Raw genomic sequence first — 44269 nt, 5'->3', positions numbered from 1 at the left:
TTCACCAGATTCACGAGCGGTTCCAAAGCGGGCATTCCGGAGGCGATCTCCTTTCGCTCAATCCGCTTCATGACTCGCCGAACCGCCTCGTTGACTGGCGTCGGGACCCCTTTCTTCCTTCCCTTTCGGACCACGAACCCGTTGAAGTGATCCACCTCCGTGATCCGCCCCTTCCAATGGTCCTGGAGCAGGGAAGTGGCGGCTGCGGGACTGATCCGTTCCGACATCCGGGCCAGCCGCCGGTCCATGGTCCCATCCCGGCCGCGGGCGGCGGCCAGAACCTGATCCGGCGTACATGGGCCCAGTACGCGATGAATCCCGTGTCCATGGGCACGGGCCACCAGGACCACCTCTTCCGCCAGACGGATCATGATCTTCCGGACCTCCGGCTCACCCAGGAGTGGCGCCGACCGCAACCCGGTGATTCCCGACAGTGCGTTGACCATGGCGCTGGTGGCCAGCTTGGTCCAGCGCATGGCCATGAGATCGCGGGTCGTCTTCGCCGGCCACACTGCATTCAGGTAACCGGCCACTTCCCGGGCCTTGCGATCGAAGGACCCCGCGTACTCTCCCACGTAGGCTCCCGGAGCGTTGAGATTGGAAGACCGGGAAACGGACTGGGTGGAGACCTGGATCCGGCCGGGAGCCTCTAGCACGGCGTTGATGAGGATGACGACACCTAGAATCCGGCCGCCGTCGACTCGCTGGGCAATGATCTCTTCGTTGATGCCGTTCTGCGTGCTCACCACCCAGGCCTGTGGTGACAGGTGCGGGAGCATCGTCTTCACGGCGGCGTCGGAGTCGTAGGATTTCACCGCCAGGAAGAGGATGTCGACGAGGCCGAGGCGGTCGAGCCGGCCCGGGTGGACGACGGCGGGACGATGGAGAACCGGTCCCTTCTCGTCTTCGATCCGCAAGCCCGAGTCCCGAATGGCTCGGAACTGCTCGGGCCACGGCTCGATCAGCGTAACGTCGTGTCCCGCGGCGAACATCCGGGCGCCGACCTGCCCCCCGATGGCGCCGGCGCCGAAGACCGCCAGACGTTTTCCCATTCGGTCAGAGGCGGATCCGCCGCCGGATCTGCTGGTTGGCTTCCCAGTAGGTTTTCTTCAACCGGATGACATCGTCTTCGGGCGCCGGCTGGACCCGTCCACGGGCGTCGACGGCCCGGGAGACCAGGGAGTGCTCGCCCGGCGCGGGATCGTTCCAGACATACGTCCAGAAGGTCCAGCAGTGGGGATGGTCCTTCCCCTCGCCCAACTCGGTCTCCACCCAAGCGCCGTCGTCCAGCTTGAGCTCCACCGCCTTCAAGGGGGTCCCGTCGTTCCAGACTGCGCCCATGACCCGGACGGACCCGCCATCCATGCGGGTCACCCGGGCCACGATGGACTTGAGATTCATGCGGCCCACCGAGGTTTCGCGCCAGATGGTCTCGCCGTCCCGCTCCTCACCGCGGATCGTGACGTAATCGCGCCCCATGAAGCGGCTCAGGAATTGGCGGTCATGGACCTCGACCCGCCAGAGCCACTTGACCCAGGCCACTCCATACCAACCGGGTACCACCAGCCGGAGCGGAGCGCCGTGGGTCTGGCTCAGCGGTTTGCCGTTCATCTCGTAGGCCAGCAGGACCCGGTCCCGAAGGGCCTCCTTGACCGAAAGACTGCGCCCGAAATTCTGCTCGTACTCGTTGCCCCGGATCTCCTCCTTCCCGCGGTCCACTCCGAAGAAGACCACCTCGGTGGCCTCCGGGCTCAGACCGCATTCCTCAAGGACCGGGCCCAACCGGGTTCCGCTCCAGCGGGCATTCCCGACGGCCCCCATGAATCGCTCCGAGGCGCCGTTTCCGGAGCACTCGAGGGTGGCGGTGTAGTGACTCTTGGGACGGGCCTTCAGGTCCTCCAGGGTCAACGAAAGGGGCTGGTTCACGAATCCGCCGACACTGAGCCTCCACTTCGCCATGTCCACTTCGGGGATCCCGTAGTGCTTGACGCTGAAGAAGTCCGACGCGGGCGTGATCCAGGACTCGAGCTGTTCCCACTGGACCATGGGCCGGTCGGGATTCACCGGCTGGGGATCCAGGAAGGGCACCGCGGTCTCTCCCGCCTCCATGGGAGGCAGCACGAATCCGAGTACGGAAGGGTGAAGGAGGGAAGCGCCGGTCGCCGCCAAACCGCCGCGCAACCACTCGCGTCGTGAAAGGGATCGTCTGTCTCTCATAGCATTTCTCCGTCAGTTCCGGATTTCGGTGGGTACAAACTCATGCTAGCAGCACCTCTCGCAACCCGCCACGCCAGGAGGGGGGACTGTGCGCCAGGCTAACTGGTGCAAGATAGGCGGTGAAAGTCCGCTGAAACGAAGGACTAACCATCCGCGTTTCTCCGCGAGCCGTGCGTGGGCGCTCGTGAGGGCGTCGGCGAAGCGTCGGTAGCGGTGCGTGTGGGCGGGGCCAATGAGCACCGAAAACTCCAAGCACGGAAGCGCCGAGACTGTAGTCCCGGTCGAAGGCAACACCGGCTGGGCCGACAAGGTGAGGGCCAGCCGGGCTCCGCGGTGTCCAAGAACTCAGGCACGCACGCACATCTTGTATCGGGACCTGGGAGGGCTTCATTTCGCCCTGGTGGTCGAACCGGGGCCGCATGAGAAAGGAGCAACCCGAACCTCATGATGGACGAAACGAAGCAATCGGATTCATCCATAGTAGCGATGAAGCGGGCGAACAAAGGGGGGAGACCTTCGGCGGAGTCCGTGGAGCGAAGGGGTGGAACCAAGGGGAATTCGGTTCGCCACAGCACGCGCCGGACGCAGAGACGGGGGAGCGTGTCCCAGGCGGCGGACCGGATACGGCGAGCGATCGCGAGAAACCCCAAGGAGCGACTGACCGCGCTCTTGCACCATCTCACCGTCGGGGCACTGCGCCGCGCCTATCTCGGACTGAGAAAGGACGCCGCGCCGGGGATCGACGGGGAGCGGTGGGAGGAGTACGGGGCGAAGCGGGAAGAGCGTCTGCTGGACCTGCATGGCCGCGTACACCGGGGCGCGTACCGAGCGCCGCCCGTCCGGCGGGTGCACATTCCCAAGCCGGACGGACGGACCCGACCGCTCGGAGTCGCCGCCCTGGAGGACAAGATCCTTCAGAAGGCGGTGGTGGACGAGCTCCTGACGCCGATTTACGAGGCGGAGTTTCTCGGGCTCAGCTACGGGTTCCGGCCCGGACGGAAGGCGCATGACGCGCTGGATGCCTTGGCCTACGGGATCGAACGGCGAAAGGCCAACTGGATCGTGGACGCGGACATCCGCACGTTTTTCGATGCCATCGACCGGGAACAGCTCATGCGGTTCGTGGAGAGAAGGATCGGAGATCGGCGGGTGCTGCGACTGGTTCGCAAATGGCTGAACGCCGGGGTGATGGAAGACGGGACCTGGTCGGACTCGGGGAGAGGGACGCCTCAGGGCGCGATTGTCTCCCCGGTGCTGGCGAACGTGTTCCTGCACTATGTGCTGGACGAGTGGTTCCATCGGACGTGGCGCCCGCGAGTTCCCGAAGGGGAGGCGATTCTGGTGCGATATGCGGACGACTTCGTGGCCGGATTCCAGAGACGGGCGGACGCCAAGCGGTTTCTCCGAGACCTGGGGGAACGGTGCGCCGAGTTCGGGCTGGAACTGCACCCGGAAAAGACGCGACTGGTGGAGTTCGGGAGATTCGCGGCAGCGAATCGACGGCGACGCGGGGAGCGGAAACCGGAAACGTTCGACTTCCTGGGATTCACGCACTATTGCGCGAAGACCCGGAAGGGGCGATTCCGGCTGGGGCGCAAGCCAAGCGCGAAACGGATGAACCGGACCCTGCGGCGAGTGGGGAAGCGGCTGTGGAGACAACGGCACGCGGATCACTGGGAGGTAGGAAAATGGCTGGGACGAGTCCTGAACGGCTGGCTCAACTATTTTGCGGTCCCGGGGAGCATGCGCTGGCTGCAAAGCTTCTGCTATCGGCTGCAACGGCGATGGCTGCGAGTGCTGCGCCGCCGATCCCAGCGCGACCGCTTCAGCTGGGGACGGCTGCGACGGATGGCCAAGCTGCTTTGGCCGTCCGTGAAGATCCGTCACCCGTGGCCGGCGCAACGGTTTGGCTGGCGGTCATTACCCAAGGTAGGAGCCGTGTGCTCTAACGGGCACGCACGGATCTGTGCGGGGGGTGGCAGGAAACTGCCGTCCCTACCGTGACGTTAGTCCCCCCGTGACGCGGGGGTTAACAACCCCCGCTCCTAACTCTTATCTCCTCATTTTTCCCGTCAATTCCCGCGCCTTGGCGCCATGGAAGCGGGCTTTGTCGAAGGCTCCGCTGGACTGGTAGATCTGTTCCAACAGCTTGTGATGCTTGGGATCCTGATCGTTCAGTTCCAGCGCCCTGCGCGCCATGGGCTCGGCGTCGCGCACCCGTTTTCGGTAGAGCAATGAGAGGGCCTTGATGAAGGGCCCCGAGGGGTCCGTCGGGTCGGCCCGCATGATCCGATCGGCCAGGGCGCCGGTCTGTTCCAGGTTGCCCCGTTCCATCTCCAGCCGGGCTGCCGTGGAGAGCAGGCCCGGGTCCTGGGGACAGGCGTTCAAACCCCTTGCGGCGGCGTCCCAGGCCTCCGGGTGGCGCTGGTTCCGGCGTTCGACCAAGGCCATCAGGAGAAACGCCTCGCAGTTCCGGCCGCCCCGGTCCAGATAACGGCGGAGGTGCGTGCCGGCATCAAAGAGATTCCCCCGCCTGAAGCTGAGCTTGCCCCGGCCGAAACCGGTCAGATGGGTGTTCGGCTCCAGTCTCTCCGCGCGGGCGTAGGCATCCAGAGCCGCCCGCTCATCGCCGATTTCCAGGTTCGCGTCGCCCAGGTCGGCGAATACCTCCGCGCTGGCCCGCGGCGAGGCGGACATCCAGCGAAGGGTCTTGAGGCGTCCGCGCAGATGGGCTCTCCGGCGGTGGTTCCTCAGCACCGCCTGGCCTTCTGCCTCCTTGCCCTGGCGCAGGAGGCTGGTTCCCAGATTGAAGAGGATGTTCTCGTGGCCCGGATTCAGCCGCAGGACCTTTCGGAAGTTCCGTTCCGCGGCGGGGTGCCGGCCCTCCTTCAGGTCCAGTTCCCCCAGGTGGAAGAGAGCCGTCGGCTCCTCGGGCCTCAGTTGAAGCACCAGCTCCAACTCCCGGCGGGCGTCCGGGTCACGGCCCATGCGGAGGTACGCGACCCCGAGACTCAGTCTCAGCTCCCACCTGTCGAGACCCTTGTCCAGAGCCTTCCGGAAATTCCCGACAGCTTCCGGGTAGTTGCGAAGGGAGGTCTGACAGATGCCGGCCAGATAGTGGATGACCGGCGACGGGTTGGGAGCCTTCAGCAGTTGCTCGAGGTCGGCCAGCGCCCCCAGGTAGTCCTGGTGCAGCTTCATCTTCTCCATGGCGCTGTCGGGCGACGGTTCCGGCTGGCTCCGGATTCCTCCCGCGAGGCAGAAGACGACTGCCATACAGGGGAGGAGCCTGGAGATAGCAACAGGAGGAGATGCGATCACGTCTTCTGTCTCCGGTCCAAGGAGCACCGGCACGACGCAGGATACCATGACCGCCGGGTTCTTCCGTTTTTCTTGGGGCTCCGGATCCGGCCCCGGACGGGCGATTCTCCAGGTCTCGTAGTAGACTGACCGGGAATTACGGGAGGGAATTGAGATGACATTGCAGTCTGCGACCGATCGTCGGCGGTTCTTTGCTCAGATGGGAGCCCTGTCGTTGCTCTCCCAGGGCCCGCGCGGGAGTACTCAGGCGATGGCGGCGGCCAAGGAGTATGCCGATCTGGCCACGCGCAGATTCAGAAAACATATCGAAGGCGCCAGAAATGCCATTCTGGACGAGATCAAGCCGACCCCCGCCCAGTTGGAGCATGGCCTCGAACTCCACCGGGAATCCATCGTCTGCGATCTCTATGGAGGGTCCAATCCGGTTCATGTGACCGGGTTCTACTCCGAGTCGATGAAGGCTTGGGCGCTCGGCGTCCTGGACCGGGAGCCGGACCCGGAGCGGAAACGGAAGCTGTTCATATCCACCGTCCGGCCGCAGATTCAGAAATGGCGCGCGCTGGAGGTGGTTCACGATCCCGGTTTCCAGGCCAACCACCGGTTGGCGTGGGAGACTTCCCAAGTCGACCTGGGTCTCGCCGATGTGGCCTGGGCTCCCGAGGGTGAAGGCGAGCGGTTCTCCCTGGAGTACCTGGCCAGCGAAGCCTACGCCTTCGACCATCTCGACTATATGGAGAAATTCCTTCGAGTCGAGGACCTGGAGGGATTCAAGAAGGAGGGAAAGCATGCCGTCATCTGGCACGTTGGCCGGCCCGACGCCTGTTTTGCCGGTCCTCACATCAAGGACCCCATCAAGAATCTCGATTTCTACTACGCATTCGGCGTTCGGCACTGCCAGTTGACGAACAGCACCCGGAACCAGGTGGGAACCTCCCATTATCAGGAGGTGGACACGGGTCTCACCGAAATGGGGGAAGCCGTGATCCGGCGCATGAACGAGCTGGGCATGATGGTGGATCTCTCCCACTGCGGTACGCAGACGACGTTGGACGCCATCCGCGCGTCGCAGGAGCCGGTGCTCATCAGCCACACGGCTTGCCGCGCGCTGTCCCGCGGCGGCAAGAGCCCGAACCGAAACGCCACCGACGAGGCGATTCGAAATACGGCCGGCAAAGGGGGCATGATCGGGATCATCACGGTGCCCAATCTGTTGGGCGGATTCGGGGCGGAGAGCGTCTATTGGCACCTGGACCACGCCATCAAGCTGGTGGGGGTGGACCATGTTGGGCTGGCCTCGGATCAGGGTCCCATGGGCCGGGCCGTGCAGGCTCCGGAAATCGTCGAGATCCTGAAACCCCGAGAGTTTCTAGCCACCGGTTTCAAGGGCACGAAGACCTACTGGGAGTGGGAGACCGGGCCCCGTCCTCTGTCCTTGGTCAATGCTCCCTATCTGACTGTGGGGCTGGTGGTGCGAGGCTACTCGGACGACGATATTCGAAAGATCATAGGCGGCAATTTCCTCAGGGTGGCCGGGACCATCATGGACAAGCAGCCCCGGGGACGATTGACCTGATTCGAAATTGAGCCGCGGCCGTCCGGACGGGCTCGGCGGCATTGGGAGAAATGACGATGGAGTTGAATCTGTGTCTCCGAACGGCTGGACGTTTCGTGGCGGGAGCAATCCTCATCCCGCTCCTGGGATGCGGGGGTGAAGAGGATACGCGGGATCCGCTCCGGAAGATCCTGGACATCTCCCGTGACGAAGCGGCCCTGGCCGAGTATCTCCAGCCGATCCCGCCTAAGGAGCCGCAGGAAGCCCTGGAATCGTTCGAGGCCGTCGATGGATTCCGCATGGAGATGGTGGCCCATGAGCCTCTCGTGAACGACCCGGTGGCGGCCGCATTCGACGAGAACGGCCGCCTCTACGTGGCCGAGATGCGGGACTACCCGTACCAGCCGGGACCGGGCGAGAAGCCCATCGGAGTGGTCCGCCTGCTGGAGGACACCGACGGCGACGGCACGCTGGACCGGAGCCACATCTTTGCCGACGAGTTGTTGTGGCCCACCGGAGTGACGGTCTGGAACGGAGGGGTCTACGTCACCGCTCCTCCCGACATCTGGTACCTCAAGGACACCGACGGCGACAACAAGGCCGACATCCGGAAGAAGGTCTACTCGGGCTTCGGACACCAGAACGAGCAGCAGATGATGAACAACATCATCATGGGAGTGGACCATTGGATCTATGGGATCGCCTCCGGAAACGCCGGCGAGATCCGGTCTCTGGAGAATCCGGACGCTCCTCCGGTCTCCCTGGGCGCCCGGGATTACCGTTTCGATCCCGTGAGCGGCCGGTTCGAGACCACCACCCAGACCTTCCAGTTCGGGCACGCCTTCGACGAATGGTTCAACCGCTTCGTCTGCAACCAGGGGATGCCGGGACGCCACGTGGTGTTGCCGGCCCGCTACCTGGAACGGAACCCCCACCTTTTCTACGATTTGCACCGGTGGCTGGGACCGGGCGCCAACCAGGTGAAGCCCCTGGTCCAGGGGCAGACCCGCCTCTACAAGATCAGCCCCGTGGAGCGCTGGCGCACCATTCGGCAGGCTCGGCGCATCTTCGCCGGGTCGTACTCCCGAAGCGCCGGCGTCGGCCACGACTACCTGACGGCCGGCTCGGGGGTGACCATGTACACGGGCCACGCCTACCCGGAGAAGTATCGCGGCAGCTACTTCATGGGCGCCAACACGGGCAACCTGATCCACCGCCGGGTTCTCATCGACGACGGAGTCAGCTTCCGCTCCGAGCGGGGGGAGGGGGAGAACTCGGAGTTCGTCCGTTCCACCGACACCTGGTTCCGGCCGGTCAATGCGGTCAACGCGCCGGACGGAACCGTCTACTTTCTGGACATGTCCCGGGAGCTCATCGAGGCGACCCATGTCCCCGAACGCGTGATGAAGCACCTGGATTTCACCAGCGGAAGAGACCGGGGACGCATCTATCGCCTGGCGCCCCCGGGCTTCGTGTCGCCGCCTCCGCCCCGGTTGGGCGAGGCGACGATCCAGGAGTTGGTCTCCCATCTCGAGCACGACGGGGGCTGGTGGCGGGCGACGGCCCACCGGTTGATCCGCGAGCGGGAGGACCGGTCGGCGGCGCCCCTCCTGCGGCGGCTTCTCAGAGAAAGTTCTCGTCCCCTGGCCCGGATGCATGCTCTCTGGTCCTTGCAGGGGCTCGGCTCACTCCGGGACCGGGATCTGCTGCGGGGTCTCGGGGATGCCGAAGCCGGGGTCCGGGTCCATGCCGTCCGACTGGCCGAATCCCGTTTGAATCGTTCCCGCGCCCTGTTCCGGAAGGTGTCGGATCTGGCCCAGGACCCAGAAATCCGGGTCCGGTTCCAGGTTGCCCTGAGTCTGGGCGAGGTGAGGGGGCAGCGGTCCCTTCCCGCACTGGTCCGGATCTCGCGGATGGATACCGGCGACTTCTGGGTCCGGAATGCCGTCCTGAGTTCCTGTGCCGATTTTCCCCACCAACTGTTCGCCCGGTTGGCGAACGAGGAAACGTTTCTCGCCCAACCCGAATCGGTCCAGTGGTTGTCCCGGCTCGCGCGGGCCGTGGGTGCCCGGAACCGCGCACGGGAGTTGAGGAGGGTCCTGGGCGCCTTGGCCGCCAATCCGGTGCTGGCCGCCAGACCGTCCGCACGGCAGGAGATCATCATCGGCATGGCCGAGGGACTGGCCCATTCAGGCGGCTCGCTTTTGGGTCTGCGAAGACTCCCCGCCTCTGCCCTTTCCATGATCACGGCCCACATGGAGCGCGCGGGCAAGATCGCCGCTGACGAGGCCGCTTCTTTGGAGGACCGGCTCCAATCCATCCGGCTGCTTCGCCATGATCGGCTGAATCGGGTGAAGCCCGCACTGGCCTCCCTGGTGGATCCCCTACAGCCCCAGGATCTCCAAATCGCGGCCATCGACGCCTTGGCGGGCTTCGACAGCCCGGAAATACCCGGCATCCTCCTCAAGGACTGGATGACGCATTCTCCCCGAACCCGGAGCAAGATCCTGGAGACCCTCTTCGCTCGACAGGAATGGACCGAGGGCCTGCTTCAGGCCGTCTCGGAGGAGTCGGTGGCAGCCAACCAGATCGACGCCAAGCGCCGGGAGCTCCTCCTGAACCATGACGACGAGTCCATCCGGGAGCAGGCGGTCCGGCTCCTGGGGTCCGAGCAACTGGAGTCTCGTCAGGAAGCGCTTGCCGATTTTCAGGCCAGCTTGTCCCTGACCGGCGACCACAAACGGGGCGAGGCCGTCTACCGCCGGGAATGCATCAAGTGCCACCGGCTCTCATCCCGCGAACATCCCATCGGACCGAACCTGATCCGCGGCACGGAGAAGGACCCCGAGTCGCTCCTGGTGAACATCCTGGATCCCAACCGTTTCGTGGAACCCCAATACCTGCAGTACGTTGCGACGGACCTGAAAGGCGGGCTCTACACCGGCCTGCTCCGGGATGAGACGGCGACGAGCGTGACGCTGGTGGAGGGGGACGACCTGAGCAACACCCTGTTGCGGAAGAACATCAAGGAGATCCGGGCCACGACCAACTCCCTTATGCCCGAGGGTCTGGAAGAGAACGTCAACCACCAGGAGATGGCCGACCTGATCACCTTCATCCTCAAGTATCAGTACGAGGTCGGCACGGAGAGCGCCGGCATCGGTTACGGGGAGGAGGTCTACGAGGAGATGATGCTCCACCCGTCACTGAGGCCGAGGGTCGACAAACTTAGTTCTGACGAATGACCGAGGGCTTTGATTTGGGGATTATACAGTTGACTAGGCACTCCTAAACCGTGACCCTCACGGTCCAGTGGGCTTGCCTTTCCTCCGTTGCTCCTCTTCCCAGTTCAAAGCAGACTCTCGCGTCACCTTTGGCCCAACCGGTCTTAGGTTGGCATTTTCTCCAAACTCCCTACGGTGTTCCTGTTGCCTTCGTTCGGGGTCATCCGTGATGCCCGTGTGAACAATATTTCTGTTCCGCCAGACATTGTAACGAGTAGTGTTGCGTGGCTTTCTGGGCATTTCGTCCCTCCTCTCCATTGGGAAAAAAACAAGAGTGCCAGCGACCCCTGACAAGGTGTTAGAGTGACGGCGGAAGACCGAGGGGCCTTGGTTTTAGTCCGGCGAAGACTCCCGACCCTGGATCGGGAAACGTGGGCTCGAGACCCACAGGCTCTAACAACCCTCCGCCATCACGGTGTAGGATGGAGGGGGTGGGGAAAGGTTCGCTCACTGAGAGCCAGCGACGAGTCCTCCGCTACCAAGCTCAAGCGGTCGTTATCGAGCGTTGCTCGGTCCTCGACGAACAGTACATGTCCCCTCCATCACACACATTTTATTTCAGGTCCATCGCAGTATTTTCAGGAATTTGAGGAATTTGGTGTATGACAGTATCTTACTTGCTTGAAGGGGGAGTGCCATGAGTCTACACAGTCCGATCAAAGTCGATCCAGGTGCAGGTCAGCCCGAAGAAAAGCATCGAGTATTCTGGATCAATCCGCCAAACGAGAACGGGAAATGCGTCCTCTCAATCGGAGAACCAGCACGAGAAGGAAGTGCCTCCTACGGTTGGGCTTACCTGGACGCGAGAACAGCTGAAGAGCTTGGACGGGCCCTGCTCTACCTGTCCGCTACTCTCAAGAGAGACGAGTGAACGGCAGAGCCCCTTAACACTCCAATATCAAATGCCTGATCGATGACGGGGCCACCCCCGGCAGGACTTGAAGCTGCAAACTTCCCGTTCGACCCGGCTGCCCTGTCCACGGGGACCTCGGGGACTGTTCTTCACCTGTTTATCGGCGCAGTCTTGGTCGTCTCGAATGTGGGCAGGTACGGGTTCGATTCGCTCGCTTCCGGAGATTGCTTCCAGTTACTACTCGCTATCAATTCTGTAAGATGTTTGGGCTGGAACGGTTTTCGACTCGGGCCCGGCAACCCATTCGACTTGATTGGGTGGAAAACGGGGAAAAAGGGGAGGTTTGCCTAGTCAACTGTACAATCCCCTTTGATTTCTTCAGTATTCGGTGATATGATGAATTTTATCCGATCAAGGGATTAACATCTCGGTCGTCTGCCAGCGGGCGGGTTGGCTCGTATCCTACGGAATCGGAGAGTAGTTAGTATCTCAATACTCCGATCAACAATCCGAAGCCCACGGCCTCTATCTCACACCGTTCCACGTCGCCGATTCCATGGTAGCGAGGATCTTCGAGCGTCATTGCAATGCCGAGGATTCAACAAGCGGGCCGAAGCAACGGGTCGGCGATACCTACTGAAGTCCCAATCCGAATTTCTGCCCCAAATAGGCGAACGAAATATATACTGACCCTGTGACCAGCAAGAGGGTGGCGCACTGCAATGGGGGCCATCCTCGTTCCTCGCTGCGTGGGCGGGGCGTAAAGTTGGATCGCTAGGGAGGAGAGTAACACGGTGATCTGGCTCCCAAACGGCCCACAACCACAAATAACTGACCCACAAAGGCTTATCGTGGCCATATTATCACTGCCATCTCAGAAAACACCCGACCTCTTTCTTCGATCATTTCTTCATCCCACTTGCGCAATGATATCAGAGACGAGTTTAACGAAAAATTAGAAGCAATAAGAATTTCCCTTTTTTCAGCGAACATCATGTTGCTTAATTCAGCATTATACGCCGACAAAGTCAAATTACCGATTGTGTGAAGCCATCGGTCATGTATGTCGATAAATTTCGGCCCAAGTGCTTCTATCCACTCTGCAGTAAGAGTTTGCGGCATGATATGTTCTATTTCGATTTTATCTGTACGCGCCGGGGTTTCTTTGTGCTCGAATGCTCGTTCCAATGACCAAAGAATCAAATTGGCGCGTGACAATCTAGTTCTGTTGTAAACTTGGAACTGCAAGAATCCTTCACGGAATCTGTCGTCCGATGGCCATATCCAACCTTTTTTGGAAAGATATTCTTTCGAAGATGCAATAAAGTTCTTAAAGTCCACGCCTGCTGCCATCTGAGAAAAGTACCGTCGCAAACTGTTTGTCGGAATACTACATGCCGCGCGACGGACTACGAACGACTCAATCATTCGCATAACTTCAAGAACATCATGTTCCTTGATAGATGAACCAATGTGGTCTAGTGACTTCATGAGAAACGGATATGCTACGTCAACTTGCCACTGATTCAGTCGGTGTATCCGTTCTACCGTCGCAGTCGTTAAGCCCGACGTATCCACTTCGGCAAGTTGAGCGTAGTAGCGCGAGAATACGTTGAATTGTCGTAACGCATTTACGGTTTGATCCTCTGTGGGTTGTTGTCCTATTAAGTCACGAACGCCGTCGAAAATATCCTTGCTATTATTGCGAGGTAGGCTGCCATCCATCATCAAATACCGCCAGAAAAAATCATCCAGATACCGGCCAAGCCTTTCCTGCATCGGATACCAATACTTGTCGTAGGCGCTATCCTGTCTATTCACATCTCGAATATTCATGAACAAGTAGTTGCGGATAAGGTCAGATGCCGTCAGTGGCATACCTGTATAATTTAGGCTTTCAAAGATTCTGTTTGGATTATCGCTTGAGTCAAGTGCAATGCTGACTATATCGAGGCGATCAGTAACGCAAATCTTCAATTTCTTCAGATCAATTGAATTCCCATTGTTGTCACCACGGCGCAACTTTCGATCGAAGTATTGCCAAGCCTTCGCAACCTGTTTTGTGCCATCGAGGATGCGACTGTTACTTATAAGATCATCAAACGGTTCTCGATCTCTCCGACTGGGCATTAGCTTGATCCGCTCCTCTGGATCTTCAGCAAACTCGTTTATCAGGCACGTGCTCCGAATCTCATCCGGTAATCCAGGCCATTTTTCAGGCGCTTGGTGTGCATGGTCACGAATGACGCCAAGAAGTATCAAAAGAGTTGTAATTCTCTGCTGGCCATCTATCATTACGTGTTGATTTACATCTCCAGGCAATCCATGGATTGGATAGGTTACTATGGAGCCCACGAAGTGCTTTCGACGTGTATCCATTGAGTATATTCTCATTAGATCCTGCCAGAGTTGTTTCCACTGCTCCTCACGCCAATTGTATGTGCGCTGAAACAATGGGATCCGATACTGGATCTTCCCATCTAACAACTTCTGGAATATGACTTCACCGGCGTTCATTTCTACCTCCAATCCCGAAACTTGTAATGCAGGTACCAACAGGAGTGTGCTCTTTTTTAAAAATGCGATCCATGCCGCTGCTCAGATCTTTTCACTGACCTGTTAACAATGCGGTGGAGGATGCTCCCTCTGTTATTGGGTAACTCATGAAGTTTATTATGATCAAGAGTGCCTATCGTGTCGAGTCGGATCGTCGGCCAGAAACGTTTCCAAAAACCGATCCCATCCGAACCAGTGCGAAATAAATCCAAAGGCGAAAGTGACAGTAACTTCCTCTCGACAAGATCGGCACAGAGAGCGTAGGAATAGACTAGGGGAGGGAGATGGATAAGGGTTCATCACTTAGTCTCGCCGCGCGAGTCCAGAAAGCCACCGCGTCCACCGGGAACGGCTAACTGACGGGTCCGAAATCGGGAATCTTCAACCAGTCTCCACCCTTCAGTGCCGAGTGGAATCCTACGATTCCGGGCGCAGTGTAGGACAGGGCCTGGTGGACATCGACCACTGGAGGCCGCTGCTCCAGGCAGGCCGAGACGAACTCATGAATGATGAAGGGATGGGAGCCTCCATGCCCCTCAACGTTCCGCAGTGACGGCGGCAGCTCTGCGGAGTGGTCCGCCCGCAACAGTTCGGGTTCCGAATCAGGACGGGTCACGTAAGCGGAAGGGCGCAGCCCTTTCCACCTCTCGAACAACGACATCTCGGTCCCAAAGAAATCCGCTCCTTCCCGGCCGGGAGCGGAAGTCCACCAGTGGATGTTGATTCGCGAGGAGTTTCCACCCGAGGTTTTGAAGAAGAAGGTGGTGTTCAAGAACGGGTTGCCGTACCGGTTCTCCTTGTAGAACGGATGGTCCAATGGCGTTCCGACCGCCGCGACCTCGACCAGGCTCTCGCCGGTCACATAAATGACCGGACCGCTGGCATGGGTGATATAGAGGCCTTGAGCATTGCCATAGCGCCAAGTCCGCCGACCTTCGTGAAAGAACATTCGCTCCAGATACTCCGGCATCTCCCCCTTCGCCAGGTAGGTGCCGTGGTTATGGATGTAGTCTCCCTGGGTGTAATAGATCCTCCCGAACCTGCCTTCCTTTCTCAGTCTGCGGGCCGTCATGGTGGCTGGGTGAAAGCAGCTGGTTTCAGCCATCATGTAGATCTGACCGGTTTTTTTGACGGCCTCCAGAAGCTCCTGGCACTGTTTCAAGCTGATGGCGGCCGGAACCGCGCTGATGACATGGCGGCCGGACTCCATGACCTCCACGCAGTGGGGAACGTGACGGGGCGCTCCGGTGAAGATGGCGACGGCATCCACTGCGGGGTCCTTGAGCATGGCGCGGAAATCGGCATGGGCATTGGAGCACTCGAAACGCTCTTCCAGCCTTTTTCGGCGGTCCTCCCTGAGATCGGCGACCGCGGTCACCTTGCAGTTGGGATGCCGATGCCAGGGAAACGCGGCGCCGAATCCGCCGCCCACCACACCGATCCGCAACTGCTTGCCGGCATCGATCGGCCTGTATCGTTGTCCGAATAGCGAAGCCGTCAATGCAGTCGTACCGGCTGCCTTCGCACTTTGGAAAAACATTCGGCGGTTGATGGATGGGGATCGCGCTATTGGTTTCACCATGATGGCCGTCCTTCCTGGGGTCGGGATTGTGGTAAATCCTAGAAAACACCGAATCGGGCGGTCAAGGCAGGGTAGTGTCTGCCAGGTTATGGAAACGACACCCAGCAGGGCGAGAGAAGGGGGCAGTCACCTCCTCTCCCGTGCCTCTTGTTATCTTAATCTGATAACATTACTTGATGACGACGCCGGACCGAGACCCCGGACTGGATACCCTTCTCGACCTTCACGGCGAGACACTGTTTGTGGACGACACGGGGCATTGGGTGAAGTTCGTTGTCATGCGGACCGAGGTGACGCCCGAACGACCGCACGGCCTCCGATACTCTTAGACACTGCACGCGCCGGATGGCGCCAGATTGGTTGGATTCGATAATGCGCACCCGGTTAGGGATCGGCCTGGCCCGGGCGGGCGTCGACGGGCAGAGCGTGACCATCGGCATCGGCTGCGCAAGATCCGGCCTTATGAGTTCAAGGACGCAGCGACGCTCCTCGAGGATTTTTGGAAAGAAGTGGACCAGGTTCTTGGAGAAGGAGGCTCAATTCCATGAAGACACTAGAGATCGGGATTGCCGGTTACGACCAGATGAAGGCGCGCACCCTGGCCATTGCCCGTGGTGAGTACACGCCCGCGAAGGATGAGCCGAAGGTGTGGTTCACCTCGATCGAGAGCTTTGCGAAATTGCTCTCCGAGCACAACAGGCATCTTCTGGAACTGATTGCCCGAGAGCAACCTCGTTCGCTCACGGAGCTCGCGGAGATGTCTGGACGAAGCAAGTCGAACCTTTCGCGAACCATGAAGACGATGTCTCGATACGGGCTCGTAGAATTGCGACACGGAGAGCGTGGGAGGCTGGTACCCCGGGTGCCTTACGATCACGTGAGGCTCGATGTTTCGTTGACTTCAACGCGGTGAAGTACCCCTCGCAGCCGGGGAAAGAGCAAGTTGAATTGGCGTATGCAGTTCGACTTTCTACACCATCTGCGCCGGCTGTACGTCTACCGCGTCGGGAAAACAGTGCGGAGACCGCACCTGGACAACAGGTCCGGCGCGACCTCGTGAACCCTGCTGAGACAACGCCCGGACGTCACCGACTGTCCAGATTCGGCCATCGCCCCCTAAGCGCTACATGTCTGAGAAGAGGCGATTCGCACCCCGTGCCGAAGATAGACGCCCCGGCCGTTGGTTGAGCCGCCGGGCTCTGGCGTTCGGCCTCCTCGTCATCGCCAGTTACCTGCCGGTGCTTGATGCGGGATTCGTCTGGGACGACGTGATCTTCGTAGAAGAACCGGTGGTGCACAATAGGTCCGGGCTCTGGAACATCTGGTTCTCCCCGTCCGACATCAAGAAAGAAGGGCACGATTGGCCCGTCGTCTGTGCGAGTTTCTGGTTGGACCACAAGCTTTGGGAGCTGAATCCACTGGGTTATCACGTCGTCAACCTGCTGTTGCATCTGGTCAACGTCCTGTTGATATGGCGCATCCTCGGGAGAAGGGGACTGTCACCTCCTCACAGTCCTTGACAGGAGTTGGCCGCTCGCTACGGACTCCAGGAACTCCCGGGTGATTTCCTCGTAACGGTGCGGGTCCAAGTTCCATGCCCTCCCGTGGGTGGCGCCGGGGACCTCCACGCACCGGACCAGATCCGGGCGGGACCGGGTGAGCTGTCGGCTGGTTCGGAGTGGAACGAGGGTGTCCGCGTCTCCATGGAAAACCAACGTGGGAGCATGCAAATATCCCGTGTCGCGGAGGTAGTTCAACTTCCTCCAAGGAATCCCGAAACGCGCTCGAGCCAGGGTCTTCGCCGCGTGGTAGAAGATTCCGGGATACCCTTGGTTGCGGGCGGCGAATTTCAATGTGGCTTCCAGGTCCAGGACCGGCGAGTCCAGAATGACTCCACGGACGGATGGAGCCAAATCAGATTGCCGCAGGAAGCTCATGACGACGCACCCGCCCATGCTGTAACCGACCAGGATTAGCTTTTCGGCCCCGGACTCCAAGGCATGGCGGGCGGCTCCTTCCAGATCCTCCCACTCCGTGAGTCCGTACCAGTGGAGACCGTCCGGGGCGGGCTCGGCCTCCGGATCGTTTCGATACGAGATGACCAGGCCGGGAAATCCCAGGTCCGCCACCACCTTCAGCAGGGGGTAGGAACGGAGAGCGCCGCTGGGCGGTGCGGCCCGCTTTCCGTGGACGAAGATGACCCAGGTGGAGCGGGAACCGGGGACCAACCAGGCGGGGAATCGGCCCAGTGGAGAGTGGAATCGGAGCGGTCGGACCGGCAGCCCGAATCCATCGCCCGGGTCGTCGGGAAAGGCGAAGCTGGTGAGCCTCACGCGGGTGCCGGGCGCCAGGTCACCATGCAGAAGACGGAGGCATCGAGTGACCTGCCGACTCCTCAGATTCAGGATCCTTCCGGCCTGGGCGTAACCCTCCGGCCAACGCAGACCCCAGAGGCCCTCCTGACGCCAGCGGCGGCTCCGGCCTGTCTCCGGGAGGACTCCCAAAGTCACGCGATCCGACTCGACCTCCAACACCTCGAGGGGCCGCGTGTCTCCCCGGGCCGCCGGCTCCAGGACCCGGCGGCGGATCCGGTTGGAAAGGTGCCATGCTCCGGCCAGCCAGACCGCGGCCAGGATGGCTCCAATGACGGCCGGCCACGCCGCGTCGGTCAGTGGGGTGTCCATCCGTTTCGATGGGTCGGAAGGGGGCCGGGAACGGCGTCCCGCGTCACCGGGCGTTACTCCGCCAATTCCCGGTTCAGCATCTTGCGGTGTTTGGCGGACAGGGTTCGGCGCCGGCGGCGGTACTTCGGCCCCGGATCGGGCTCTTTCCGGCTTTTGAGGAAGACGGCGACCAACACGCCTCCGCCGGTCAGGACGACGAAGGGGAGAACCCAGGCCACAAGGTTGAATCCTTCGGGCTTGGGAGCGCCGTAGATTCTGGGACCGTACTCTTCTTCGTATTTCGCGAAGACCTGCTCCTCCGTCATCCCGCTGGCCAGCAATTGCTGGATGTTGGCTCTGATTTGGGGAGCAGGGCCGCACTCTTCTCCGCAGTCCGACACCAGGTGCGGGCAGTCGCAGAGGCATTTCATGTTCGACTCGATCCGCTTCAGGGCTTCCTTGTCGGAACCCAGCGCACCTGAGACGGCAAGGGCAAGTACGGCGGGAAAAAGGAACACGGCGAGCATCGAAACCATTGTATACCACGGGTTCGCGAACTGCTCCCCAACCGGTACACTACACCGGTACCGACTTGCGCCCGCCGGCCAGTTGCGCCATCTTGGCGGCTGACGACCATGCCGCGAACTCTGACCGTTGCCGCCGCCCAGTCCGGACCCGTCTCCCGCTCCGAGACCCGGGGAGACGTGGTCGAACGGCTGCTCTCCCAGATGCGGGAGGCGAGCCGCCTCGGTTGCGACTTGGCGGTCTTCACCGAGGTGGCCCTGACGGCATTCTTCCCCCACTGGTACATGGAAGACCAGGACGAAATCGACGCCTGGTTCGAGCGGGAAATGCCGGGGCCGGAGACGCAAAAGCTGTTCGACGAGGCGGTCCGGCTCGGAATCGGGTTCCACCTGGGCTACGCCGAGTTGGCCCGGGAGGATGGTCGGACGGGCCGCTACAACACCTCGATCCTGGTGGGCAAGGACGGCCGGATCATCGGCAAGTACCGGAAGATCCACCTGCCCGGAAACGCCGAATTCCAACCCGGGGACCGGTACCAGAACCTGGAGAAATACTACTTCGATCGGGGCAACCTGGGGTTTCGGACCTGGCGGGCCTTCGGCGGGGTGGTGGGCCTGTGCACCTGCTACGATCGCCGCTGGCCCGAAACCTACCGGGTGCTGGCGCTGCGCGGCGCCGAGCTGATTCTGTTGGGATACAACACCCCGGACTCCTGGCCCGACCGTCCCGGCAAGGCGCCGCTGGCCCGGTTCCACAACCTGCTCTGCATGCAGGCGGGCGCCTACCAGAACGGGGCCTGGGTGGTGGGAGTCGCCAAGGCCGGCGTCGAAGCGGGGGTGAGCCAGATCGGCCAGAGCTGCATCATCTCGCCTGAGGGGGAGATCGTGGCCATGGCCACCACCCAGAAGGACGAACTGGTGGTGGCCGAATGCGATCTGGACCAGACCGTGAGGTACCGAAAACACGCTCTCAACTTCGAGCAGAACCGGAGCATCCGGGACTATCGCCCCATCACCGAGAGAGCGGGAGCCGTATCTCCGGGTGAATCCCCCGACGCGCCCTGATGCCGGACCTGCCCTTCCGCACTGCGGAGACGACGCCATGAGACCATTCCTGTTCCTGGTATGGGGACTCTTCCCGGTCCTGGCCGAACCCGCCGCCGCGGCAAGTTCCGAGCAGGTCCGCTTGGACCGCAACGATCTCCTTCAATATCGGGATTCCCAGGGACAAATTCGGCCGGTCAAGAAAGCGGCGGACTGGGAACTGCGGCGGGCCGAGATCGTGCGGGGGATGCAGGAGGTGATGGGTGAGATGCCCGGCGACGATCGGCGTGTCCCCCTGGAACCCCGGGTCGAGGAGGAGGTGGATGGCGGGACCTACGTCCGGCGGCTCATCACCTACCGGTCCGAACCGGGGTCGCGCACTCCGGCCTACCTCTGCATTCCCAAGGACGCGCTGGCGGGAAAGCGGCGGGCTCCGGCGGTGCTCTGTCTGCACGGGACCAACATGGAAGTGGGACACAAGGTGGTCGTCGAACCGGGGTCCCGGCGGGGACGCGCGTACGCCAAGGAACTGGCCGAGCGGGGCTACGTCACCCTTTCGCCCGCCTATCCTCACATGTCCAACTACTGGCCGAATCTGGGAGGTCTCGGTTACGTGAGCGGCACCATGAAGGCGATCTGGGACAATTCCCGCGGCCTGGACCTGCTGGCCTCCTTGCCCTACGTGGACGACTCCCGGGGGTTCGCCGCCATCGGACAGTCGTTGGGAGGGCACAACGCCATCTATACGGCGGTGTTCGACAAGCGCATCCGGGCCGTGGTCAGCAGTTGCGGGTTCGATTCCTATCTGGACTACTACGGGGGGGATCTGAACCGGTGGTACTTCGGGAAGGGATGGTGCCAGATCCGGTACATGCCCCGTCTGTCCAACTACCGGGGACGCCTGGAGGAGATCCCCTTCGACTTCCACGAGTTGCTGGGCGCCCTGGCTCCCCGTCCCATCTTCGTCAATGCCCCGCTTGAAGACGGCAATTTCCAATGGCGAAGCGTCGACCGTTGCGTCGCCGCGGCGAAGCCGGTCTACCGCCTCTTGGGCGATGAGAAGAACCTCATCGTGCGTCATCCCGACACCGGACACGAATTCCCGGACGTGGTCCGGCACGAAGCCTTCCGGTTCATCGATTCGGTGTTGAAGGGCAAATAGACGAAGTCATGGCCACCGCCGGGCGGCGGCCTCCGCATCGTTCGGCGTCCACGAGGAATGTGGGCAGGGACCGGCCCACCCTCAATCCAGCGAGATCGCGACCCGCTTGAGGACCGGGTAACGGTCTCCGTTGTCGGAACGAAGGGTCACCCGATACTGGAGACGGCGATCGTTTTCCGCTACTGACACCGTCCCCCCGAAGGGTCTCCAGGCGCTCCCCTGCAATGCTTCCAGTGTGGCCGCGCTCCGCACCTCAAAGTTCAGACTGGTCCCTTCCGGGGAATCGGCCTGGTACTCGAGAGTCGCATCGCCGGCGGTTCCGTTCCAAATGAACACAGACGACTCGTACGTCTGCTCCCAGCGGCGATGGGCGATGTGGCCCATGTCCTGGTCGCTCATCCAGTGGGGGCCAATGGTGGGCAGGAGCTGGACCCGGGGATCGGCGAAGCGGTTGCCGTCGTTGTAATAGACCCGGGAATGGGCGTGGTGGTTGCCGTCCTTGGTATGGCACGACACAGCCACGTCCAGGCGTCCGTCCCGGTCGAAATCACCCGCCAGGGCGTCGTGTGCCGAATCACAGATGAGGATGGTCCGGTTCCGGGTTTCCAGACCATCGGGTCCTCCCCAGTAGAGGTAACAGGGAAGGGACTCGCGGGTGAGCTCGGCGTGGTAGTGGGGAGAGAAGACGTCCAGGTACCCGTCGCCGTCCCAGTCGGCAACGGCCAGGCCGATGGGGGTGAAGCCGGGAAGCCACTGGCTGTTCCAGAATCGGAAGCCCGCTTGCGAGCCCCAGAAGATGAGGCTCCCCGTGTCGTGGTGCCCGGCCGGCTTGTCGTAGTAGCTTCCCACCAGCAGGTCCAGGAAGCCGTCCTGGTTGAGGTCCGCCGTTTCCAGGCTGATGGGCATGGGGGAATCCAGGCCTCCCTGCCGTTTCACGTCGAACCCTCCGGGACCGCCCCAGAAGACCCTGACCCGGTCCGCGAGACTGGAGTGGACGGTGACGTCGAGCCACCCGTCCCGGTTGAAATCGGCCACCAGGCATCCGGTGGACCGTCCCGGCGAGGGGATGGCGGTTCTGCGGCTGCCGTCGAACCCCCGTTTTGTCCCGTAGTGGATGACCAGTTCTTCGGAGGTCTCCGGGTCCCGGTCCTCGAATGCGCCCAGCACCAGGTCGAGGTAGCCGTCCCGGTCCAGATCGGCGACGTTGCTGGACCCAAGGTCAATTTCCCGCAGCGTCGTCCGGCGTTCCAAGTCGAAGCCCTCGGCGCTTCCCCACAGAATGTTGGCTCCCAGAATGGGTGAGGCCAGCGCCGCCGCGCCGCCATGGCCCGAGTTCAGGACCACCAGGTCGGCGTAACCGTCGGCATTCAGGTCGGCGCCGCTGGACTCGTATCCGCTCTGAAACGGGATTTCCCAGACCGACTCGGCGTCGAAGCCCTTGGGACCGCCCCAATAGACCTGAAGCGGCACCATCTCGTCCACCGTCCCCATGCGGCTGTTGGCGAAAGCGGCATGGGCCGGGACCAAATCGCGGGCGGGGATGACGACAACGTCAGTCGCCCCCACCGTCTCGGCGCCCTGGCCGGATTTCTCCAGGGTTCGCCCTCCGTTTCCCCAATAGATCCAGGAATCGGTGGTGAAGCTCTCGTCGCCCTGGTAGCGCGCCAGCGCCAGGTCGGCGTGGCCGTCGGCGTTCAAGTCGCCGATGGCGGAAGCCGACGCGAACGGAGCCTGCAAATCGAGGCGCTCCTCCCTGGAGAAGCCGGACGGCCCGCCCCACAGCACCCGGACCAGGTTCATGTCGCGGCCGGCGCCGGCGATTTCACCACCGCCGGCCCGGGAGAGGGCCAGGTCCACCAGCACCAGGTCGGGCCATTCGTCACCGTCCAGCCGTCCCGAGGCCACGTGCGTCGCGGGAAACGCCGGGATGGAGACGGCCGTCTGAAACCGGCGGCCCTGATCCGCTACCGCCAGGTAGATCTCGTCTCTGCCCGTGCCCACCAGGAGGTCGGCGAGCGTGTCCCCGTTCACGTCGTCCGCCGCCAGGGAGATTCCTGCGGTTCCCGGAAGGACAATCCGCGTCGAATCGGGAGCCTCCGACTTTCCGCCGGCCGCCGACCAGAACAGTTGGACGCTTCCCTTGGCCAGGACCGCCACGTCCCGGCCTCCGTCCCCGTCCAGATCCGCTGCGACCAGGTCGATGCCGCCGGGGACCCCCAGGTCCAGCCGCCGCGCCAGCAGATAGCCCCGTTCGCTGCCCCAGAAGATGCGGACGATGTTGCCCTCCGGTTGTCCCGGCAGCCACGCCTCCCGGTTCAGGGTCACGATCTCGGGCCAGTCGTCCCGGTTCAGGTCGGCGACGGCCACGGCCTGCGCCCCGTAAACCGGAAGGACGCCGTTGCTCCTGGAGGCCGGCCAGCCGTCTTCGCCTCCCCAGATGATGGTCAGCAGCCTCCGCGGATTCTGAATTCCGCCGTGGTTGGGACAGAAGACCAAGTCGGTGTGGCCGTCCCGGTTCAGGTCGGCCGCGGCGATTCCCGTGCTCCCCTCCACCGCCAGCGGGGACTCGCGGAGGCTCCCGTCCGAATTCACCGAGACCAGGGTTCCCGGCAGGAATCCGGCGGTGTCGTGGGTGCTGTTGAAGACCAGGTCCAGGAACCCGTCCTGGTTCAGGTCGAAGCGGTGGATGGTGCGGATGGAGCCGTCCCGGCTCACGTAAAGGTTCTGTCCGGAAGCGTCGAGCCGTCCGTCGGCGAAGTCCTCGAACGAGTCTTCGACCCAGACGGTCTTGGTCTCCGCATGCAACGGGGAAAGTGCAAGAACCAGGGGGAGGAGGAATCGGAGTGATCTCATCGCGCGAGTATAGCAACTGCGGCGGCGATCGCAGATTCGGACGCTTGGTTGATTCGCGTCACTTCCGTCGGTCCAGCCAAGCGCGCAGGCACGCGGCTTCTTCGATCGCGGACGGGTCGAGTTGGGCTTGGTAGAGCCGGGAGCGAACGACGAAACGGTCCATGCCGTCCGGCGGCGTGTCCCGTTCAATGATCTCCTCCACCTTGCGCGCGAAGAAACGGCTCCAGTCGGGCCTCCGCCCGTCAAGGTCGGTGAAGCCATACTCCCTTGCCAGTCCCCAGCTAGAGAAGAGCCCGCCGCTCTTCCGCCCGACATGGGGGTCGGCGGCCAGAGCCGCCACCGCCCGGCCGACGAAGCACGGCGTCTCGGACTCGGCGAAATAGGGATCTTCCTCGATTCCGTCCCGCCAGTTCGCCTCGGTGACGCCCAAGGCCTCCAGCACCGCCTCGGAACGGAGAAAGCCCGGCGTGATTGCCAGAGCAGTCACGCCATGGGCGTGCAGGTCGGCGGCCATGGCGTAGGCGAGCCGGATCACGGCGTTCTTGGCCAGGTCGTAGAAGAGGTTTCCCCGGTAGCCATGCGTATCGCCGTCGGTCACCTCGACGATGAGCCCGGCATTGCGCTCGACCATCAGCGGCGCACCGTGACGGCTCGTGATGATGTGACTGAGGACGGCGCGCTCGAGCAACTCCACGCCCCGGGCCGTGGAGAGGGTCCAGAACGGCGATCCCCACTCCGTCAGCGCATCGCCGCCCCAGATGTCGTTGACCAGGACGTCGAGCCGGTCCTGTTCGTCGCGGATCCGGGCGAAGAGTCGCTGGACCTCCGACTCAACGGTGTGGTCGGTGCGGACGGCGATGCCCCGGCCACCCTCCGCGGTGACCATCTCCGCCGTCTCCTCGATGGTCTCGGGCCGCCCCGGGGTGGCGGGCCGGCCCCGAACGCTGCGGCCGGTGCAGTACACGGTGGCCCCCGCCGCCCCCAGCATGCGGGCGATGCCCCGGCCGGCGCCGCGCGTCGCGCCGGCGACGACTGCCACCCGGTCGAGCAGCGGCTGGTTCGGCATGGTCAAAATCTTGGTCAACCCCCGGCCATGGCGCCGACGACCATAAACGCCTCACGGCCCGTCGCCACTTCTTCCGGCAACAGTGCGTCCGGCGGCTCGTGCGACAGATCCTGTCCGCAGGCAAAGAACCGGAGATAGGCCCGGCGGCGTCGCGTCGCGTGGTCCCGGATCGTGCCGCGCAGGACGGGGTAGTCTGCCTCCAGCGCGTCGAGCACGGCGCGTTGGGTCGCAGGCACCTCGAGATCGACCGTCACCTCTCGGCCGGTGCGGGCCAGCACCCTCAATGTCTCGGGCAAGACGACGCGGATCATGGTTCAGGGGAGCGTCTGGACCTCGACGGAGAAAACCGCCGGGAGGTCGCGCACGATGGGCATCCAGCGATCCCCGGCGTCGGCGGAGACGTAGACCTGACCGCCGGTGGTGCCGAAATAGACGCCGCACGGGTCGAGCCTGTCGACGGTCATGGCGTCGCGCAGGATGTTGACGTAGCAGTCGCGCTGGGGCAGCCCGTCGGTCAGCGCCTCCCAGTCGTCTCCGCCGGTCCGGCTGCGGTAGACGCGCAGGCGTCCGTCCGGCGGATAGTGCTGGGAGTCGCTCTTGATGGGAACCACGTAGACCGTGTCCGGCTCGTGGGCATGCACCTCGATTGGGAAGCCGAAGTCGGACGGCAGGTTTCCGCTGATCTCGCGCCACGACTCGCCCGCGTCGTCGCTTCTCATGACGTCCCAGTGCTTCTGCATGAACAAGACCTCGGGCCGCGCCGGGTGCATCGCAATGCGGTGGACGCAGTGGCCGACCTCGGCTTCGGGGTCGGGAAGAATTCCCTCGGAATTCAGCCCGCGGTTCACCGGCTTCCACGTCGCGCCGGAGTCGTCGCTCCGGAACGCCCCGGCGGCGGAGATGGCGGTGTAGATCCGCGCCGGGTCGCGCGGGTCCAGGAGGATGGTGTGGAGGCAGAGCCCGCCCGCGCCCGGCTGCCACGCCGGTCCGGTCGGATGACGGCGCAGTCCCGACAACTCCCGCCACGACCGTCCGCCGTCGGTCGAGCGGAACAGCGCGGCGTCCTCGACGCCGGCAAACAATGTGCCGGGATCCGACGGCGACGGCTCCAAGTGCCAGACGCGCTTGAACTCCCAAGGATGCGGCGTGCCGTCGTACCAGAGATGCGTGCCCGGATCCCCCTCGTACGCGAACTCGTTCCCGGCCGGGTTCCACGACCGTCCGCCGTCGTCGGAACGCTGGATGACCTGACCGAACCAGTCGGTGTGCTGGGCTGCATAAATACGGTTGGGATCGGCCGGCGATCCCTTGACATGGAAGACCTCCCAGCCGCCGAAGTGCGGACCGGCGACCTCCCATTGCTTCCGTGCCGCGTCCGCCGTCAGAACGAACGCCCCCTTGCGCGTGCCGACCAGCACCCTGACACTGCTCATCGATGACTCTGTCTTTCCGGTGACGCGTACTCCATGCAGTCCGCCGGTCAGTCTACGATACTGCCGAAAAGGCGGGCAAACATGGTGTGAGGCCCGCACGAGAGGAGGGGACTGTCCCCTCTTCCAGAGGAGGGGGCTGTCCCCTTTTCCCGTCCCCTTTTCCCAATCGGTCCCCTACAATGAAAGGCAAGTGGAGAGGCACGATGAGTTGTCTTCACTTCATTGAATCGGTTGATCGGGTAAGTGGTTCCAGGAGGAAGAATTATGGGCGTACTTTCAGTGGTCGGAATCGCAGTGGCGTGTTTCCTGCTTTACAAGATCAAGGAAAGTCTGGAGAGGCTGGACGGGCGGGTGTCGAGAATTGAGGAACACCTTGTTGACTAGGAAGGCCGAGCTGCGAACGTCCGATCGCCAATGTGCACAATGGGTGGCCTGGAGGGACGCATGAGACTCAAGGACAAGGTGGCGCTGGTGACGGGGTCTTCCGGGGGACTGGGCACGGGCATCTGCCGGGCCTTCGCCGCGGAGGGCGCCGACTGCGTCGTGAACTATCACAGCGACCGGGCGGGGGGGCAGGAGACGGCCGAACTGGTGGAGAGCCTCGGCAGGAATAGCCTGCTGGTCCAGGCCGACATCTCCCGGGAGGACCAGGTGCAGGACATGGTGGACGCGGCGCTGGAGCGCTTCGGACGCCTGGACATCGTGGTAGCCAATGCCGGTTATGGCATGGCCAAGCCGCTGCTGGAAACCCGGGTGGAGGAGTTCGAGAAGCTGGTGCGGACCAACCTCATCGGGACCTACCTGACCGTCCGCATCGGCGCGCAGGCCATGAAGCCGCAAGGGGGCGGCAAGATCATCACCATGTCGTCCATCCACGGACTGGGCGGGACCCACTACTGTTCCCTTTACGAAGCCACCAAGGCGGGCATCCTCAACTTCACGCGCGGCGCCGCCTTCGATCTGGGTGACTTCGGCATCCAGATCAATTGCATCGCCCCGGGGGCCGTTCCCGTGCCCAAAGACCCGCCTCCGGACAAGGACGGTCCGCTGTATGCCGCCTGGATGCAGTACACGCCCCTCTCCCGTTTCGGAACGCCGGCGGACGTTGCGGCCGCGGCGGTCTTTCTGGCCTCGAGTGACAGCGACTGGATCACAGGGCAGGTGATCCAGGTGGACGGCGGCATTTCAGCCGGACACCTCATCCCCTCCTTCAAGTATTACGGCGCCAAGCCTCGCATGGACTGACCCGTTACGACTGGCGGCGCACCGTGATGTTTCGGACCGCGGTCGGCGTCTGAAAGACGGCGATCAAATCGGCGGCAAGGATGCCGCCGCTCCTCGTTACGACTGGCGGCGCGCCACCACCTTGCGGACCAGCTCATCTCCCGCCACGCCGGCCAGGATGACCCCCCCGATGATGGCGAACTCCAGTTGAGTGGGAATCCCCAGGAAATTGATGGCGTTGTAGAGGACCCGCATGACCGCGGCTCCCAGCACCACGCCCAGGATCGAACCCTCGCCTCCCCGCAGGCTGCATCCCCCCAGGACCGCCGCCGCGATGGCGTAGAGCTCGTAGAAGTTGCCGTGCCCCGACGGCTGAATGGAGTTGATGTCCAGGGCGAAGAGAATGCCTCCGATTCCCGCCATGAGGGAGCAGATCACATAGGCCAGGATCACCATGCGGTCGGTGTCGATCCCGCTGTAGCGGGCGGCCTCCCGGTTCCGGCCCAGGGCCAGGAGGTAGCGGCCGTAGATGGTGTGATTCAGGAAGAGCCCCGCCAGCAACGCCAGCGCGATCATGATCAGGAAAGGAGCCGGGATCAGGATCCGGGAGAGGGGTTGGATGTCTCCGAACCGGACCGCGGCGCCGGCCAGAACCAGCAGGGCGCCCGCCGCCGGACCCAGCCAGAGTGACTTCGCCGCCGGGGGATCGCCTTCGGTGCGCTTCCGGATTCTTCGCACCAGGGTCCAGATCAGAACGGCCGCTCCCGCCGCGGCGGCCAGAACCGCCAGCGTGACCGGTTTGCCGGTGGCCAACAGCTTGAGTTCCTGGAATCCGGTACCGAATCCCTGAGTCTGGTCCGCCGTCAGGTAGCGCGCGTATCCGCGGTACAGAAGCAGCCCGCAGAGGGTGACCACGAAGGGTTGGAGCCGCAGCCGGGTGACCAGGAGTCCGTGAGCCAGGCCGACCAGAAGGCTGACGGCGAGAACCGCCCCCAAAGCCCCGGCGGCTCCCATGCCCTGGTTGACGAGAAGCATAGGAAGCAGGCACCCCACCAGGCCCACCAGGGAGCCGATGGAGAGGTCGATTCCGCCCGTGATGATGACGAAGGCCACGCCGATGCTCAGGATCCCGAACAACGAGGTCCAACGGATGATGTTCTGCAGGTTGTAAGGCGTCAGGAAGTCGGGATTCATCAGTGCGCTGAAGGCGCACACCGCCAGCAACAGGAGCAGGATGCCCCGCGATTTGTTCATGCCGCTTCCTCCGCCGACGTGGCCAGGCGGGCAACCGCTTCTTCCGTGAGCTCTTCCCGAGACAGCTCTCCGCTGATCCGCCCTTCGTGCATCACCAGGACCCGCCGCGAGAGTCTCAGGATCTCCTCCATCTCGCTGCTGGCGAAGAGGATGGCGGTCCCTTCCTCGGAAAGCGCTTCGATCAGGTGATAGATCTCCTGCTTGGAGCCGACGTCGATCCCGCGGGTGGGCTCGTCCAGAAGCAGCACCTTCGGTTTCAGTGAGAGCCACTTGGCCAGGACCACCTTCTGCTGGTTTCCGCCCGAGAGGTGCTCGGTGGCGGCTTCGGCGCCGGGCGTGCGGATGCCGAGCCTGGCGATCATCGCGGCCGTCTGGCGCCGGTGAAGACGCCGGTTGATGAAGCCGCCCCGGAGCCGATAGTGTCTCAGGGAGGCCAGCGAGACGTTCTCCTCCACACCCATTCGCAGGATCAGGCCTTGTTGTTTCCGGTCCTCGGGGACCAGGGCGATGCCGTTTTTGATCCCCTCGATGGGGTTGGAGATCCGGGCAGCGGCCCCGTCGATCCGAACGCTGCCGCCCAATGCCGGCTCGGTACCGAAGAGGGCGCCCAGCAGCGCGCTGCGGCCCGATCCCAATAATCCGGCCAAGCCGACGATCTCCCCGGCTCCCACCTCCAGGTCGAGACGGTGCCCGGGATAGTCCCTGGTCCGCAGGTCCCGAACCTCCATGCGGACCGGCCCCTGCCGGCTGGGGACCCGCCCATAGAAGCTGGAGATGTCCCGGCCTACCATGAGCCGCACCATGCGGTCGTGATCGATTTCGTCTCTGGCCAGCTCGCCGGCGTTGGCGCCGTCGCGCAGCACCAGGACCCGGTCGGCCAGCTCCTTCACCTCGCCCAGCCGGTGAGAGATGTAGATCACCGCCACCCCTTCGGCACGAAGCTCCCGAACGGTTCGGAACAGGTTCCGGGTCTCGCCCTGGGAGAGGCTCGACGTCGGTTCGTCCATGATGAGGACCCGGGAGCGCGCCGCCAGCGCCCGGGCGATCTCCACCAGTTGGCGCTGGCCCATGGAGAGCCGCGCGACCTTGGTGGACGGTGAGCAGTCGAGCCCGATCCGTTCCAGAATCGGTCTCGCCGCCCGCGCCAGCCGGCGATGGTTGAGGATCCCGAAGCGATGGGGTTCGCGGCCCAGGAAGATGTTGGCCGTCACGTCCAGATTGTCCGAGAGGTTCAGTTCCTGGTGGATAAGGATCACGCCCAGGCCGGTGGCGGTCTGGACCGACTCCATCCGGACGGAAGATTCATCCATGAAGATCCGTCCCGAGTCGGGGGATTCCTCGCCCGCCAGGATCTTGACCAGCGTGCTCTTGCCGGCTCCGTTCTCGCCCACCAGGGCCAGGATCTCTCCGGCGTGGACCTGGAGGTCCGCACGGTCCAGGGCCAGTGCGCCCGGAAATCGTTTGCTGATATTCCGGGCTTCGAGGACCGGTGCCGCCATGGAATTGTTTCGCCGCGGGGCGGGGAATTGTGCCGGAATCAGGGCGTAGCGCCCTTGGCCTCCGCCATCTTGCGGTTCAGATCGTCCCAGAACTCCCGGACGTTGTCCGCACGGATTGTCTGGGCCGGGATATCCAGAAACCCATTCTCGGGAAGGACGCTGCGGTCTCCCCGGGCCAGGCCCGCCAGGATCCGCACCGATTCGTAACCGTACTGGTACGGCTGCTGGACCACGGTGCCGTAGACCCGGCCGTCCAGGATGCCCTGCAAGGTGGCGTCGGCCTCGTCGAAGCCCACCAGGTGGATTCCGTCCACCCCGGCCTGCTGCAGAGCCACCAGGCAGGCGGGCGGGTTGTAGGCGAAGAGTCCCACCATGCAGCCCAGATCGGGATAGCGGGCGATGGCGTCCTCGCAGTTGGCCTTGGCCTTGGCCTGGTCGAACTGGTCGGTACGGGTGTCCAAAATGGTGTAGCGCTCCCCTTTCAGAAGCTCATTCGGGGGATCGACGGCACCCATGGTCTCTCCCGGACGGTCCAGCAACTCGTCGATGACCCCCTGCCTTCTCTGGGAGGCGTTGAGCTGTTCCAACCGGCCGACGAAAAGCATCACCGAGCCTCCTTCGGGCATGGCTTCCTTGACCAGCTTCCCCACCAGGCGGCCCGCCCGGTAGTTGTCCATCCCCACGTAGCAGAGCCGCCGGGTTCGCGGCGCGTCCGAGTCGTGGGTGATGACGGTGGTGTGGTCGCACGCTTCGTTGACCAGGTCCTCCTGGTTGTCCGGGTCGATGGGGCTGATGGCCATGCCGTCGATGCCCCGGGCCAGCAGGTCCTCCACGATCCGTTTCTGGTCCAGAACCCCTTCCACCGGCATCCGCACGTCCACATCCACGTCCAGGTCCCGGCCCGCCTTGAGCGCGCCGGCTTCGGCGATGGTCCAGAAGGAGGCGACCCCGTTGGTCACGTAAGCGAGTCTGGGCTTCTGAGAGCCCGGCTCCGAGCCGCTGCAACCTGCTGCGGGGAGCAGGCAGAGCATGGCGAGCATTATCTGGTGGCGCATCGGCGTTTTTCCCCTTCGGGTGCGTGCCGGGCACTCTACAAGATTGGAACGGCGGTTTCCAACCGCCGAAAAGGAGCGGCGGCTTCCAGCCGCCGTCGAGGAACGGCGGTTTCCTAACCGCCGGCTTGCGGAGTGAGTTGGCACAACTGAAGTGGGAGCGACCGGAGATCGCCCGTCCGGGGGGAGATTGGAAATCGCCTCTCCGAGAGACCGTTCCTCTTTTCTCTCCGCTGTGTTGTACTGACACGGAGCCAAGTTGCGAAGAGGAGATTTGCCATGAATAAACGACTCGGACTCGTGCCGTTGGCCTGGGTCCTGGCATCGGGTCCGGCCGCGGCAGGTGCAGAGAAGGCGTGGGTGACCCACACTACCTTCGAGGATTTCTCGGCGGGCCGTCTGGGCGACAGCGGGGTCAACCTCTACGCGACCCGCTCCGGGACGCTCGAGATGATCCACCGTTGGGACCTGAACAACGACGGCTACATGGACATCCTGCTGGGGCAGGACCACGACGTTCTGGAAAACGCCGACATCCTGGTTTATTGGGGCCGAACCGGGGGCCCCGAATCCATCCTGCCTGATCTGCCGGACCACCAGCCGTTGGCCCGCCTGCTGCGGCAAATCCGGCTCCGTGAAAAAGGGGTGACCCGGTTGCACAGTCCGGGAGGAGGCCGGTCCATCGTGGTGGACCTGAACCAGGACCTTTACCCGGAACTCGTCTTCTGCAACTTCATCCACAACTACTCGGAGGACATGGCGGCCCTCATCTACTGGGGCGGCCCCAACGGCTACCAGCCGGAGCACCGGACCGAACTGCCCACGATTCTGGCCGGAGGTGTGGCCGCCGGGGACTTCAACGGCGACGGGTTCGTTGACCTGGCCTTTTCAAATCGGGGCATCGAAGCGGGCGAGCGATTCGGCTTCGACCGGCACCTGGAGTCGTACGTCTACTGGAACGGTCCCCGGGGGTTCGATACCTCGCGGCGCAGCGTCGTGGCGACGGTCAGCGCCGCCGACTGCGCGGCGGGAGACCTGGACGGGGACGGTTACGCGGACCTGGTCTTCGTCAACAACAATTCCCGTCACAAGAGTGTCTACCTCTACCGTGGAACGCCGGAGGGCATCAGTGCCGAACGTGACGAGTGGATGGGGGGCGACCCCGTCGGAGCGCACTTGGCGGACCTGGACCAGGATGGCCACCTGGATCTGGCTCTGAACCACAAGGATGATCGGGTCGTTCTTCACCGGGGGAGCAAACGGGGACCGGCCCGGGAGCCGTGGATCGAACTGCCGTCCCAGGGAGCCAAGCAGACCCGGACAGGCGACCTGAACCGGGACGAACTTCCCGAGCTGGTGTTGCCCAACGGTGGAGGCGCCTCTTCCTACGTCTACTGGAACGGCCGCCAGGGGTTCTCGGCCGAGAAGCGGAGCGAGTTGCCGACGCTGGCGGCGACGGATGCGGTGTTGGCCGACTACGACCGGGACGGGTGGGTCGACCTGGTGTTCTCCAATGAATACGGTCACGGCACCTACGATGTGAACTCCTACGTCTATTGGAACGGTCCCGACGGATTTGATGCGGCGCACCGGAAAGAACTCCAGGGATTCGGTCCCGTGAGCGCCAGTGGCGGTGACCTGAACCGGGACGGACACATGGACCTGGTGCTCATCAACCGCTCCAGCGGCACCCACGGCCCCATCGACTCCCTCATCTACTGGGGCAACCCCAGACACCACTACTCAATCGCCTCCGTGACCGCGATCCAGGGGACGGGAGGGCTCATGGCCAAGGCCGACCTGAATCAGGACGGCTGGGTGGACCTGGTTTTTCCCAAGGGCTGGATCTACTGGGGAGGTCCCGGCGGCTACCGCACGGATCGGAGGGCGGAACTCGAGACGGGAGGCTATTCCGTCGTCACGGCGGACCTGAATCGGGACGGTCACCTGGATCTGGTGGTCGGCGCCGGGTCGGCGGACTCCCACACGCCCGATTCCACTGGGCTCATTCGGTGGGGCGGGGAAGGAGGTTTCCACCCGGACCGCAGCACCCGGTTGCCGCTTCGAGTCCGGCGTCCCATGGTGAGCTCGCTGGCCGATTTCAACCGCGACGGCTTCCTGGATCTGGTCTTCACCGACGTGGACGCCCCCAACACGGAGATCTTCTGGGGCGATGAATCGGGGAACTACGACGTGGAGCGCCGCCAGCATCTGAAGGTCCACTCGGCGTCCACCGCCGAGATTGCGGACCTCAATGCCGATGGCTGGCTGGACCTGATCCTGGGAGCGGTCTACGACCCGGAGCGGTTCGGCCGGCCCATGCGCAAGACCACGCTGCTCTGGGGAGGTTCCGACGGATTCTCGAACCGGAAGTCTCTGGTGCTGGAAGCGTTCGAATCGGAAGAGCAGGCCGTGGCGGACCTGAACCGGGACGGGTATCTGGACATCGTGATGACCAACTACCACGGGTACACGACGCGCTCGCTACCGGTCCTCATCTACTGGGGAGGTCCGGACGGAAGCTACAGCGAGTCGCGGCGGGCCACGCTTCCCGGCGAATCCACCCTGGCGCTCTCCGTGGCCGATCTGAATCAGGACGGTTGGATGGAACTGATCGTGGTCAACCACGTGGAGCGGGGCGATCACGCCGTGGGCACCAACATCTTCTGGGGGGGAGAGGAGGGGTATTCCTACTCCCGCCGCGACTGGATCCAGAGTTTCGGTCCCCACTTCAGCACCAGCCACGACGTGGGCAACATCTATCACCGGCGCCTGGAGGAGGAGTACTTCTCGGCGCCGCTGGAGATCCGGGAAGGAATGCGTCCCGGGCGGCTCGAGTGGACAGCCCGAACGCCGCACGGAACCGCGGTCCGCTTTCAGATCCGGAGCGCGGTTTCGGCTGAAGCCCTGGAGCAGGCGGACTGGAAGGGGACTGGCGGGCCCGAATCCTATTTCGACAAGCCGGGTTCCGAGATCCGGGTCGGAGAAGGGGACCGGTGGCTCCAGTACCGGGTGCTGTTCACCACGCCGGACGGAGGCAGCACGGCCGTTCTGGAGGAGGTTCGCCTGCTGGCGGAATAGCGGGCTGCTGGGAAGACGCGATCCGGCGGCCTCCCCTCGTGTCCTGAGATTCGCCTACTTGGCGCCCGACCCCTCCCGCTTGGCCGCCTTCATCGCGGACACCTTGATGTCGTCCTCGGAGAACTCGCCGGTCACCTCGGCCCGGAAGTTCTCCCTGACCTTGGCGGCTTCCAGCAATTTCAGGGCCTGTTCGTCTCCCGCCGGGTCGAACTTGAGGAACCGGCCTTCCAGGATCAGGCCGAAGCCGCTGGCCTTGCAACTCTCCATCAAGGCGCAGGCGACCGTGTGTTTGGCCGTCTTCTCGGCGTTGGCCGCAACCCGGGCGCCGCAGGCCGCGTCCATGACCACTCCGGTCTTGGTGTCCGGACCGGCGAGGACCAGCATCGAGCCGGCCGCGAGGAGGCAGGAAAAACGGATCAGGTGCGCTTGCTTCATATTGGATCCCTCATGACATCGTTGGGTGTTGCTGCCTGTCCGGATATTGAAACATAGCCGCCACGGCTCTGCACGATGGTTGCCCGTCCGGGCCCGTCGCTTCATGATAGGGGCCGATTTCGGGGGTGAGCCAATGAGGAAACCATGTTGAGAATTCGAATTCGCACGATCTGGATCGGGGGATGGATCGTTCTTTCCTTGTTCTCAGGGAATGGAGCCGCCCAGAGTCCGGGAAGCCTGGTGCTCACACCGGGAGTCCGCCACCTCTTCCTGGACGACTACCTCCTGGGGAATCTCTACCGGGTTCGGCGGGTCATCCACCAGCCTCACCGGTACGAGGGGAGTCCGGTGGTCCGGGCGGACCAGCCCTGGGAGATTCGGCCGGGCCGATACGCCGCTCCCGGGACGACTCCGGTGGAGAGCCGGGCGATCCAGGTCACCAGCGTCCCGTCCTGGGACCCTGGCGAGAAGGTCTGGAAGATGTGGTACCACGGAGGTCCGGGGAAAACCGCGTTCGCACGCTCTCGGGAGGGCATCGTCTGGGAAAAGCCGGCGTTGGGGGTAAAGGATTTCCGGGGCTCCCGGGAGAACAACCTGGTGGCGGTTCGGGGAGAGCCGGACGCCCTCGTCCAGCATGTCATCCTGGATCCGCAAGGGACCGGTGATCGCCGATACAAGGGGCTGCTGGGACCGAGAGACCGCCGGCCAGTCGTCTCCGCCGACGGCTACGTGTTCACCAAACTGGACGTGCCTCCCATTCCGAGCCAGGACACGTCCCAACTGACCTACGACGAACTGGGCAAACAGTACATTCTGACCGTCAAGCATCGGGGTCCTTTCGGCCGGTCGATCTACCTCACGCTGAGCCGGGATTTCGAGCAATGGACCGATCCCCAGCTCATTTTCCATGCCGATACCCTGGATCAGAAGCTGGGCGTAGAACGCATCCGGGAACACTTGGTCGACCCCCGGCTCTACACCCCCGAGTTCCATCAGCCGGAGAATTACAACGTCGAGATCTACAAGATGCCCATCTTCCCCTACGAGGGCGTCTACATCGGCCTGCCCAACTATTTCGAGTCCAGCGGGCTCACTCCTCCCCACCACAATAACCAGGACGGCGTCAATTCGGCCAAGCTGGCCACCAGCCGCGACCTGCTCAACTGGGTGCCGGTGGGCACCCGCGAGTCTTTTCTGCCGGTCTCCAGGCTGGGTGAGGGACGGATCGACACTGCCCAGGTCCTCCCGGTGTCTCGGCCCATCATCAAGAAGGACGAGCTCTGGTTCTATTACAGCGGGGTGGACGTCCGGTACCCGGCCAATGGCGCCTTTCAGGCCGCCATTCACCTGGCCCGTCTCCGCCGCGACGGGTTCGTCTCGTTCTGGGCCGACGAAAAGGGAGGGTTCGTCGAGACCCGAGCCCTGCGTTTCGGCGGGACCCGGCTCTGGCTCAATGCGGACGCCTCCGGGGGCGAAATCCGGGTGGAAGTCAGAAATCCCAAGGGCCGCAAGGCTCTGGACGGTTGGAGCCGCGATGCTTCGAAGCCGCTGACCACAGACCAGTTGAAGGTACGGATGGAGTGGGAGGGGAAAGGCAGTCTGGAGTCCCTCAGCGGGCAGAGGGTCCGCTTCCGAATCCATCTCAAGAACGCCCACCTCTATTCTTTTTGGTTTGAGTAAGGAAGGTTCCGGGAGATGACTCCTGAGGATCGCGCCGTCGACGCGGTGGACGCCCTGGGTGAGGAGTACCTGCGGTTTCTGGCGGACTTGGTCCGATGTCCCACGCTGCTGGGGCAGGAGGCGGAATGCCAGGAATTGATCTGCCGGCGGCTCGTCGACCTGGGTCTGGAAACCCGGAAATGGGAACCGGACCCCGATTTGTTGGAGTCGCACCCCGATTTCGTACCCGTGGAGCGGGATTATGCCGGCCGGCCCAATGTCGCCGGCGTTCTTGTTCCCTCGGGAAGCGGCGGGCGGAGCCTGGTCCTGAACGGGCACGTGGACGTGGTGCCGCTCGGACCGCTCCACTGGTGGAGCGTCGATCCCTGGGGAGCGGAGGGTCGGGACGGCCGGATGTACGGCCGCGGCGCTCTGGACATGAAGAGCGGGCTGGTGGCGGCCCTGCTGGCGGTGGCGGCGGTCCGGGAGTCGGGCGCCCGGCTGCGGGGACCGGTCCGGGTCGAGAGCGTCATTGAGGAGGAGTGTACGGGCAACGGAATGCTGGCGAGCCGACTGGATTCGGGGCCGGTCGACGGCGCCGTCCTGACCGAGCCCACGGGGCTTCAGGTTTGGACGGCCACCCTGGGCGTGCTCTGGTTCGAGGTCTGTGTACGGGGTCGGCCAGCGTACGTGGGAGAACCCGGACGCCAGGTGAACGCGGTCGAGAAGGCGGCGTCCCTGATCCACCGCCTCAAGCCGGCGGTCGTGGAAGCATTGAATCGGGACTTCCGGCATCCGTCCTATGGTCACCGTCCCCGGCCCCTCAGCCTCAACGTCGGACGGATCGAGGGAGGGGACTGGCCTTCCAACGTGGCTCTCGAATGCCGGTTCAACTGCCGCATGTCGTTTCCCATCCACTGGCCGCCGGAGCGGGCCCAGGAATTCGCCGAGGATCAGGTCCGCCGTGCGGCGGCGACCGATCCCTGGCTGGTTCGGAACCCGCCCCGGATCCGCTACAACGGGTTTCGAGCCCGAGGCTGGGTCGCGCCTGAAATAGCCGGGCGTGACAGTCTGGTCGACTTGTTGGAGGAGTGTCACCGGGGCGTCACCGGCAGGGAACTGGATTGGGATGGCTTTCCCGGCACTGCCGACGCCCGTTACTTCAAGGCCGCGTTGGGGGAGCAGTCCATCTACTATGGACCGAAGGGAGGAAACCTCCATGCGCCCGACGAGTACGTGGAACTGGAGTCGGTCCTGGAGGCCGCCCGCGTGCTATCGCGGCTGGTGATCAGGTGGTGTGGTTGAAATGGAAGCCAATAACGAAAGCGTGGTGTTGATCACCGGGGCCAGCCGCGGGATCGGGGTCGGATTGGCGGAAGGGTTCGCGGTCCCGGGAGCCCGCTTGGCGCTGACGGCCCGCCAGCGGACGTCGCTTCAGGAGACCTGCCACAGGGTCGAGGCTCTCGGAGCTCACGCGCTACCCTTGGCGTTGGACGTGCGGCGGCTGGAGGACATGCCGGCTGTCGTCGATCAGGTGGAGGAAGAGCTGGGTCCGATTCGGGTTCTGGTCAACAATGCCGGAGTCAACATCCCCCGTCCGGCCGAGCAGGTCACCGAGAAGCAGTGGGACGAGATTCTGGACGCCAACCTCAAGGGGGCCTTCTTTCTCTCGCAGGAGGTGGGACGCCGGATGATCCCCCGGAGAGGCGGAACCATCGTCAACGTGGCTTCTGCGGCCGGGCTGGTGGCCCGCGAGGAAAGAGCGGCATACGGCTCCAGCAAGGCGGGGATGATCATGTTGACCCGGGTGCTGGCTCTGGAATGGGCCCGGCACGGCATCACCGTCAACGCCGTCGCACCCACCTTCGTGGAAACCGAACTGGCGGCGCAGACTCTGGATCGTCCCGGCATGCGCGAGAAGATCCTGGGACAGATTCCGCTACGGCGGCTGGCGACGGTGGAAGATGTCGCCGCTTCGGTGCTCTTCCTGGCGTCACCACAGGCGAGCTTCCTGACGGGGGTGGTCATCCCCGTGGATGGTGGCGCGACGCTGCGCTGAAGAGGGGGACAGGAATGTCCCCCCTCCGGAGAGGCCCGAGATGAGGGTGTCCACGTGCATGGTGAATTCCAGGGCGTTGTGGATCAGGCGGCCTCGAGTGGAAGGGCCGTCGGTGGGGGGCCAGTAGCCGTCCCGGTGCTGCTGCCGGACGAACCAGTCGCCCATGCGGTAGGTCCAGGCCTCATAACGGGGATCTCCGGTGACGAGGTAGAGCAAGGAACTGCCCCAGCCGCTCTTGCACACCGGGTCGTAGTTGAACTGCCCGTCAGTGGCGGCCATGGAGAAGTCCTGGTAGAGACGGGCCAATGCCAGGTACTCCGGATCGGGGTCGGCCAGATAGAGGCGGCACAGGAACCCGGCGGCGATCCCACCCACGGTCCAGCGCTGGAGCCGGGCGATACGATTCTCCACCACGAACCAGAAGGCTTGCTCGGGGTGAAACTCACGGTTGGGCGTTTGGCGGGCGCGGGACCAGTCGTAGTAGAAGCGGTTGGGAAGCTCGTCCTGGGCGTCGTAGATCCGTCGCAGGAAACTCGCCACCGACCGCGCCGCCGCCAGATTTCCCGTTGCCAGGCAGGCGAAGCCGCCTCCGGCAGTGTAGGGGATACTCTGATCGTCGCTCTTGGAGCCGTCCTCGCGGCGGTCGTTGGCGAAAGCGCCTGAAGCCGGGTCCTGCCAACGCAGGAGCGCCGGCATGAGACCATGGGAAAGGTCGTATTGACCCGCCATCTGTGCGCCGACGATCAGAGCCGAGTCCCGGTAGGCCCACGCGTCGTTGATCTTCCGGCAGGGTCCGCCGATGCGGCCGTCCGGTTGGAGCATGTGCTTTCGGATCCAACCGCACAGGCGGCTCGCCGCCTCCGTCTCCCCCACCAGGCTGAAGGTCCAGGGGCCGCGGTAGAAGAAGTACCCTTCGCTCGTGTCGCCGATGGACCCGTCGGGATTCGTCTGATCCAGCAGCCATTCGGTCGCTCGCGCACGGACCTGCCGATAGAGCGCCAGGCGTTCTCTCTTTTCCGCCGCCGTCAACTCGCTTCCGGTGGACTGCATTCGGTTGGCGATTCTACCAGCCGGTCCGGTGGACTGCCGGGTCCGCTCGATCCGCAGGCAGCCGCAACAGGGAAGCAGAGAAACTCGGCGTCATGGCCGGGGAGTAGTCTTTACTGGGGACGGGGAGTCCGCCGGGACTCATGAACGAAATGACGAAAAGGCTTCTGATCGTAGCGCCGGTCGCGTTTGTCATCCTCCTGGCCCTGTCTTTGTTGCCCGTGGACCAGGACTACCTGTCGTCCCGGCAGTTGGACGCAACCTGGCTGGCGTTGCTGCCGCCGCTGGTGGCCATCGTCTCGGTTCTCATCACCCGCTGGCTGGTTCCTTCCCTCATCTTCGGAATCGCCAGCGCCGCCGTGATTCATGCCTGGCCCTCGCCCGGCGCCATGGCCGAGTCGCTCTTCGTGAACTACTTCTGGGATTCGGTTCTCGACTCCTTCCACCTCTCCATCCTCGGCTTCACGGCGTCGCTGCTGGGCCTGGTCAGCGTCACCACCGCCAGCGGCGGACTCCAGGGAATGATCAACCTCATCCTGCGGCTGGCGCGCGGACGCCGCGGAGTATCGGTGGCGACGGTGGGCATGGGCTTCTCCATCTTTTTCGACGACTACGCCAATACGGCGATCGTGGGACCCACGGTCCGGCCGTTGTTCGATCGGCTGAAGCTGTCCCGCGCCAAGCTGGCCTACCTCATCGACTCGACCGCGGCTCCCATCGCCGGTCTCGCGTTGGTCTCGACCTGGATCGGGACCGAGGTCTCCTACCTCCAGGGCGCGGCCCGGGACCTGGGATTGGACGCCAGTGGATACGGCCTCTTCCTCTCGGCGATGGGGTACCGGTTCTATTGCATCTTCGCCCTGTTCCTGGTGATCGTGGTGGCGGCCACCGGCCGCGACTTCGGGCCCATGCTGAAGGTGGAGAGAAAGGCGCGGCGGGTGCCCGAGCCCTCCGGCCTTCAGTCCTCGGCGGAGTCACCGGAGATCGAGCCGCGCTGGTACAACGCCGTGGTGCCCATCGGCACGGTGCTGTTTCTCATCATGACCCAGATCTACTACTGGGGAAGCCAGGGTCCGGGGACCGACTTGACCTCCTTGTCGGGATGGAAGGATGTGTTCATCCGGGCCGCCGCGGCCCAGGACGGCGAGGCCCTTACGTTCGCCATGCTCTACGCGGGCGTCACCGGAGCCGCTCTGGCGATCCTGTTGCCGGCCCTGCAGGGCGTGATGACGGTGCGGGAGGGGCTTCTGGCGTGGGTCGGGGGTGTCCGGCATATTTCGGGGGCCCTGGTGGTGATCGTCTGCGCCTGGGCCCTTTCGGCCGGATGCCGCGACTTGGAGACGGCCCACTACGCCGTCGCCGTGTTGCGCCAGGGCGTGAGCGTCGAGTGGGTTCCGCTTGCGGTGTTCGTCACCGCCGGATTGGTCGCCTTCGCCACCGGGACCAGCTACGGGACCATGGCCATCATCATTCCCACCGCCGCCCAGTTGGGGTATGAATCGGGCGGTGAGGCGGTGATGATCCTGGCCATGGCCGCCGTCCTGGACGGCGCCATCTTCGGCGACCACTGCAGCCCCATCTCCGACACCACCGTCCTCTCTTCCATCTGCAGCGGATGCGAACACCTGGAGCACGTGCGCACCCAGATCCCATACGCTCTTCTCGGGGCGGTGGTGGCCGCCCTGGCCGGCTATGCCCTGGTGGGCGCCTGGGGAGCCGACCTCTGGGTCGGAATGGCCGCGGGCATGACGGGCATCCTCGTCCTGATTCACGTCGCGGGCCGGCGGGCCTGAGTTAATTTGAAGTTTTCGGAGCAGAGTCTGCATAACCTACGATCCGGAAGGAGAGGACTATCATCCCTTTCGTGAATGTGGAGTAGTCTATGGAAAGGGACAGTCTCGATTCCCGACGAGTCTATGGAAAGGGACAGTCTGGAGTATGGAAAGGGACAGTCTCGATTCCCGATGGAAAGGGACAGGCTCGATTCCCGGCGGGAAGCGAATCTACGGCATTCTCGAGTTCCGTTTCTTTACGATTGTGGGGGATCAGAGAAAGCATGTCTGGCACGGCCGCCGGGATTGGACCACCTCGACACTATCCTCGTTCAACCCAGCTTACCCAGGTCTCCCGAACCGTCAGAAAATAAGGGAGAGTCCAGGGTCTATTCGGTGGATCCTGTGATCTGGATGGTTCGGTGGCGCAGTGGCCCAATCGGCGGCCGGCGATCAGACAAGTCTACGGGACCAACGCGTGCGAGCGCTGCTCCCGAAGGGGAAACAACTATGCCGAATCCAACGGTATCCAAAGACGTCCTGGATTATCCATTAAGTGGTTTTATTACTTTGATTTAGGTCTATTCTGGTCCCGTTTCTCTTGCCCGTGACGTCCCTTGATTTCCAACTCCATCCCGTATATTATGTGGTAATGATTGAAGTAAAGAATACGACCGCTCCAGTCCAGAAAACTAAGCCGAAGGGTCGCCATCCTCACAAGGCGCTCTCCGCCGCATTCGTGCGCTCGGCCCCGGCGGGCAGACACTGCGACGGCAACGGACTCTACCTCTTCGTTCAGCCGAGCGGAGCCCGGAGCTGGGTCCAACGCCTCGTCATCCGGGGACGCCGCCGCGACTTCGGACTCGGCAGCGTTTCTCTGGTCACGCTCGCCGAGGCCCGCGAGAAGGCCCGGGCGAACCGCAAGCTGGCCCGCGAGGGGGGTGATCCGTTGGCCGAGAGACGCCGCGCCTGGAACATGCCGAGCTTTGCCGAAGCCGTCAGGCGGGTGGTGGAGCAGAAGCGGCCCGGCTGGCGCAATCCGAGGGTGGCTCAGGACTGGATGGTGAGCCTGGGGCGCTACGCCTTTCCTCACATCGGGAGGCTGCCGGTCTCGGAGGTGACGAGCGCGGACGTGATCGGGATTCTGGCTCCGATCTGGCACGAGAAGCCGCCCACCGCCCGGAAGCTGCGCCAGCGCATCCGCGCGGTCCTGGAGTGGGCCGTGGCGATGGAATTCAGGATCGACAACCCTTGCGACCGCGTCGGGTCGGTTCTCGGAACACAGGATGCCGTGGTGCGGCACATGCGGGCCTTGCCGCATCGGGAGGTGGCCCCGGCGGTCAGGAGGGTGCGGTCCTCGAACGCGGCGCCCGTGTCCATGCTGGCCTTCGAGTTCCTGGTGCTCACGGCGGCGAGGTGGGGCGAGGTGCGGTGGGCCGAGTGGTCGGAGATCGATCCGGCGCAAAGGACGTGGACGGTTCCCGGAACGCGCATGAAGTCCAAACGGGAGCACCGGGTGCCGCTGTGTGGCCGGGCGAAGGAGATTCTGGCCGAAACACAAACGATGGATGGTGGAACCGCCCGGCTGGTCTTCACCCGAAGGGGCGGAAAGCCGCTCGCCGAGGGGGCGCTGCGCCATCTGCTCCGCCGGAACGGGATCCCGGCCGTGCCGCACGGGTTCCGGTCGAGTTTCCGGGACTGGGCGGCGGAGGAGACGGATCATCCACGCGAGGTGGTGGAGGCGGCGCTGGCGCATGTGGTGAAGAACAAGGTCGAGGCGGCGTACCGGCGAACGGACCTGTTCGAGCGGCGGCGTGTGCTCATGGAGGACTGGGCGAGCTATCTGGCCGGCGGGAGTCGGCAACTGGTGTCCGGTCGGCGGCGTTGAGCCGCCGTGGTAGTCCCCCTGGCAGGCTTCGGGATCTGGCGTTCGAGTTGGCTTCCGGGAGGTCGGTATTGACCGCTGAAAAGTGGCGTGTCGTGCCCGTCCGGGAGTGTGAACGGGACATGCGGGGTGGATTCACAAAAAGCGGTCCCGGCGATTCACAAAGCCGCTTTCCCCGATCTTTTTTCCTTTCAGTCAGTTGCGGCCACATTCCCGGCTTCGGCGCGCCCGCACGGGGAAAGCGGAGGTGGAAGGGAGCGACCCCCCCTTTTTCCTGCCCGGTGCGGGCGCGGGGGCGTTGCGCCATTCACATTTGCGCCACACCCCCTGGGGGGGTCGCTCCCTTCAAAAATATCCCTGACGGGAAGGGCCAGATGGGTCGCATGAGCGCCCCTGATATCCACAAGGACCGGCTGGAGACTCTCAGGAGGCAGGCGGTGGAGATGCTCCGCGCCTGCCGCTGTCCGGACTGCGGCTGTCGGAGCTCCCGGAGAGACGGTTCCCGTTGCGGTGATCCCGGTGAGACTGCGGCTCGGCCACCCTCGTCACAACCCTGTGGGCCGGGTCGCTCTGGCGTTTCAGCTTCATGATGGGCCACGGCCAATCCGCACCCGACACGGGGGGTTTCCTCGTCTGGCCGGATTTCCATCTCGGAATCCCATACGCGATCAGCGTCCTGGCGATTCTTCTGGCTCACGAATCGGGGTAGACTCCAAGCCTTCTCGACGACCTCTTGCAGTACGGTGCTGACGTTGATGCTCACGCTGATCCTCAGGTGGGCGGTGCTGGCGGATTTGGTGAAGAACAAGATCGAGGCGGTGTACCGGCGCAAGGACCTGTTCGAGCGGCGGCGCGTGCTCATGGAGGACTGGGCAAGCTATCTGGCCGGCGAGAGCCGGCAACCGGCGTCAGTCCGGCTCCGTTGATCCGCCGTGGTGGTCCTCCGGGCAGGCTTCGCGATCTGGCGTTCGAGCCAGCGTCCGGGAACTCGAACTTGACCGCTGAATAGTGGGGTTCGGTGTCGATCCGGGAGTGTAAGGGAGACAAAGGGGGTAACTTACATCATGGGAGTCTGCCAGCTTACACACCCGATTTCTCCGATCTCTTTGTCGCTCATGCTGTTACGGCCACATTCCGGGCTTCGCCGCGCCCGCACGGGGAAAGCGGAGGTGGAAGGGAGCGACCCCCCCTT

Annotated in this window: 31 protein-coding genes, 1 tRNA gene and 1 pseudogene; 17 read left to right on the top strand and 16 right to left on the bottom strand. The window is 63.5% G+C overall.

From position 1 onward, the window contains the following. Both OXT71_18330 and OXT71_18325 read right to left on the bottom strand, forming a co-directional pair. Positions 1-1052, bottom strand: a 1052-nt coding sequence (locus OXT71_18330) for a 2-dehydropantoate 2-reductase (GenBank protein ID MDE2928349.1), incomplete at its 3' end; no start/stop codon positions are given. 4 nt (positions 1053-1056) lie between these two features. Further along, a complete protein-coding gene (locus OXT71_18325) occupies positions 1057-2217 on the bottom strand; it encodes a sulfite oxidase (GenBank protein ID MDE2928348.1) in 1161 nt (386 codons plus the stop codon). A 444-nt stretch (positions 2218-2661) separates the two neighbouring features. Between OXT71_18325 and ltrA the strand changes: the two genes are divergently transcribed. Continuing rightward, positions 2662-4221: a group II intron reverse transcriptase/maturase gene (ltrA, locus tag OXT71_18320; GenBank protein ID MDE2928347.1), complete on the top strand. Its 1560-nt coding sequence runs from the start codon at positions 2662-2664 to the stop codon at positions 4219-4221. Positions 4222-4269: 48 nt separating this feature from the next. On the opposite strand, the gene OXT71_18315 is transcribed toward ltrA, so the two are convergent. Further along, entirely contained in the window at positions 4270-5493 is a 1224-nt protein-coding gene (locus OXT71_18315; GenBank protein MDE2928346.1) for a tetratricopeptide repeat protein, read from the bottom strand. Between the two features lie 199 nt (positions 5494-5692). Here OXT71_18315 and OXT71_18310 point away from each other — a divergent pair, with 199 nt between their 5' ends. From OXT71_18310 to OXT71_18300, 3 genes are all read left to right on the top strand, one after another. Then, positions 5693-7111 carry a membrane dipeptidase gene (locus OXT71_18310; protein ID MDE2928345.1) on the top strand — a complete coding sequence of 473 codons (1419 nt, stop codon included), beginning with the start codon at positions 5693-5695 and terminating at the stop codon, positions 7109-7111. Positions 7112-7167: 56 nt separating this feature from the next. Further along, a complete protein-coding gene (locus tag OXT71_18305) occupies positions 7168-10335 on the top strand; it encodes a HEAT repeat domain-containing protein (protein MDE2928344.1) in 3168 nt (1055 codons plus the stop codon). 360 nt (positions 10336-10695) lie between these two features. After that, positions 10696-10770, top strand: a tRNA-Gln gene (locus tag OXT71_18300). Positions 10771-12073: 1303 nt separating this feature from the next. On the opposite strand, the gene OXT71_18295 is transcribed toward OXT71_18300, so the two are convergent. Together OXT71_18295 and OXT71_18290 are read right to left on the bottom strand one after the other, a co-directional pair. Continuing rightward, positions 12074-13744, bottom strand: coding sequence for a DUF262 domain-containing protein (locus OXT71_18295; protein ID MDE2928343.1), 1671 nt, complete (start codon positions 13742-13744; stop codon positions 12074-12076). A 391-nt stretch (positions 13745-14135) separates the two neighbouring features. Then, positions 14136-15365, bottom strand: a complete 1230-nt coding sequence (locus tag OXT71_18290) for a Gfo/Idh/MocA family oxidoreductase (GenBank protein ID MDE2928342.1) — start codon at positions 15363-15365, stop codon at positions 14136-14138. Positions 15366-15541: 176 nt separating this feature from the next. Between OXT71_18290 and OXT71_18285 the strand changes: the two are divergent. The 3 genes and pseudogenes from OXT71_18285 to OXT71_18275 all read left to right on the top strand — a co-directional run bounded on the left by OXT71_18285 (position 15542) and on the right by OXT71_18275 (position 16885). Then, positions 15542-15913: pseudogene (locus tag OXT71_18285) on the top strand (DUF6516 family protein). Then, on the top strand, positions 15910-16278 hold the full coding sequence (locus tag OXT71_18280; GenBank protein MDE2928341.1) for a helix-turn-helix domain-containing protein: 369 nt from the start codon (positions 15910-15912) through the stop codon (positions 16276-16278). Before OXT71_18285 ends, OXT71_18280 begins: the two are co-directional and overlap by 4 nt. Positions 16279-16492: 214 nt before the next feature. Further along, on the top strand, positions 16493-16885 hold the full coding sequence (locus tag OXT71_18275) for a hypothetical protein (GenBank protein ID MDE2928340.1): 393 nt from the start codon (positions 16493-16495) through the stop codon (positions 16883-16885). Here the strand turns inward: OXT71_18275 and OXT71_18270 are convergent. Both OXT71_18270 and OXT71_18265 read right to left on the bottom strand, forming a co-directional pair. Continuing rightward, positions 16865-18049 carry an alpha/beta fold hydrolase gene (locus tag OXT71_18270; GenBank protein MDE2928339.1) on the bottom strand — a complete coding sequence of 395 codons (1185 nt, stop codon included), beginning with the start codon at positions 18047-18049 and terminating at the stop codon, positions 16865-16867. The two genes, OXT71_18275 and OXT71_18270, sit on opposite strands and share 21 nt — an antisense overlap. Before the next feature lie 53 nt (positions 18050-18102). Next, positions 18103-18555: a cytochrome c-type biogenesis protein CcmH gene (locus tag OXT71_18265; protein ID MDE2928338.1), complete on the bottom strand. Its 453-nt coding sequence runs from the start codon at positions 18553-18555 to the stop codon at positions 18103-18105. Positions 18556-18663: 108 nt separating this feature from the next. Here OXT71_18265 and OXT71_18260 point away from each other — a divergent pair, with 108 nt between their 5' ends. Next, positions 18664-19617 (top strand): N-carbamoyl-D-amino-acid hydrolase, encoded by a 954-nt coding sequence (locus OXT71_18260; protein MDE2928337.1) that lies wholly within the window; start codon positions 18664-18666, stop codon positions 19615-19617. Between the two features lie 37 nt (positions 19618-19654). Further along, positions 19655-20758 (top strand): alpha/beta hydrolase, encoded by a 1104-nt coding sequence (locus tag OXT71_18255; protein MDE2928336.1) that lies wholly within the window; start codon positions 19655-19657, stop codon positions 20756-20758. 81 nt (positions 20759-20839) lie between these two features. Here the strand turns inward: OXT71_18255 and OXT71_18250 are convergent, their stop codons facing one another. From OXT71_18250 to OXT71_18235, 4 genes are read right to left on the bottom strand one after another with little or no spacing between them, the layout of a single operon-like run. Next, positions 20840-23611 (bottom strand): FG-GAP-like repeat-containing protein, encoded by a 2772-nt coding sequence (locus OXT71_18250; GenBank protein MDE2928335.1) that lies wholly within the window; start codon positions 23609-23611, stop codon positions 20840-20842. Between the two features lie 58 nt (positions 23612-23669). Further along, the gene (locus tag OXT71_18245; GenBank protein MDE2928334.1) at positions 23670-24677 is read right to left on the bottom strand and encodes an SDR family oxidoreductase; all 1008 of its coding nucleotides are present in this window, start codon (positions 24675-24677) and stop codon (positions 23670-23672) included. Positions 24678-24691: 14 nt separating this feature from the next. After that, complete coding sequence (locus OXT71_18240) at positions 24692-24988, bottom strand: MoaD/ThiS family protein (protein ID MDE2928333.1); 297 nt, start codon at positions 24986-24988, stop codon at positions 24692-24694. Between the two features lie 3 nt (positions 24989-24991). Then, on the bottom strand, positions 24992-26110 hold the full coding sequence (locus tag OXT71_18235) for an exo-alpha-sialidase (protein ID MDE2928332.1): 1119 nt from the start codon (positions 26108-26110) through the stop codon (positions 24992-24994). 444 nt (positions 26111-26554) lie between these two features. Here OXT71_18235 and OXT71_18230 point away from each other — a divergent pair, with 444 nt between their 5' ends. Next, on the top strand, positions 26555-27355 hold the full coding sequence (locus tag OXT71_18230; GenBank protein MDE2928331.1) for a glucose 1-dehydrogenase: 801 nt from the start codon (positions 26555-26557) through the stop codon (positions 27353-27355). A gap of 96 nt (positions 27356-27451) precedes the next feature. Here OXT71_18230 and OXT71_18225 read toward each other — a convergent pair whose 3' ends face one another. From OXT71_18225 to OXT71_18215, 3 genes are read right to left on the bottom strand one after another with little or no spacing between them, the layout of a single operon-like run. Then, positions 27452-28588, bottom strand: coding sequence for an ABC transporter permease (locus OXT71_18225; protein MDE2928330.1), 1137 nt, complete (start codon positions 28586-28588; stop codon positions 27452-27454). Then, a complete protein-coding gene (locus tag OXT71_18220) occupies positions 28585-30087 on the bottom strand; it encodes a sugar ABC transporter ATP-binding protein (protein MDE2928329.1) in 1503 nt (500 codons plus the stop codon). The genes OXT71_18225 and OXT71_18220 overlap by 4 nt, the downstream gene beginning before the upstream one ends. Before the next feature lie 38 nt (positions 30088-30125). Next, complete coding sequence (locus OXT71_18215) at positions 30126-31142, bottom strand: sugar-binding protein (protein MDE2928328.1); 1017 nt, start codon at positions 31140-31142, stop codon at positions 30126-30128. Positions 31143-31418: 276 nt separating this feature from the next. Between OXT71_18215 and OXT71_18210 the strand changes: the two genes are divergently transcribed. Continuing rightward, the gene (locus tag OXT71_18210) at positions 31419-34220 is read left to right on the top strand and encodes a VCBS repeat-containing protein (protein MDE2928327.1); all 2802 of its coding nucleotides are present in this window, start codon (positions 31419-31421) and stop codon (positions 34218-34220) included. A gap of 54 nt (positions 34221-34274) precedes the next feature. Here the strand turns inward: OXT71_18210 and OXT71_18205 are convergent, their stop codons facing one another. Beyond that, positions 34275-34655, bottom strand: coding sequence for a hypothetical protein (locus OXT71_18205; protein ID MDE2928326.1), 381 nt, complete (start codon positions 34653-34655; stop codon positions 34275-34277). Between the two features lie 144 nt (positions 34656-34799). On the opposite strand from OXT71_18205, the gene OXT71_18200 reads away from it, so the two are divergent. From OXT71_18200 to OXT71_18190, 3 genes are read left to right on the top strand one after another with little or no spacing between them, the layout of a single operon-like run. Next, positions 34800-36335 (top strand): hypothetical protein, encoded by a 1536-nt coding sequence (locus tag OXT71_18200; GenBank protein MDE2928325.1) that lies wholly within the window; start codon positions 34800-34802, stop codon positions 36333-36335. 15 nt (positions 36336-36350) lie between these two features. Continuing rightward, on the top strand, positions 36351-37619 hold the full coding sequence (locus OXT71_18195; protein ID MDE2928324.1) for an ArgE/DapE family deacylase: 1269 nt from the start codon (positions 36351-36353) through the stop codon (positions 37617-37619). Position 37620: 1 nt separating this feature from the next. Then, the gene (locus OXT71_18190) at positions 37621-38373 is read left to right on the top strand and encodes an SDR family NAD(P)-dependent oxidoreductase (protein ID MDE2928323.1); all 753 of its coding nucleotides are present in this window, start codon (positions 37621-37623) and stop codon (positions 38371-38373) included. On the opposite strand, the gene OXT71_18185 is transcribed toward OXT71_18190, so the two are convergent. Further along, a complete protein-coding gene (locus tag OXT71_18185) occupies positions 38308-39423 on the bottom strand; it encodes a hypothetical protein (protein ID MDE2928322.1) in 1116 nt (371 codons plus the stop codon). The two genes, OXT71_18190 and OXT71_18185, sit on opposite strands and share 66 nt — an antisense overlap. A gap of 149 nt (positions 39424-39572) precedes the next feature. On the opposite strand from OXT71_18185, the gene OXT71_18180 reads away from it, so the two are divergent. The 3 genes from OXT71_18180 to OXT71_18170 all read left to right on the top strand — a co-directional run bounded on the left by OXT71_18180 (position 39573) and on the right by OXT71_18170 (position 44003). Then, the gene (locus tag OXT71_18180; protein ID MDE2928321.1) at positions 39573-41213 is read left to right on the top strand and encodes a hypothetical protein; all 1641 of its coding nucleotides are present in this window, start codon (positions 39573-39575) and stop codon (positions 41211-41213) included. A gap of 631 nt (positions 41214-41844) precedes the next feature. After that, a complete protein-coding gene (locus OXT71_18175) occupies positions 41845-43080 on the top strand; it encodes an integrase arm-type DNA-binding domain-containing protein (protein ID MDE2928320.1) in 1236 nt (411 codons plus the stop codon). Positions 43081-43832: 752 nt separating this feature from the next. Beyond that, positions 43833-44003 carry a hypothetical protein gene (locus OXT71_18170; protein ID MDE2928319.1) on the top strand — a complete coding sequence of 57 codons (171 nt, stop codon included), beginning with the start codon at positions 43833-43835 and terminating at the stop codon, positions 44001-44003. Positions 44004-44269 lie beyond the last annotated feature (266 nt).

Source organism: Acidobacteriota bacterium, from assembly GCA_028874215.1.
In the GTDB taxonomy this organism is placed as follows: domain Bacteria; phylum Acidobacteriota; class UBA6911; order RPQK01; family JAJDTT01; genus JAJDTT01.
Note: the sequence above shows the minus strand (reverse complement) of the source record. Positions and strands in the feature narration are given on the sequence as shown.

What these genes read in the sequence shown, in the direction of transcription:
- OXT71_18325 (MDE2928348.1), bottom strand. Translation starts at nt 2,217, where the DNA reads ATGAGAGACAGACGATCCCTTTCACGACGCGAGTGGTTGCGCGGCGGT.
- ltrA (MDE2928347.1), top strand. Translation starts at nt 2,662, where the DNA reads ATGATGGACGAAACGAAGCAATCGGATTCATCCATAGTAGCGATGAAG.
- OXT71_18315 (MDE2928346.1), bottom strand. Translation starts at nt 5,493, where the DNA reads ATGGCAGTCGTCTTCTGCCTCGCGGGAGGAATCCGGAGCCAGCCGGAA.
- OXT71_18310 (MDE2928345.1), top strand. Translation starts at nt 5,693, where the DNA reads ATGACATTGCAGTCTGCGACCGATCGTCGGCGGTTCTTTGCTCAGATG.
- OXT71_18305 (MDE2928344.1), top strand. Translation starts at nt 7,168, where the DNA reads ATGGAGTTGAATCTGTGTCTCCGAACGGCTGGACGTTTCGTGGCGGGA.
- OXT71_18295 (MDE2928343.1), bottom strand. Translation starts at nt 13,744, where the DNA reads ATGAACGCCGGTGAAGTCATATTCCAGAAGTTGTTAGATGGGAAGATC.
- OXT71_18290 (MDE2928342.1), bottom strand. Translation starts at nt 15,365, where the DNA reads ATGGTGAAACCAATAGCGCGATCCCCATCCATCAACCGCCGAATGTTT.
- OXT71_18280 (MDE2928341.1), top strand. Translation starts at nt 15,910, where the DNA reads ATGAAGACACTAGAGATCGGGATTGCCGGTTACGACCAGATGAAGGCG.
- OXT71_18275 (MDE2928340.1), top strand. Translation starts at nt 16,493, where the DNA reads ATGTCTGAGAAGAGGCGATTCGCACCCCGTGCCGAAGATAGACGCCCC.
- OXT71_18270 (MDE2928339.1), bottom strand. Translation starts at nt 18,049, where the DNA reads ATGGACACCCCACTGACCGACGCGGCGTGGCCGGCCGTCATTGGAGCC.
- OXT71_18265 (MDE2928338.1), bottom strand. Translation starts at nt 18,555, where the DNA reads ATGCTCGCCGTGTTCCTTTTTCCCGCCGTACTTGCCCTTGCCGTCTCA.
- OXT71_18260 (MDE2928337.1), top strand. Translation starts at nt 18,664, where the DNA reads ATGCCGCGAACTCTGACCGTTGCCGCCGCCCAGTCCGGACCCGTCTCC.
- OXT71_18255 (MDE2928336.1), top strand. Translation starts at nt 19,655, where the DNA reads ATGAGACCATTCCTGTTCCTGGTATGGGGACTCTTCCCGGTCCTGGCC.
- OXT71_18250 (MDE2928335.1), bottom strand. Translation starts at nt 23,611, where the DNA reads ATGAGATCACTCCGATTCCTCCTCCCCCTGGTTCTTGCACTTTCCCCG.
- OXT71_18245 (MDE2928334.1), bottom strand. Translation starts at nt 24,677, where the DNA reads ATGCCGAACCAGCCGCTGCTCGACCGGGTGGCAGTCGTCGCCGGCGCG.
- OXT71_18240 (MDE2928333.1), bottom strand. Translation starts at nt 24,988, where the DNA reads ATGATCCGCGTCGTCTTGCCCGAGACATTGAGGGTGCTGGCCCGCACC.
- OXT71_18235 (MDE2928332.1), bottom strand. Translation starts at nt 26,110, where the DNA reads ATGAGCAGTGTCAGGGTGCTGGTCGGCACGCGCAAGGGGGCGTTCGTT.
- OXT71_18230 (MDE2928331.1), top strand. Translation starts at nt 26,555, where the DNA reads ATGAGACTCAAGGACAAGGTGGCGCTGGTGACGGGGTCTTCCGGGGGA.
- OXT71_18225 (MDE2928330.1), bottom strand. Translation starts at nt 28,588, where the DNA reads ATGAACAAATCGCGGGGCATCCTGCTCCTGTTGCTGGCGGTGTGCGCC.
- OXT71_18220 (MDE2928329.1), bottom strand. Translation starts at nt 30,087, where the DNA reads ATGGCGGCACCGGTCCTCGAAGCCCGGAATATCAGCAAACGATTTCCG.
- OXT71_18215 (MDE2928328.1), bottom strand. Translation starts at nt 31,142, where the DNA reads ATGCGCCACCAGATAATGCTCGCCATGCTCTGCCTGCTCCCCGCAGCA.
- OXT71_18210 (MDE2928327.1), top strand. Translation starts at nt 31,419, where the DNA reads ATGAATAAACGACTCGGACTCGTGCCGTTGGCCTGGGTCCTGGCATCG.
- OXT71_18205 (MDE2928326.1), bottom strand. Translation starts at nt 34,655, where the DNA reads ATGAAGCAAGCGCACCTGATCCGTTTTTCCTGCCTCCTCGCGGCCGGC.
- OXT71_18200 (MDE2928325.1), top strand. Translation starts at nt 34,800, where the DNA reads ATGTTGAGAATTCGAATTCGCACGATCTGGATCGGGGGATGGATCGTT.
- OXT71_18195 (MDE2928324.1), top strand. Translation starts at nt 36,351, where the DNA reads ATGACTCCTGAGGATCGCGCCGTCGACGCGGTGGACGCCCTGGGTGAG.
- OXT71_18190 (MDE2928323.1), top strand. Translation starts at nt 37,621, where the DNA reads ATGGAAGCCAATAACGAAAGCGTGGTGTTGATCACCGGGGCCAGCCGC.
- OXT71_18185 (MDE2928322.1), bottom strand. Translation starts at nt 39,423, where the DNA reads ATGCAGTCCACCGGAAGCGAGTTGACGGCGGCGGAAAAGAGAGAACGC.
- OXT71_18180 (MDE2928321.1), top strand. Translation starts at nt 39,573, where the DNA reads ATGACGAAAAGGCTTCTGATCGTAGCGCCGGTCGCGTTTGTCATCCTC.
- OXT71_18175 (MDE2928320.1), top strand. Translation starts at nt 41,845, where the DNA reads ATGATTGAAGTAAAGAATACGACCGCTCCAGTCCAGAAAACTAAGCCG.
- OXT71_18170 (MDE2928319.1), top strand. Translation starts at nt 43,833, where the DNA reads ATGCTCACGCTGATCCTCAGGTGGGCGGTGCTGGCGGATTTGGTGAAG.